Origin of the sequence: Citrobacter meridianamericanus (assembly GCF_041320245.1) — a bacterium.
Lineage (GTDB): Bacteria > Pseudomonadota > Gammaproteobacteria > Enterobacterales > Enterobacteriaceae > Citrobacter > Citrobacter meridianamericanus.
In genome coordinates this window covers 4,014,821-4,072,491 of record NZ_CP101036.1, presented here as the reverse complement: position 1 = coordinate 4,072,491, position 57,671 = coordinate 4,014,821, and the positions used below count along the sequence as shown (strand labels likewise).

Annotated in this window: 57 protein-coding genes (2 of these 57 running past the window's edge); 26 read left to right on the top strand and 31 right to left on the bottom strand. The window is 50.5% G+C overall.

Annotated features, from left to right (window positions below; all coding sequences use genetic code 11):
* From NMD08_RS19955 to NMD08_RS19915, 9 genes are all read right to left on the bottom strand, one after another.
* Positions 1–839, bottom strand: the 5' portion of a protein-coding gene (locus NMD08_RS19955) for a zonular occludens toxin domain-containing protein (protein ID WP_370618866.1). It extends 433 nt beyond the left edge of the window; 839 of the gene's 1,272 nt are visible here — the first part of the coding sequence; its start codon is at positions 837–839; its stop codon lies beyond the left edge, outside the window.
* Between the two features lie 7 nt (positions 840–846).
* Positions 847–1,269 (bottom strand): hypothetical protein, encoded by a 423-nt coding sequence (locus NMD08_RS19950; protein ID WP_370618278.1) that lies wholly within the window; start codon positions 1,267–1,269, stop codon positions 847–849.
* Positions 1,269–2,861 (bottom strand): hypothetical protein, encoded by a 1,593-nt coding sequence (locus NMD08_RS19945; RefSeq protein ID WP_370618864.1) that lies wholly within the window; start codon positions 2,859–2,861, stop codon positions 1,269–1,271. Before NMD08_RS19945 ends, NMD08_RS19950 begins: the two co-directional genes overlap by 1 nt.
* Before the next feature lie 54 nt (positions 2,862–2,915).
* Positions 2,916–3,176, bottom strand: a complete 261-nt coding sequence (locus NMD08_RS19940) for a hypothetical protein (protein ID WP_370618268.1) — start codon at positions 3,174–3,176, stop codon at positions 2,916–2,918.
* Positions 3,177–3,459: 283 nt separating this feature from the next.
* Positions 3,460–3,687 (bottom strand): hypothetical protein, encoded by a 228-nt coding sequence (locus tag NMD08_RS19935; RefSeq protein WP_370618862.1) that lies wholly within the window; start codon positions 3,685–3,687, stop codon positions 3,460–3,462.
* A 15-nt stretch (positions 3,688–3,702) separates the two neighbouring features.
* The gene (locus NMD08_RS19930; RefSeq protein WP_370612140.1) at positions 3,703–4,023 is read right to left on the bottom strand and encodes a DNA-binding protein; all 321 of its coding nucleotides are present in this window, start codon (positions 4,021–4,023) and stop codon (positions 3,703–3,705) included.
* Between the two features lie 2 nt (positions 4,024–4,025).
* Positions 4,026–5,171, bottom strand: a complete 1,146-nt coding sequence (locus NMD08_RS19925) for a replication initiation factor domain-containing protein (protein WP_370612139.1) — start codon at positions 5,169–5,171, stop codon at positions 4,026–4,028.
* Complete coding sequence (locus tag NMD08_RS19920; protein ID WP_370618860.1) at positions 5,158–5,340, bottom strand: hypothetical protein; 183 nt, start codon at positions 5,338–5,340, stop codon at positions 5,158–5,160. The genes NMD08_RS19925 and NMD08_RS19920 overlap by 14 nt, the downstream gene beginning before the upstream one ends.
* A gap of 1 nt (position 5,341) precedes the next feature.
* The gene (locus NMD08_RS19915) at positions 5,342–6,319 is read right to left on the bottom strand and encodes an IS110 family transposase (RefSeq protein ID WP_370618858.1); all 978 of its coding nucleotides are present in this window, start codon (positions 6,317–6,319) and stop codon (positions 5,342–5,344) included.
* A 190-nt stretch (positions 6,320–6,509) separates the two neighbouring features.
* Between NMD08_RS19915 and malZ the strand changes: the two genes are divergently transcribed.
* Positions 6,510–8,327, top strand: a complete 1,818-nt coding sequence (gene malZ, locus NMD08_RS19910) for a maltodextrin glucosidase (protein WP_370618856.1) — start codon at positions 6,510–6,512, stop codon at positions 8,325–8,327.
* Here the strand turns inward: malZ and NMD08_RS19905 are convergent.
* The gene (locus NMD08_RS19905; protein ID WP_151218603.1) at positions 8,321–9,223 is read right to left on the bottom strand and encodes a LysR family transcriptional regulator; all 903 of its coding nucleotides are present in this window, start codon (positions 9,221–9,223) and stop codon (positions 8,321–8,323) included. The genes malZ and NMD08_RS19905 overlap by 7 nt on opposite strands.
* 273 nt (positions 9,224–9,496) lie before the next feature.
* On the opposite strand from NMD08_RS19905, the gene NMD08_RS19900 reads away from it, so the two are divergent.
* From NMD08_RS19900 to NMD08_RS19890, 3 genes are all read left to right on the top strand, one after another.
* Positions 9,497–10,138 (top strand): hydrolase, encoded by a 642-nt coding sequence (locus NMD08_RS19900; RefSeq protein WP_003021513.1) that lies wholly within the window; start codon positions 9,497–9,499, stop codon positions 10,136–10,138.
* Between the two features lie 173 nt (positions 10,139–10,311).
* On the top strand, positions 10,312–10,857 hold the full coding sequence (locus NMD08_RS19895; protein WP_370618854.1) for an antibiotic biosynthesis monooxygenase: 546 nt from the start codon (positions 10,312–10,314) through the stop codon (positions 10,855–10,857).
* A 21-nt stretch (positions 10,858–10,878) separates the two neighbouring features.
* Positions 10,879–12,747, top strand: coding sequence for an amidohydrolase (locus tag NMD08_RS19890; protein WP_278238055.1), 1,869 nt, complete (start codon positions 10,879–10,881; stop codon positions 12,745–12,747).
* A 407-nt stretch (positions 12,748–13,154) separates the two neighbouring features.
* Here NMD08_RS19890 and NMD08_RS19885 read toward each other — a convergent pair whose 3' ends face one another.
* The 4 genes from NMD08_RS19885 to acpH all read right to left on the bottom strand — a co-directional run bounded on the left by NMD08_RS19885 (position 13,155) and on the right by acpH (position 19,829).
* Complete coding sequence (locus NMD08_RS19885; RefSeq protein WP_370618852.1) at positions 13,155–17,000, bottom strand: autotransporter outer membrane beta-barrel domain-containing protein; 3,846 nt, start codon at positions 16,998–17,000, stop codon at positions 13,155–13,157.
* Between the two features lie 130 nt (positions 17,001–17,130).
* On the bottom strand, positions 17,131–17,856 hold the full coding sequence (locus NMD08_RS19880) for a response regulator transcription factor (protein ID WP_187259363.1): 726 nt from the start codon (positions 17,854–17,856) through the stop codon (positions 17,131–17,133).
* A 620-nt stretch (positions 17,857–18,476) separates the two neighbouring features.
* Entirely contained in the window at positions 18,477–19,079 is a 603-nt protein-coding gene (locus NMD08_RS19875) for a peroxiredoxin C (protein ID WP_151224855.1), read from the bottom strand.
* A 168-nt stretch (positions 19,080–19,247) separates the two neighbouring features.
* Positions 19,248–19,829 carry an ACP phosphodiesterase gene (gene acpH / locus NMD08_RS19870; protein WP_151224856.1) on the bottom strand — a complete coding sequence of 194 codons (582 nt, stop codon included), beginning with the start codon at positions 19,827–19,829 and terminating at the stop codon, positions 19,248–19,250.
* A 90-nt stretch (positions 19,830–19,919) separates the two neighbouring features.
* Between acpH and queA the strand changes: the two genes are divergently transcribed.
* The 7 genes from queA to NMD08_RS19835 all read left to right on the top strand — a co-directional run bounded on the left by queA (position 19,920) and on the right by NMD08_RS19835 (position 26,634).
* Complete coding sequence (queA, locus tag NMD08_RS19865; RefSeq protein WP_370618850.1) at positions 19,920–20,990, top strand: tRNA preQ1(34) S-adenosylmethionine ribosyltransferase-isomerase QueA; 1,071 nt, start codon at positions 19,920–19,922, stop codon at positions 20,988–20,990.
* 53 nt (positions 20,991–21,043) lie between these two features.
* A complete protein-coding gene (gene tgt / locus NMD08_RS19860; RefSeq protein ID WP_210904713.1) occupies positions 21,044–22,171 on the top strand; it encodes a tRNA guanosine(34) transglycosylase Tgt in 1,128 nt (375 codons plus the stop codon).
* Between the two features lie 22 nt (positions 22,172–22,193).
* Complete coding sequence (gene yajC, locus NMD08_RS19855; RefSeq protein ID WP_003021544.1) at positions 22,194–22,526, top strand: preprotein translocase subunit YajC; 333 nt, start codon at positions 22,194–22,196, stop codon at positions 22,524–22,526.
* Between the two features lie 27 nt (positions 22,527–22,553).
* Positions 22,554–24,401, top strand: coding sequence for a protein translocase subunit SecD (secD, locus tag NMD08_RS19850; RefSeq protein ID WP_003021547.1), 1,848 nt, complete (start codon positions 22,554–22,556; stop codon positions 24,399–24,401).
* A 10-nt stretch (positions 24,402–24,411) separates the two neighbouring features.
* Positions 24,412–25,383 carry a protein translocase subunit SecF gene (gene secF / locus NMD08_RS19845; protein WP_187259364.1) on the top strand — a complete coding sequence of 324 codons (972 nt, stop codon included), beginning with the start codon at positions 24,412–24,414 and terminating at the stop codon, positions 25,381–25,383.
* Positions 25,384–25,552: 169 nt separating this feature from the next.
* The gene (locus NMD08_RS19840; RefSeq protein ID WP_151218610.1) at positions 25,553–25,918 is read left to right on the top strand and encodes a VOC family protein; all 366 of its coding nucleotides are present in this window, start codon (positions 25,553–25,555) and stop codon (positions 25,916–25,918) included.
* A gap of 23 nt (positions 25,919–25,941) precedes the next feature.
* A complete protein-coding gene (locus NMD08_RS19835) occupies positions 25,942–26,634 on the top strand; it encodes a YafY family protein (RefSeq protein WP_151218611.1) in 693 nt (230 codons plus the stop codon).
* Between the two features lie 46 nt (positions 26,635–26,680).
* Here NMD08_RS19835 and NMD08_RS19830 read toward each other — a convergent pair whose 3' ends face one another.
* Together NMD08_RS19830 and NMD08_RS19825 are read right to left on the bottom strand one after the other, a co-directional pair.
* Positions 26,681–27,544: a nucleoside-specific channel-forming protein Tsx gene (locus tag NMD08_RS19830; RefSeq protein ID WP_278238051.1), complete on the bottom strand. Its 864-nt coding sequence runs from the start codon at positions 27,542–27,544 to the stop codon at positions 26,681–26,683.
* A gap of 298 nt (positions 27,545–27,842) precedes the next feature.
* Positions 27,843–28,382: a DUF3251 domain-containing protein gene (locus NMD08_RS19825; protein WP_210904715.1), complete on the bottom strand. Its 540-nt coding sequence runs from the start codon at positions 28,380–28,382 to the stop codon at positions 27,843–27,845.
* Positions 28,383–28,536: 154 nt separating this feature from the next.
* On the opposite strand from NMD08_RS19825, the gene nrdR reads away from it, so the two are divergent.
* The 6 genes from nrdR (at position 28,537) to pgpA (ending at position 32,643) form a co-directional block, all read left to right on the top strand.
* Entirely contained in the window at positions 28,537–28,986 is a 450-nt protein-coding gene (gene nrdR, locus NMD08_RS19820; protein WP_016152032.1) for a transcriptional regulator NrdR, read from the top strand.
* Between the two features lie 3 nt (positions 28,987–28,989).
* Positions 28,990–30,093: a bifunctional diaminohydroxyphosphoribosylaminopyrimidine deaminase/5-amino-6-(5-phosphoribosylamino)uracil reductase RibD gene (gene ribD, locus NMD08_RS19815; protein WP_151218614.1), complete on the top strand. Its 1,104-nt coding sequence runs from the start codon at positions 28,990–28,992 to the stop codon at positions 30,091–30,093.
* 90 nt (positions 30,094–30,183) lie between these two features.
* A complete protein-coding gene (gene ribE, locus NMD08_RS19810) occupies positions 30,184–30,654 on the top strand; it encodes a 6,7-dimethyl-8-ribityllumazine synthase (RefSeq protein ID WP_003021575.1) in 471 nt (156 codons plus the stop codon).
* A gap of 19 nt (positions 30,655–30,673) precedes the next feature.
* Positions 30,674–31,093, top strand: a complete 420-nt coding sequence (nusB, locus tag NMD08_RS19805) for a transcription antitermination factor NusB (RefSeq protein ID WP_000801129.1) — start codon at positions 30,674–30,676, stop codon at positions 31,091–31,093.
* 76 nt (positions 31,094–31,169) lie between these two features.
* A complete protein-coding gene (gene thiL / locus NMD08_RS19800) occupies positions 31,170–32,147 on the top strand; it encodes a thiamine-phosphate kinase (RefSeq protein ID WP_151224859.1) in 978 nt (325 codons plus the stop codon).
* Positions 32,125–32,643: a phosphatidylglycerophosphatase A gene (gene pgpA / locus NMD08_RS19795; protein WP_061067419.1), complete on the top strand. Its 519-nt coding sequence runs from the start codon at positions 32,125–32,127 to the stop codon at positions 32,641–32,643. Before thiL ends, pgpA begins: the two co-directional genes overlap by 23 nt.
* An 83-nt stretch (positions 32,644–32,726) precedes the next feature.
* On the opposite strand, the gene NMD08_RS19790 is transcribed toward pgpA, so the two are convergent.
* Genes NMD08_RS19790 through xseB form a run of 4 tightly spaced genes read right to left on the bottom strand, consistent with a single transcriptional unit; the run spans position 32,727 to position 36,787 of the window.
* Positions 32,727–33,701, bottom strand: a complete 975-nt coding sequence (locus tag NMD08_RS19790; RefSeq protein ID WP_151218615.1) for an aldo/keto reductase — start codon at positions 33,699–33,701, stop codon at positions 32,727–32,729.
* Positions 33,702–33,757: 56 nt separating this feature from the next.
* Positions 33,758–35,620 carry a 1-deoxy-D-xylulose-5-phosphate synthase gene (gene dxs, locus NMD08_RS19785; RefSeq protein ID WP_370618847.1) on the bottom strand — a complete coding sequence of 621 codons (1,863 nt, stop codon included), beginning with the start codon at positions 35,618–35,620 and terminating at the stop codon, positions 33,758–33,760.
* 24 nt (positions 35,621–35,644) lie between these two features.
* Positions 35,645–36,544 carry a (2E,6E)-farnesyl diphosphate synthase gene (ispA, locus tag NMD08_RS19780; RefSeq protein WP_151218616.1) on the bottom strand — a complete coding sequence of 300 codons (900 nt, stop codon included), beginning with the start codon at positions 36,542–36,544 and terminating at the stop codon, positions 35,645–35,647.
* Entirely contained in the window at positions 36,545–36,787 is a 243-nt protein-coding gene (gene xseB / locus NMD08_RS19775) for an exodeoxyribonuclease VII small subunit (protein WP_038638224.1), read from the bottom strand.
* 208 nt (positions 36,788–36,995) lie between these two features.
* Between xseB and thiI the strand changes: the two genes are divergently transcribed.
* Positions 36,996–38,444 carry a tRNA uracil 4-sulfurtransferase ThiI gene (thiI, locus tag NMD08_RS19770; RefSeq protein WP_005125147.1) on the top strand — a complete coding sequence of 483 codons (1,449 nt, stop codon included), beginning with the start codon at positions 36,996–36,998 and terminating at the stop codon, positions 38,442–38,444.
* Between the two features lie 65 nt (positions 38,445–38,509).
* Here thiI and NMD08_RS19765 read toward each other — a convergent pair whose 3' ends face one another.
* From NMD08_RS19765 to panE, 3 genes are read right to left on the bottom strand one after another with little or no spacing between them, the layout of a single operon-like run.
* A complete protein-coding gene (locus NMD08_RS19765; RefSeq protein ID WP_370618845.1) occupies positions 38,510–39,592 on the bottom strand; it encodes a hypothetical protein in 1,083 nt (360 codons plus the stop codon).
* Positions 39,593–39,624: 32 nt separating this feature from the next.
* On the bottom strand, positions 39,625–40,215 hold the full coding sequence (gene yajL, locus NMD08_RS19760) for a protein deglycase YajL (RefSeq protein WP_151218618.1): 591 nt from the start codon (positions 40,213–40,215) through the stop codon (positions 39,625–39,627).
* Positions 40,178–41,089, bottom strand: coding sequence for a 2-dehydropantoate 2-reductase (panE, locus tag NMD08_RS19755; protein ID WP_040232714.1), 912 nt, complete (start codon positions 41,087–41,089; stop codon positions 40,178–40,180). The genes yajL and panE overlap by 38 nt, the downstream gene beginning before the upstream one ends.
* Before the next feature lie 174 nt (positions 41,090–41,263).
* Here panE and NMD08_RS19750 point away from each other — a divergent pair, with 174 nt between their 5' ends.
* Positions 41,264–41,755: a YajQ family cyclic di-GMP-binding protein gene (locus NMD08_RS19750; RefSeq protein ID WP_003831002.1), complete on the top strand. Its 492-nt coding sequence runs from the start codon at positions 41,264–41,266 to the stop codon at positions 41,753–41,755.
* An 80-nt stretch (positions 41,756–41,835) separates the two neighbouring features.
* Here the strand turns inward: NMD08_RS19750 and NMD08_RS19745 are convergent, their stop codons facing one another.
* Positions 41,836–43,200: an MFS transporter gene (locus NMD08_RS19745; protein WP_151218620.1), complete on the bottom strand. Its 1,365-nt coding sequence runs from the start codon at positions 43,198–43,200 to the stop codon at positions 41,836–41,838.
* Between the two features lie 235 nt (positions 43,201–43,435).
* On the opposite strand from NMD08_RS19745, the gene NMD08_RS19740 reads away from it, so the two are divergent.
* Positions 43,436–43,810, top strand: a complete 375-nt coding sequence (locus NMD08_RS19740; protein ID WP_210904719.1) for a DUF1493 family protein — start codon at positions 43,436–43,438, stop codon at positions 43,808–43,810.
* 167 nt (positions 43,811–43,977) lie between these two features.
* A complete protein-coding gene (locus NMD08_RS19735) occupies positions 43,978–44,301 on the top strand; it encodes a DUF1493 family protein (RefSeq protein WP_370618843.1) in 324 nt (107 codons plus the stop codon).
* A 57-nt stretch (positions 44,302–44,358) separates the two neighbouring features.
* Here the strand turns inward: NMD08_RS19735 and cyoE are convergent, their stop codons facing one another.
* The 7 genes from cyoE to NMD08_RS19700 form a co-directional block, all read right to left on the bottom strand.
* Positions 44,359–45,249 (bottom strand): heme o synthase, encoded by an 891-nt coding sequence (gene cyoE / locus NMD08_RS19730; RefSeq protein WP_286543130.1) that lies wholly within the window; start codon positions 45,247–45,249, stop codon positions 44,359–44,361.
* A gap of 11 nt (positions 45,250–45,260) precedes the next feature.
* Entirely contained in the window at positions 45,261–45,590 is a 330-nt protein-coding gene (locus NMD08_RS19725) for a cytochrome o ubiquinol oxidase subunit IV (protein WP_003021607.1), read from the bottom strand.
* Positions 45,590–46,204, bottom strand: coding sequence for a cytochrome o ubiquinol oxidase subunit III (locus NMD08_RS19720; protein ID WP_003831007.1), 615 nt, complete (start codon positions 46,202–46,204; stop codon positions 45,590–45,592). Before NMD08_RS19720 ends, NMD08_RS19725 begins: the two co-directional genes overlap by 1 nt.
* On the bottom strand, positions 46,194–48,185 hold the full coding sequence (cyoB, locus tag NMD08_RS19715) for a cytochrome o ubiquinol oxidase subunit I (RefSeq protein ID WP_151218623.1): 1,992 nt from the start codon (positions 48,183–48,185) through the stop codon (positions 46,194–46,196). The genes NMD08_RS19720 and cyoB overlap by 11 nt, the downstream gene beginning before the upstream one ends.
* A 19-nt stretch (positions 48,186–48,204) precedes the next feature.
* Positions 48,205–49,152, bottom strand: coding sequence for a cytochrome o ubiquinol oxidase subunit II (gene cyoA, locus NMD08_RS19710; RefSeq protein WP_151218624.1), 948 nt, complete (start codon positions 49,150–49,152; stop codon positions 48,205–48,207).
* A gap of 458 nt (positions 49,153–49,610) precedes the next feature.
* Positions 49,611–51,086 (bottom strand): muropeptide MFS transporter AmpG, encoded by a 1,476-nt coding sequence (gene ampG, locus NMD08_RS19705; protein ID WP_151218625.1) that lies wholly within the window; start codon positions 51,084–51,086, stop codon positions 49,611–49,613.
* 44 nt (positions 51,087–51,130) lie between these two features.
* Positions 51,131–51,709 (bottom strand): lipoprotein, encoded by a 579-nt coding sequence (locus tag NMD08_RS19700; protein WP_151218626.1) that lies wholly within the window; start codon positions 51,707–51,709, stop codon positions 51,131–51,133.
* A 306-nt stretch (positions 51,710–52,015) separates the two neighbouring features.
* Here NMD08_RS19700 and bolA point away from each other — a divergent pair, with 306 nt between their 5' ends.
* The 5 genes from bolA to lon all read left to right on the top strand — a co-directional run.
* Positions 52,016–52,333, top strand: a complete 318-nt coding sequence (gene bolA / locus NMD08_RS19695) for a transcriptional regulator BolA (protein ID WP_003021619.1) — start codon at positions 52,016–52,018, stop codon at positions 52,331–52,333.
* Between the two features lie 344 nt (positions 52,334–52,677).
* Positions 52,678–53,976 carry a trigger factor gene (tig, locus tag NMD08_RS19690; RefSeq protein WP_003021622.1) on the top strand — a complete coding sequence of 433 codons (1,299 nt, stop codon included), beginning with the start codon at positions 52,678–52,680 and terminating at the stop codon, positions 53,974–53,976.
* Between the two features lie 247 nt (positions 53,977–54,223).
* A complete protein-coding gene (clpP, locus tag NMD08_RS19685) occupies positions 54,224–54,847 on the top strand; it encodes an ATP-dependent Clp endopeptidase proteolytic subunit ClpP (RefSeq protein ID WP_003021624.1) in 624 nt (207 codons plus the stop codon).
* 126 nt (positions 54,848–54,973) lie between these two features.
* Positions 54,974–56,248 (top strand): ATP-dependent protease ATP-binding subunit ClpX, encoded by a 1,275-nt coding sequence (gene clpX, locus NMD08_RS19680; RefSeq protein ID WP_003831013.1) that lies wholly within the window; start codon positions 54,974–54,976, stop codon positions 56,246–56,248.
* Between the two features lie 184 nt (positions 56,249–56,432).
* On the top strand, positions 56,433–57,671 hold the 5' portion of the coding sequence (gene lon, locus NMD08_RS19675) for an endopeptidase La (protein ID WP_016152052.1). The gene runs 1,116 nt beyond the window's last position; the window shows 1,239 of its 2,355 coding nt (coding positions 1–1,239); its start codon is at positions 56,433–56,435; its stop codon lies off the right edge, out of view.

Here is a 57,671-nt window from a genome sequence, read left to right as displayed (position 1 = left end):
GAAAACTTTATAATCAGTGAAAAACACCCTTTCTCCTTAACTGGCTTTTCCGATGGTTTCGAATCAGAAATAACCTCAGTTTGTTTAACCGGAGTTATATTGCCTGACATAATCACCCCAGGAATAAGAGAATAAGACGAACGCATATCAATAAAATCATTGCCAACAAGCTCACCTCCGTCAGTAAATTTATAATCCGTGTCATAGCATGGATAAAAATGTTTAGCGCGAAATGTCAGAGAGTTAAAAGGTTTATCATGTTGCCCCTTCTTTTTATAGTAAAAACGGGCCTGTACAAGATGAGGCAGAATTGATTTTTTAGATTTATTAATGCCATAATCTTTCGGTCTGGTCATTTCCATAAAAGAAGAAATAAACGGTATGCGGATATGATCAAGACGATTAAGAATAACAAGATTCTCTATCAGTGCTTCCCTGACCTGAGAATCAAGCATATCAGGGTGTTGTACCAGCAAATAAACATCCCAATGATGTTTACGGGCATGAATCAACCATTCAAGAATTTTCTTTCTGTCAGAGTCCCGATAATCGCGGGAATTAAGAAAACTTGCACATTCATCCAGAATAAGAACACCAAATTTATCTTTATAGGCGTCAGGTGAACCCATACCCAATGCATTAAGGTCTGATGAACGAACATTACAAGGTAAAACGGTGATTGATTTAGACGAACGAGAGCCAAGATGTTCAGTATAAAAAGGATAGTTAGCCGCACATTTAACCTCACTATCACCGTCATTATAATATAATGACATAATATAAGCGCCAAATATGCCCTTTCCTGCTCCTAATTCCCCCTGCGTGACATAAATAGCCATATAACACCTATTTTTTAAAGAACGGTAAAGAGAATGGAGAAGTGGTAATTCTTAACAGTTCCCTTGAATAAATCACAAGAAAATGAACACCTAAAACAGCAGCCTGAGCAGAAACAATTATACTTATATATTGAGTCAGGTTAACAGGTAAAAGACTCATAAAACAAAGCCAGATATCACCAGAGAAAGAACCCGTATTCAGCAAATCATAAAGATATCCGTTAGCCATATCCAGAAGAGATTTAACAGCCACACCAACAACACTGACAAATACGGTTAAGAATAAAATATGACCAGATGTAAGATTGAATAAAGAATAAAAAAACAATCCCGCACCAACTGAAATAAGCCGTGTAAATTGTGAAATCACCCAGGCTAAGGAAGTACGAAATAAAAATGAAAGAACGTTAACAAGCGCAACATACCACATTATTTAACCCTCTGTAATCCACGAACGACAATGAAATATACAGCAACCGCTGTCATGATTTTAAAAATCCATGTAATAAAGCCTCTTAAATTTTTGTCATACCATATACAAAAATCATTAAGTACAATCGTTTTTTTTAGTGTTTTGTTATCAACAAGGCCGAGAGTAATATCAAATGATAATGGGCGACATACCCCCGTTATGCCAACAAGGGTATTATTAATATCATCTATATTTAATGACATATCAGGGATTTGATTTTTTAACGCATCTAATGATGATTTAAAAGAAGGAACGGAAGAATTAAAACTTTCCTCTATATTATCGAGATACCCATTTGTTGTATTAGTGAGGTCTGAAAAATCAAGATTTGAATCATCAAATTCAGGTGTTTTATCATTAAAAACCAGGCTGTCTTTAAAGGAACGATGAAAGGCTTTAACCTCGGCAAGTAAGTCGCCGTCGCCATCAGTATTCCCGCCACCGGAGCCGTTACCGCCAGAACCATTCCCACCACCTGAGCCGTCGCCGCCGCCGCCGCCTCCGGAGCCGTCGCCGCCGCCGTTGCCGCCGCCAGAACCGCCGCCGGAACCACCACCGGAACCACCACCGGAACCACCGCCAGAACCGCCACCGGAACCACCGCCAGAGCCACCGCCAGAGCCACCGCCGTCGCCAGAATCGCCACCGTTGTCGGAATCACCGCCATCAGGTTCTTCAGGTTCCACCTCAGATTTAAGAACAATTTGTGTGCTGTATCCGTAAACAGCAGGGTCTACAGATTTAAGTGCAAATAAAGGATTTAAACGACATGAATTTAAGTACTTATCATAATTTTTGAGGACATCACCAGGAGCTGCACCGGGAACAGAGCAGATATAAAACTTTCCGATCTCTGGATCTGAAAGCTCAAAGGGTGACATTGTTTTTTTAATTTCCACGTAGTGAAACAGGCTAAGTAAATCGTTTCTGCTATAAGAGGAATAATTAGAAAGATAATCAGGCAAAGAACGCTGGAAATTATCTCCATTAACATCAGGGTATGGCGCTAAAGGAATAGTTGAATTAAAAGCATCAAAAGATACAGGTGTAACAGCATCACGCACAACCCCTTTAATATAAGGCTGGAAGTTTTTAGAAAGCTTTACTTTTTGAATAAATGGGAAGTAATTATTTTTCTCAGTTGAGCCAATTGATTTAGCGTTTATAGAATAAAAACAATGGTTACTTGCTGAATATGTATAATCAGAAGTTTGCCCATTGCGTTTAACGTTATCTAAAACAAATTGCTCATCTTTGAGGATGTTATAAGAAGAACAAAAATTTGTTTGTGGGTTGAAACTTTCAGCATCATCAGATGGCAAATTACGATGCCATATGCCCGTTGCACGCTTTGTTTCTTCATCAATAACACAATTAAAACAAATATACTCTTTGCCGAAAAAAGTAGTCTTATAAAACCCATCCGGCCTTTTGACAGCTAAATCCATCCCTCCTTCATATATAACAGGGTGTGTATCAGGATTAACTTCAGTATCGGCAGCATGCCCAGAAAGGGAAAATAAAGAGAGGATAAGAAAAAGGATTTTCATAATGTGAATCTCAATAAAAACGCCCCCTGTAAAGAGGGCGTGAGTATATTAATTTTATGAAGCAGCCTTAGCAAAGAAAGACTTAATAACACCCATGCCAACGCTGACAACGAGTTTAAACGTCAGGATACCGAACGCCGCAGTAACAACCGCCCCCATTGTGACAAGGATAGGATTAGAAATAGCTTCCAGCATAGCCGTTGTAATGAAAGTTGACGGATCCGGAGCCGTACTCGCTGCAAGTGCAGAGCCAGAGGTGCCAGCCATTACAGCAGCAGCCAAAGCTTTTAATTTAAAACCAGTAGTAATATTCATGAAATACCTCTTTAACGGGAAGAAGAAATAAACGTTCGCTTAATAAAAGCGAGAAGAAAACCAGAGCCAAAACCAGATAATAAAGAAAAGAACCATAAAATAAAAAGATACTCTACAGGCTCTTTATCCTTAAGAAACGGACCTATTAAATCATATAAATACCCCATTTAATTAATCCCCCAACAAAAGCCCCGCGATAAACGACAGAATAAACAATATCAACGGGGCCAGCCCATACAACAATATTAAATAAAAATCACCAGAAGCCATTATGATTTATCATCTACGAAAAAATAGACTTGAAATCTTCTACGGTAATCTTTACCGGATTTATAGCCCTGCCATATGTGCCTTTGATAATGCAAAGACCATCGTTCACCTCAAAGAAAATGATATAGTCAGGGCTACCAGACAATTCAATTAAACAATAAGAACGACGAATCACAACATCGTGATCATTACGGGAAGCGTATTCAATCAATTCGCGAAACGGTTTGAATTCAAGGTTCATGATGTCACCTGCAATTTATTTATCCGGTTTACACTCAATAACACCAGTGACAAAAATATTAGTACCCTGACGACCATCATCAAGTGTGTATTTACGGTTCTCAAAAGAGACTTCAACTATTTTCCCTTTCAGGGAATTGTAGTAATTAAGCAGATTAGTAAAGTCATTGCTGTTACCAATCCTGAATTCCTGTGTTTTCTGGTCTTCAAGACCATATTCATTCTGAACAGATGACATGACACCCAGGAACCATTTAGTACTGGCTTTTCCGTCAAAGTTTGATTCCTTTGCACGAGTACCCAGTGCAGTACCACGAAAAATAAATCCTGTTTTCATTATTAATTTACCCCATATAAACGCTGATGCTTCATTGAATGACTGAATATGACACCACCCCTTTTAAGGGTGGATTCATAATCATCGAGAGAATATTTTTTAACTGCATCCGGACAGGCCAGCAGTCCGAATGCCGCGCCTGTATCGCCGTCGAATATATCCAGCACATCCCCGGCTATTCTGGCGAACTGGCGACGTACACGCTGTACCCTGCCAAGTAATTCAAGACAGGGGAGAATATTTTCCTGTACCCGGCGCTCATCGGACGGGAGCTGCCTGACGCGCTCAATATGTTTGCTCAGTACAGAAGCCGAGTAGTCACATAATCCGGCAAAAAATGCATCCACATCAGAAAGCACATCGACGGTCACTTTTTTGAGTTCGACTTCTGACCGGTACCAGGACACGCCTTCAATTTTCTGCTCAAGGGCCTTGTCATACACGCGCCAGTAAATCCGGGATTTACGCTTACCGACATAAACCGTATCACCCCGGAGAGTGTCACCCGTCAGAGGCCGACGAACGTCGAGTTCCTGGACGCGCCCACCTTTCCCCGACAGGAACGCCCGGTCTTTATAGGCTGTCAGGGCATAGGACGTATCAAAATTTCCGGTAAAGTCATCAAAGCACAGGTCGATACGCGACAGTCGGGTAACGCCCAGGCCGCGCAGGGTATTCCAGAGCAGGTAAGGCGTGGTGTGCATAAACAGATGACGACAACCCACACCAGATAACTGAACATGCGCTGTGTCTTTCTGATTAGCCCCGCCAAACATTAACCAGCCGCATTCTGTTTTACCGTCAGCAGAGAACAGGCGGCACGAATGGCTGTAACCCTGCATACCACGGGAACGAACCGGCCCCACGGACAGCCCAAGAATACGGTCAAAAAACAGGAAAACACGCTGATATACGGCGTTGCAGTGGTCATGCAGATAATCATCAAGCCGTCGCTGATAATCAGCAGCATCCAGCGTTAACCCGGTACGGAAATCAATCTGCGAAGGTGCTTTCGGGAACTCAGGCAGCACACCGTTATAGCCGGATACTTTCCTGAACTCATGCCACTGCGACAGGTCACGCATGTAAGACACGTTAAACGAAAATGACAGCGCATCCACACGCACCACGTTTTCAGAGGTATTCATTTTCACCCTCCGCAAACAGTGGCACCAGTTCGGAGCCCGGAAATTCATCATCCACAAACATCAGGAACGCCTCGAACGAGTCAAAGAACACGCCTTCACCGTCCGGCAGGTCAACCAGTACCCCGCAGCCGGGAAAATCAGGACTGTAATCGTAGAGGATTGTCTGCATATCACACCCCGTGACGTGTCATATCAAAGGGTTTGCCCGTTCTCATCATCGCGTTGATGATATTCACCAGCTTATGCATACAGGCAATAAGGGCGACTTTCTTGGGTTTTCCCCTGTGAACCAGACGTTCATAGAACGCCTTAATCACCGGATTAAAGCGGGTGGCGGCAATGATTCCCATGTAAAGAATGTTTCGAACGGACTGACGCCCACCCCAGATACGGCGGCGTCCCCTGAAGTTACCCGAGTCCTGATTAAACGGGGCCACGCCAAGTAAGGCGCTGATGCGGCGGCGGTCAACATGCCCGAGTTCAGCAAAATCACCAATCAGCACGGTCATGGCCTGTTCACCCACGCCCGGAATGGCTAAAAGCCGGTCTGCCAGCTCTGCAAAGTTTTTTTTAACGTAACGGGAGATGTCGGACTCAATCTGTTTAAGTTCAGCCCGAAGAGAGGCCAGCGTATTCTGAATACTTGCCCTGGCGTAATCATCGGCATGAGTCAGCCGCTGTTTTTCCGTGGTAATCAAATCCACCACCTGACGGCGACGCCCGGTCATACCGGAAAGTTGTTTTCGTTGTTCGTCAGTGACAGGTCTGATGTAGCGCTCACGGTCCGGGCCGGAATCAATCATAAAGGCCATATGCGCCAGAACAGCCGCATCAATACGGTCAGTTTTCGCCAGTTTTCCCATCGCCCGGGCAAAGTTTCTGGCATGACGTGGGTTCACAACAACGATATCGTGGCCCTGTAACTGGAGATAACAGGCGGCGTTATCCTCATAGCCTCCGGTTGATTCCATCAGGATCATCGTCACATCATAGCCAGACAGTTCATCACAAAGCTGTCTGAAACCCGGCTCATTGTTTGATACGGTAAATGCTTTGCTGTCAGCGTAAATATGTACATCAAGTGTCTTACCGGACACATCCAGTGCAACCTGAGTTTTAAGCTTTCCTGCTGATTGTGGCTGCCTCATCGTTTCCCTGCCTTATGTGCGAACTTGTGAATTCATTCAACAATACGGGCTTATGGATAAGGCGGCTTCAGGTGCGCAATTTGCTTTGATACGGGCTTTAAACCCAAGGGGAAATCAGGCTACACCGGAAGCTACCAAATCAACTACGATGGGGAGTAAACCACAGATTGAACACATAAGGGGATACGTGATGTTGAACGCCTGGCACCTTCCGGTTGCCCCATTTGTTAAGCAAAACAAAGATCAACTGACGATTACGTTATGGCTGGCGGGGGAAAATCCACCCCAGCGGGTGACGCTACGCGCAGAAAATGATAACGAAGAGATTTCGCTGAGCATGCACAAGCAGCGTAGCCAGCCGCAGTCGGGCGTGACCGCGTGGCGAGCGGCGATCGATCTCTCCAGCGGTCAGCCTCGAAGACGCTATAGTTTTAAATTACTTTGGCGCGACCGTCAGCTGTGGTTTACCCCACAAGGATTCAGCCGTTTTCCGCCTGCGCGTCTGGAACAATTTGCGGTTGATGTGCCGGATAATGGTCCTCAGTGGGTCGCTGACCAGATTTTTTACCAAATTTTCCCGGACCGTTTTGCCCGCAGCCAGTCGCGTGAAGCTGATCAGGATAACGTCTATTATCACCACGCTGCCGGACACGATATTGTGCGGCGCGAATGGGATGAACCGCTTACGGCTCAGGCTGGTGGCTCAACGTTTTATGGCGGTGATTTGGACGGTATCAGCGAAAAGCTGCCGTACCTGAAAACGTTAGGGATCACGGCGCTGTACCTGAATCCGGTGTTTACCGCGCCGAGCGTGCATAAATACGATACCGAAGATTACCGTCATGTTGATCCGCAATTTGGCGGCGACACGGCGCTGCTGCGCCTGCGTCACAAAACGCAACAGCAGGGCATGCGCCTGATTCTGGACGGTGTTTTTAACCATAGCGGCGATTCGCACGCCTGGTTTGACCGACATAATCGGGGAACGGACGGGGCGTGCCATAACCCAGAATCTCCCTGGCGCGACTGGTATCATTTCTCAGCCGACGGCGTTGCGCTCGACTGGCTGGGATATGCCAGCTTGCCTAAGCTGGACTTTTCTTCGGAAAGCCTGGTAAATGAAATTTATCGCGGCGAAGACAGTATCGTCCGTCACTGGCTGAAAGCGCCGTGGAGTATGGACGGCTGGCGTCTTGATGTGGTGCACATGCTGGGAGAGGCAGGAGGCGCACGTAACAACCTACAACACGTGGCTGGCATTACGCAGGCGGCGAAAGAAACCCAGCCAGAGGCGTATATAGTGGGCGAGCATTTTGGCGACGCGCGCCAGTGGTTGCAGGCCGACGCGGAAGATGCCGCCATGAACTATCGCGGTTTTACCTTTCCGATCTGGGGATTTCTCGCCAATACCGATATCTCATACGATCCGCAATCTATTGACGCCCAGACCTGTATGGCGTGGATGGATAACTACCGCGCGGGGTTGTCGCATCAACAGCAATTGCGCATGTTCAACCAGCTCGACAGCCACGATACTGCTCGCTTTAAGTCTCTGCTCGGTAAAGACGTCGCACGTTTACCGCTGGCGGTGGTGTGGCTGTTTACCTGGCCGGGCGTACCCTGTGTTTACTACGGCGACGAAGTGGGACTGGACGGAAATAACGATCCGTTTTGTCGCAAACCGTTCCCGTGGCAGCCTGCAAAACAGGACGCTGACCTGCTGGCGTTGTATCAGCGTCTGGCCAAATTACGTCACCAGAGCCAGGCGCTCCGCCACGGTGGATGTCAGGTGATTTACGCCGAGGAGAACGTGGTGGTGTTTGTACGGGTGCTAAACCGCCAGCGCGTATTGGTGGCGATTAACCGTGGTCACGCCTGCGAAGTGGTCCTGCCTGCCTCGCCATTATTGAGCGTCAGTCAATGGCAGCTCAAAGAAGGAACAGGCGTGCTTGTCGACGATATCCTGACGCTGCCGGCAATTTCCGCCTCGGTGTGGTCAGGTCATTGATACAAGCGCGCCACCTCCGGGCTTGCCAGCAGCGCTTCCCGCCACCAGCGCTGCGCCAGCCCATCGCGGTTATTACGCCATGCCATATAGGCCACGTCTTTTTGGCGAAATGAGATGACCGCTTTTTCCACCAGCTCGCCCGTGGCAAGCCACGGGTTGGCAATATGGCGGGGGAGAAATCCGCATCCCATGCCTGCTCGCAATAGCATCACCTTACTGTGGAAATCATCGACGCGGATCTGCGCCTGCTCCTCCATCAGGTTGGTTTGTAACGGATGACAAAAGCGGGCGCTGTCGCTGATAACAATCGCCCGATGCAGACACAGCTGTTCGTTCGTCAGACCGTCAGGTGCTGCAGCCAGCGGATGATCAGGCGCAACGACAAACACATTGTCCAGCGTGCCGAGCATTTTGTAAGACCAGGCCGCTGACGTTGGCGGTTCATTAATCGCCCCCAGAATGATATCTGCTCCATTATGGGTCAGCTCCTCCCATGATCCTGCCAGCGTGTGGTGGGTAAAGCTCAGGCGGGTTTGCATATTAAGCGCGTGAAATTCATCGATAATGGGCAATAGCGCGGTGAAAGGAAAAGAGTCGTCCAACGCAATCGCCAGCTCTTTTTCCCAGCCTGAACTTAGCTGTATCGCTTGCTTTTCGAGATCTTTGGCCGCGCTCAGCAGCAAACGTCCTTTTTCCAGCATCATCTGCCCGGTGTCGGTAAATTTTGCCCGATGCCCAGAGCGGTCAAGCAATTCGATATTCAAATCGCTTTCCAGCTTCTGAATCATATAGCTGAGTGCAGCAGGGGTTTTAAACAGCGATTCGGCCGCCGCAGCAAAGGACCCCTGTTTGTCGAGTGCGTCGAGGATTAGCAATACATCCAGATTGATGCGCATAAGCAAAAAATATCCTGAAAATTAAACCCCTCTGTTTTACCGAATGGAGAAAAACAATGCCAGTGAATAAATTAGATGAGACATGCGCATTTTTTTGACATTGTTTAAGATATATCGCAACACAGAACGAATAGTTTCACTAGACGGTAAGTTTTCTTTAATAACTCGTTAGAAATTTCCCGCTATACTCAACAAGCTTTCTGATTCAGGATCCTGCTGCTGACGGCAGAAACAGACCGTTGCCTTTTAACTTATTGATTAAGAAGGTGTGCTATGTCTATTCGGGAACTGATTGACCCACAAAACTCTACGCTAATTTTTATTGATCATCAGCCGCAAATGTCATTTGGTGTGGCGAATATCGATCGCCAGACATTGAAAAATAATACCGTCGCATTAGCGAAAGCCGGGAAAATATTCAATGTTCCAGTGATTTATACTTCTGTGGAAACAAAAAGTTTTAGCGGATATATCTGGCCAGAATTATTAGCGGTACATCCTGATGTGAAACCGATTGAACGCACCTCGATGAACTCCTGGGAAGATGCGGCGTTTGTGAAGGCCGTAGAAGCGACCGGGCGTAAAAAACTGATTATCTCCGCGCTGTGGACCGAAGTGTGTCTGACTTTCCCGGCGCTGATGGCGCTGGAAGCGGGCTATGAAGTGTATGTGGTAACAGATACTTCAGGCGGCACGTCGGTGGATGCCCATGAGCGTTCCATTGACCGCATGGTACAGGCGGGTGCCGTACCCGTGACCTGGCAACAGGTACTTCTTGAGTATCAGCGCGACTGGTCCCGTAAAGAAACCTACGACGCTGTCATGGATCTGGTGCGCGAGCACAGCGGTGCCTACGGGATGGGCGTGGATTACGCCTATACCATGGTGCATGGCGCGCCGGAACGTAAAGCCTGAATACACTTCATCCTTCATGCTGCATCTTTGTTGGCTTCGCTTGCGTACCCCGGTCGCTTACTGATGTAAGCTCCCGGGGATCCACAACCTTGCCGCCTCGATGCACCATGAATGATTTTGTGTATTGCTTTCCTGGCCTAAGCGGTCTGTTTCCTCTCAACAAGGAACCCTTCATGGCGCAGAACAAACATGTGACGTTGGTGATTACCCACACCCTGCTGCCTGAGCAGGCACAGCGATATGAGCAATGGCTGGGGAAAATTATGCCAGTGGCGGCCGAGTTTCCCGGTCATCTCGGGGCGAATGTGATTCGCCCTGTGGATGGCGACAACCTGTGGAATATCATTATTCGTTTCGACACGCTTGAGCATCTTTATAACTGGACCCAGTCCGATACGCGCCGTGGGCTGGTAGAAGAGATTGCTCCGATGCTGGCGGAAGGTGATAAAACCGAAATTCGTACCGAAGCCGCGTTCTGGTTTACTCCGCCCGCGCTCCATGTACGTCAGCCGAGACGCTGGAAACAGTTTCTGATAACCCTGCTGGTGATTTTTCCCAGCACCAATCTGGTGCCGTGGTTGACCGGCATTGTGTTGCCTGCATTGAAGGGTTCGTTACTCCTGCATCTGATCAATGATGCCTGTGTGGTTGCGTTGGTGGTCTGGTTCTGGATGCCCATCGTAACCCGTCTGTTTGCCGGATGGCTGAAAAAAGTCTGACCGGTTTCTCAGGAGATTGTTATGTCGCAAACTGCCACACTGATTCTGACTCACGGAAAAATTCATACGCTCGAAAGACAAAACCCGCAGGTCGAGGCGGTGGCGATCGCCAACGGTAAGATTCTGGCGACCGGTAGCCATGATCGGATCATGAGCTTTGCCACCGAAGGGACGCAGATTGTCGATCTGCAGGGGCATACGGTGATCCCCGGTCTGAACGATTCACACCTGCACCTGATTCGCGGCGGTCTGAATTACAATCTGGAATTACGTTGGGAAGGCGTGCCGTCACTGGCGGACGCGCTACGTATGCTCAAAGAGCAGGCGGACAGAACGCCGTCGCCGCAATGGGTACGCGTGGTGGGCGGCTGGAGTGAATTTCAGTTTGCCGAACGGCGCATGCCAACCCTCGAAGAACTCAATGAAGCGGCCCCGGATACCCCGGTTTTTGTTCTGCATCTCTATGACAGAGCGCTGCTGAACCGCGCCGCGCTGAAAGCCGTCGGCTACACCAAAGCAACGCCGGATCCGATGGGCGGCGAGATTGTACGTGACAGCAACGGCAACCCGACCGGCATGCTGATTGCCAAACCCAACGCCATGATCCTCTATTCGACGCTGGCAAAAGGACCAAAACTGCCGCTGGAAATGCAGGTTAACTCGACCCGCCAGTTTATGCGAGAGCTGAACCGTTTGGGACTGACCAGCGCCATTGACGCGGGCGGTGGCTTCCAGAACTATCCGGAAGATTACGAGATAATTGAACAGTTACATGCCAACAAGCAGATGACGGTGCGTATTGCCTACAACCTGTTTACCCAGCGTCCTAAGCAGGAGCTGGAAGACTTTGAACGCTGGACCGACATGCTCAAGCCTGGGCAGGGGACTGACTTTTACCGTGCCAATGGGGCAGGGGAAATGCTGGTCTTCTCGGCTGCGGATTTTGAAGACTTCCTCCAGCCGCGCCCGGATCTGCCGGAGGGTATGGAAGATGAACTGGAGCGCGTGGTTCGCCACCTGGTGGAGCACCGCTGGCCGTTCCGCCTGCATGCCACCTACGATGAATCCATCAGCCGTATGCTGGACGTGTTTGAGAAGGTAAATCGCGATATCCCGTTCAATGGCCTGCACTGGTTTTTCGATCACGCCGAAACGATTACTGAACGGAATATCGAGCGCGTTAAAGCGCTGGGTGGCGGGATTGCGGTTCAGCACCGAATGGCATTCCAGGGGGAATACTTTGTCGATCGTTATGGCAAAGATGCGGTCAAACATACGCCGCCAGTGGCAAAAATGCTGGCGGCTGAAGTTCCGGTCGGGCTGGGGACTGACGCCACCCGCGTGGCCAGCTACAACCCGTGGACCGCGCTCTATTGGCTGGTTTCGGGTCGTACTGTTGGCGGAATGGCGATGTACGATGATAACAACCGCCTGCCGCGCGACGTGGCGCTGGAACTGTGGACGGCTGGCAGCGCCTGGTTCTCCAGCGAGCAGGGTAAGAAAGGGCGCATCGAGAAAGATCAATTGGCCGACCTGGTGGTGCTGTCCAAAGACTACTTCAGCGTGCCGGAAGAAGAGATCAAAGGTATTGAGTCAGTGATGACCATTGTCGATGGCAAAGTGGTGTATGCGGCCGGGCACTTCACCCCACTTGCACCGCCGGCTATCCCGGTAATACCTGACTGGTCGCCGGTAGTGAAGGTGCCGGGGCACTATCGCGCAGCGCCGCCTGATGCGGCAAAAATTGGCGCCATAGTGCAGATGCACCAGTGCTGCGGTAGCTGCGGCGTACACGGTCATCAGCATGATATTGCGCGTCAATCAGGCATTCCGGTGTCGGATGACCGGGCTTTCTGGGGCGCGCTTGGCTGTTCCTGTTTCGCGTTTTAATCTCTCATTGCAGTCCCTGCCCAGGGGCTGTGCAGTGTGGCGCAACCGTCTGTGACTCAGGCTAATGCTGTTGTGCCAACGGCTGTAGAAGTGCTAACCGGTTAAACGTGTTATACAGAAGTAAGAAGCGGGGGATAAATTAAATAATCCGTAATAATTAATAATCAGCGGTGAATCATATAAATTATCATCGAGCCTACCGAAACAATACCATAATAAAAAGCCCAGTTCCCATAGCCTAAACAAAGCGAAGTGATGGTGCAACTTATTGTGGCAAGTGTCAGTATGAAGAAAATGGCTTGCATCACTTTGTGATATCTAAACATAAATATTTTCTCCTTTACGTCATTCTTGAAAAGAAATACTCGCCTCCCGATTTGAGGAGGGCGAGTATTTTGTAAATCACATCAGAAGTTATAATTAAATACGGCCATTGCCCCCTGACCTGTCTGGTGTTCAGATGCGTCGAGGTTGTAGTTGATACCGAAACTTACATTTCCTTTCTGCGCCTTCACACCGAGTTGTCCTGAGAACGAAGTATCATCAACAATCGTTGAAGACAGTGTATCGGATGCGTTAATACCGTAGGTACGAATATGCGTTTTCGCGTTGGTGTCGCCAGTAACCGGAATGACCGACAGATCGGCTTGCGGGCTAACTGCCCAGCCAGAATCAAGCGAGTATGTGGTTCTTAAACGCACGCCAACCGGGAATTGCCAGAGGTTCTGCTTCTGCTCAGCGGTATCAAACAGCTTCTCTCCGGACTGGGTAGTAGTATCAAAACGTTCAGTTTTGAGTTGTACATAGCGTACACCGGCGTGTGGAACGATATCGATAGAGGACAGGTTGTACAGGTATTCACCCGTAATTCCCGCGGTCAGCATTTCGGAATCAATATCCGCTTTTAACTTACTGCCCATATCCACCCAAGCCGGAAGATTCTGCTCAACGTCATTACTGTTCCTGGACAATCCTAAATCAACGGTCACGCTGAAATTATTATTTGTCCAGTTTTCATAAAACGTTGCACCCCAAAAATCAACATCATTTTTGGTATATTGCAGATCTCCTTTGGACGATGATTTACCGGTTCCGGAATGGAATGCTAAACCGCTGCGCAAATTACCCAGAGAGGTTTGATGAGTGATATCTGCGCCAATCATTAAACCAAAGTAATTAACATTATTGCCGGTTTCCAGTGCGCCAGTTTTAAAACCACTGTTACTGTCGTGGCCATACAGTGTGCTGGCCCAGAAATTCAGACCTTCAGCTCCTGCGTCAGGTTGGAGTTTGCTGTTAAGCACTGAGTTACGATCGTTGATCGCTTTGGTGGCAGACAACCCTGTGGACAGGGTAGTGTTCTGCACACCTCCGGCCACAGCCAACTGCGCTGCACTGTTAATGGTTTTCACGATATCCTGCGTAGAGACGTAAGGATTATCTATCGCACGTGACAGGAAACGAACGCCGGCAGACTGACTTTGCGTGTCATTGATTCCCTGGCCCATCATAGTATCCAGCGTTTGCGTCAGTGCGACGCCAGGTAACGCGTCAGCAGAGGATTTAGCCTCCGTGGTGACCTGCAATTGTCCGCTGTCTACATCCCAGTGACGTGTTGCAGAAAGCAGTCGGTTGGTCAGTAAATTTTCACCATTCCATCCCTTTTCCGATACACCTGTTTGAGTGGAATCATCGATAGGACCTGGTGAACCACCGTTAAAACCGTCGACAATATAATAGGTCTGACTGGCTTTGGCGTCGGCAATGTAAAGGCTGGCGCTGTCGCTGACGTTGAGCGTTCCATTTTCAGCTGTGAGCGCATACTGCCCGCCGGCAATGGTTTTGCCATTCACCATTAACAGTGAATTATCGGCAAAAGTAGCCGTATTGGCATTTGCGCTGGGGGCTGAGGTCTGTGAACCATCCACAACCAGACTACCATGGTCTTTATCCAGCAATTGCGGGGCATTAATGGCTAATGCGGCGGTAATCCCGTCAGCAGACCATTGCAGACCCGTTTTGGCAAACTGTGTTTCAGCCCACTCGGTCGTTGCCTCACCCAGGATCAGTAAGGCGTTTTGCCCGGCAGTGAGCTTGCCGTCAATTTTGTCATCGATAAATTGCAGCGCAGCTTTGGAAGCCTGACTGATGGTGCTATTGGTTTGCCATTGCGGATCAAGGAACAGAGATGCCCCGTTCAGGCTTACGTTCTGTGCGAGCAGATGTCCCGCAGCGCCCTGATCTGCGGTAGTGCCCACATTGATAGTCGTACCTGAGTCGGCGTTGAGTGCAGCGGTTTGCAATACACCATTGACCTGCATATTGGCGTCTTTCATATCAATTTTAGACGCTTGTAACGCCGCGCTGTCTGCAATGGTAATGGCGCTGTTTTTGTTTGCTGAAATTTCTCCGGAAACGCTGTATTTGCCACCAGCGACCTGTAAATTCCCATTGTCCAGGTTTACGGTGGCATTCAACGAACCTGTGGCTCCGGACAGAGAAGCATGACCCAACTGCAATGTACCCTCTTTGACATTAACACTGACACTGGCGTCTTCCCCTGCGGAAACAAGGCTGGTGTTGTCTTTACCAGCTACATCACCGGTTAAGGTCAGCGTTTTGTTGCCTTTCACAGTGACACTGGCGGTGTTGCTTTCACTGGCAGCCAACACAAGGTTTTTTACGCCAACACTGTTTGAGCTGCCGTCTTGATCTTCACTGTTTTTTTCACCACCAATAACGATGTCGCTTTTTGTTGATTCGACAGTAACACCGGCAAGCACGGTGTTTTCACCCACAGCACCAACCGTGTCAAAATCTACACTACCAGCAGGACCAGTACCATCAGCAGACACCACGTTGCCCAGCATAATAAGTTTGGCATTGTCCACCAGACCATTAACAGATTTTACATAATCGAGGTTAAATAGCGCATCAGAGAGTGCTAATGTGCCATCGTTGAAAAATACCCGGTCGCCTGTGGTGTTCAGGCCGGTGGCAGAAGTATTAAGACCGTTACTACCCAGACCATCAGTAAATATTTGCGCTGAGCTGGTTTGCAAAGTTCCATTATCGACGGTTAACGAAGCGTCGCTGCTCAAAGAGATATTATCTGCCTGTAGCGTGGAATTACCTGCTACGGTGAGTGCGCCATTGCCCGTTATATTAACATCAGCAATGATGTGATTCCCCGTCAGATTGAGTGCTGACCCTACGTTTGTGTCATTCAGACCATTGAGGATGGTACTTTTACCCAGCACGTTTAACACCGTAAAATCGACAAATTTACTGCCGTCTAATTCAGTGACTTCTTTACCTAACTCAAGAGTTGAATTGGTTTTGTTGCCGGTGATTTTATTAACATTGCTGGTTGCGACATTATCGCCCAGAGACACCTGGGCTTTATTGCTATTGCTGACGTTGATGTCGCCGAGTACTTTCGAGTTGTCATTAATACTGACAATACTTTCCCCATCACCGGTGACAATATTACCGGTGAGTGTTGTTTGCTTTGTCAGTTCAATATTGACATCTTCAGAATATCCGGCTTGTACAGAACCGAAAATGTTACTTTCAGAAGCAGTAATGTTAACGGAGTCAGAGCCGCCGGTAAAAATACCTGCTTTCCAGGTTTCTGAGCCTAACTGACTGTTATCAATATCGACAATTACATCGCCTGTGTCACCGAGATCGACATAGATACCATATCCGCCATCACCATTTTGATTTGCCACCCAGTTTTTGTTCTTTGCCACCCCATTTTTAAGGGCATTATCATAGTTGGTATCCATCTGAGCGCCGTTAAGCTGAGCGTCCTTTAAGTTGATGGCTATATTAGTGTCGGTGCCAGACCCTCCTGATTCGATAAAATCAACGGTGGCCTTGGTCAGATTGAGGGTAGACTGATTACCAGCAAGATCGGTTTTGCTAAAATTAATGTAGTATCCGCTCAGGTCAAGATCAGTAACATTTACTGTTCGACTTAGAAGGTCGTGATGTGGAGGGTTAAAATAGATATTACCTTTATTACTGGCGGAATCGAGAGAGGCTTCCTCCTGGGTGTTACTAAAGTTCCAGGCATAAATTCCTTTAACGGCAGTATCACCGGCGCCAGAGTTAGGCTCCAACAAACTCCAGTTAAGCCCACTCACCATACCAGAGCCTTCATCAGAAGCTGTAGCAGTACCTGATATTGCGAGTAGTATAGAGACGACTAATATCTTTTTTGAGAAAGAAACGCTTTTTTGCGACATAAATAAATCCTTATATTTGCTAACACATGGCACTTCTATAAAATAGGGGTGAAACAATAGAAACCGCATCGTGATTGATAGCGATTTTTTATTTTGGAATTTAAATGAGTTCTATATACGCGACATACTATTATTTATGCGCGGCTTTCTTGTCGGGTTTTTTCCAGTTTGTTGGTCCTGCATTTACCGTCAGTGAGTGAATGAAATCTCTGCTGCAATGGCGTATACCTAAAGCTTGCATCATCATCCAGCGATAGTGGTACATCACTTTTTCACTTCTTTTCAATTGTTTTGCAGTTTCCCGAAGTGAAATGCCTCTGGCTAACCAATCCAGCGTAATTGTTCGTGTGCGTGATGAAGGTATCACTTCTGATAACCTTCTTCTGATCCACTTTTCAAGTGAACCTAATACCACCTGCGGAGGAACGCTTGCACAAAAAACTCTGAGCCGAGGATATGCAGCTGAGAATATTGGTGACGTAAGATGCTCAGCAATGCCTATATTGGGATATCCAGATATTAAAGCATCATATTCCTTTAGCAATATCCCACCAAAATACTCAGCAACCATACGATCTGAGTAGAGAAAATAATGCTGAGTACAAATCATTTGTGCTTGAGGAAAACTTTTACGGAGAGCCAGGATTAATGCCACATATCTTCCTGGTGGGACATCCAGGATGATTATATGTGGTGGCGGTCCGGTATATTCGCACAACTCACTGATGGTGAGTTGTGGCAATGAAATATAGTTATCAGGAGTTTTTTTACCGCTGATTAAATTTTGTAATGCAGCCGCATGCGTCCAGTCTGCGGAATAAATAAAAAACCGCGTGCATTTATCTTTACTGCTCATGCATATCTCTCCCTAATCTGCAAGAAAAACACTGTTAATAATGTGGTTTCCTGGAGAAATCCTAATCTGCTGATAAATTGATGTGTAATGATTAAAATCGATCGATAAGATCTGTTTTTTTAATTGAATTTGTAGAATGATAAGTAAAAAGTGTTAATATTTGTTGGAATAATTAGCACAGTTAATAAATTTATAACTTATTTATAAGCGCTATGATTAACATGGGTTTTTTATAGCGTTCTATTTTGAAAAGAAACAGGAATGCCTTATATAACAATGGGATAAGAATTAAAATACAAGGTGTGTGGCGGCATTATTCAGATGTGAAGACATTAAATATATTTATTGCATGTTGGTTAAATTTAGCGAGTTCACTCTTCCTTTATTGCTCTTTGTCTTAAAAATTCAGATATCATCTTAAAATTGTTAGGAAAATTCTTAGAGAAAAATATGTTGATGCGTTAAGGATGTTTATCCAGAGATAGGACAAAAAAACGGTTATGACGTCATTTACTTACTTCAAAATGAGCGGAGAGGTATAAGGAGAAAGGGATGACTGGAGACTAATAACCAGATGTAAAAAAGGCCCGCATTTGCGGGCCTCTTACGATTCATGCCATTTACAGGCTGGAAACGTTCTCGGTCAGGTATTTTGCTACGCCGTCCGGAGACGCGTTCATACCTTCTTTACCTTTTTCCCACTGTGCCGGACATACGTCGCCGTGCTCTTCGTGGAACTGCAGCGCGTCAACCATGCGCAGCATTTCGTCGATGTTACGACCCAGCGGCAGATCGTTAACCACCTGGTGGCGAACAACGCCGTTAGCGTCGATCAGGAAAGAACCGCGCAGAGCAACACCTGCTTCAGGATGCTCAATGCCGTAGGCTTTCTGGATTTCGCGTTTGATGTCAGCAACCATTGCGTATTTCACTTCACCAATGCCGCCTTTTTCGACAGGGGTGTTACGCCATGCGTTGTGGACAAATTCAGAGTCGAAGGAAACGCCAACAACTTCAACGCCGCGCTTCTGGAATTCTTCGTAACGTTTGTCGAATGCGATCAGTTCAGACGGGCAAACGAAGGTGAAGTCCATCGGCCAGAAGAACAGAACGGTAGTTTTACCGTTGGTATGCTGCTTGAAGTTGAAGTTTTCAACGATCTCACCGCTACCCAGTACCGCAGCTGCTGTGAAATCCGGAGCCTGACGAGTTACCAGTACCATATAATTCTCCTGCAATGTTAAGGGGTTTTTGGAACGCAACGCGGGCCAGTATAGAGAGTGTTCGGGAATAAGACAAAGAGGCGCTGGCAATCAATGAGACAGGTTTTGTCTATCAATCTTTTGCCGGATAGCGGCTGCTGCTTATCCGGTGCATGATGCGGGCTATAATCAAAGGGATTTACGTCGCGCCTGTCCCATCATTTGGGGATAAAACTGCCAGAAACGTTCTTCTAACGCATCGTAGTGCGTATCGAGGTCATACCATGAGTCGCGCAGGGCATCGAGCCGCGGGCGGCGGCTGGCCATGCCGTTCAGGACGTTCTGGATAAAATCCATATTCCGATAGCGCTCGAGCCATTTCTCCGACCAGATGTAGTTGTTCAGATTGATAAAGCGCGGCGGCGATTCCGGTAAAATAGGGGTCACCTGGGCGCGGGCATAGCGTACAAAGTCCGTCAGCGGGAAGTCGGGGGAGATTTCCGACCAATGGCGCGACAGAAAATGATCCCACATGACGTCCAGCGTAATCGGTGCGACGCGGCGCGTTTCGCTGCGAAACCACTCTTTGGCTTCACGCACCTGTGGCAGGTTATCGGTCATCACGTCGATACGACGGTGCATAAAGATGCCCTCCACCACGTCGGGCGAATAGTGCGTTTGGGGATTACCCCGGACAAAATCCGCCAGTAGATTACCGGAAAGCGAGCTGTCGGCGAGGTGAGCCAGATGCAAATGTGCAAGAAAATTCATAGTTAAATGTTTATCCAGAGGGGTAAAGGTTGCAGGGAGAACGCCCCGGCACTAGACTACCCGCCTCTTATTTTAGTCTGAGTCAGTGTCATGCGCGTTACCGATTTCACCTTTGAACTACCCGAATCCCTGATTGCCCACTATCCGCAGGCTGAACGCAGTAGCTGCCGCTTGCTGTCTTTGGACGGGCCGACGGGCGCGCTGACGCACGGTACTTTCACCGATTTGCTCGATAAGCTCAACCCTGGCGATTTGCTGGTTTTTAATAACACCCGCGTTATTCCGGCGCGTCTGTTTGGGCGTAAAGCCAGCGGCGGCAAGATTGAAGTACTGGTCGAGCGTATGCTGGATGACAAACGGATTCTGGCGCATATTCGCGCCTCTAAAGCGCCGAAGCCGGGTGCCGAGCTGCTGCTGGGCGATGACGAAAGCATTAAAGCAACGATGGTGGCGCGCCATGACGCGTTGTTTGAAGTCGAGTTTGATGACGAGCGTAGCGTGCTCGATATCCTCAACGCGATTGGCCATATGCCGCTGCCGCCATATATCGACCGTCCGGATGAAGACGCTGACCGCGAGCTGTACCAGACCGTGTATAGCGAAAAACCAGGGGCTGTCGCCGCGCCGACCGCCGGTCTGCATTTTGACGAACCACTGTTGGCAAAACTGCGTGATAAAGGTATCGAGATGGCGTTCGTTACGCTGCACGTGGGGGCGGGTACCTTCCAGCCGGTGCGCGTAGATACCATCGAAGATCACATTATGCACTCCGAGTATGCGGAAGTGCCACAGGATGTGGTTGATGCTGTGCTGGCGGCGAAAGCACGCGGCAACCGCGTGATTGCGGTAGGTACCACCTCCGTACGTTCACTGGAAAGCGCGGCGCAGGCGGCCAAAAATGACCTTATCGAGCCGTTCTTCGGTGATACGCAAATATTCATTTATCCAGGCTATATATATCAGGTGATTGATGCCCTGGTAACCAACTTTCACCTGCCGGAATCGACACTGATTATGCTGGTTTCCGCATTTGCTGGTTATAAAAACACCATGCACGCCTATCATGAAGCGGTAAAAGCGGAATATCGCTTTTTTAGTTACGGTGATGCCATGTTTATCACGTACAATCCGCAGGCTATTTCTGAGCGCGTTGGGGAATAAATCCGCGATGCGAGTGTTTAACGTCGGACTGTTTTTCTGACGCAGGAGTTAAAATGAGATTTGAACTGGACACCACAGACGGTCGCGCCCGCCGCGGCCGCCTGGTTTTTGATCGTGGCGTAGTGGAAACGCCTGCTTTTATGCCGGTCGGTACTTATGGCACCGTGAAAGGCATGACGCCGGAAGAAGTTGAAGCGACCGGCGCGCAGATCATCCTCGGTAACACCTTCCACCTCTGGCTGCGCCCGGGTCAGGAAATCATGAAGCTGCACGGCGATCTGCACGATTTCATGCAGTGGAAAGGACCGATCCTCACCGATTCCGGCGGCTTCCAGGTATTCAGCCTGGGCGACATCCGTAAGATAACCGAGCAGGGCGTGCATTTCCGTAACCCGATCAACGGCGATCCGATCTTCCTCGATCCTGAGAAGTCTATGGAGATTCAATACGATCTCGGTTCCGATATCGTGATGATCTTCGACGAATGTACACCGTATCCGGCCGACTGGGACTATGCTAAACGCTCGATGGAGATGTCTTTGCGTTGGGCGAAGCGCAGTCGCGACCGTTTTGATAGCCTCGGCAACAAAAATGCGCTTTTTGGCATCATTCAGGGCAGCGTTTACGAAGATTTACGTGATATCTCCGTCAAAGGTCTGGTAGATATCGGCTTTGATGGCTACGCTGTCGGCGGTTTGGCTGTTGGTGAACCGAAGGAAGATATGCACCGCATTCTGGAGCATGTTTGCCCGCAGATTCCGGCTGATAAACCGCGTTACCTGATGGGCGTTGGTAAACCAGAAGATCTGGTTGAAGGCGTGCGTCGTGGTATCGATATGTTTGACTGCGTGATGCCAACGCGAAATGCCCGTAATGGTCATTTGTTTGTGACTGACGGCGTGGTAAAAATTCGTAACGCGAAACATAAAAGCGACACCAGTCCGCTCGATGCTGAGTGTGATTGCTACACCTGTCGCAATTATTCGCGCGCATACTTGCATCATCTTGACCGTTGCAACGAAATATTGGGCGCGCGACTCAACACGATTCATAACCTTCGCTACTACCAGCGTTTGATGGCGGGTTTACGCAAGGCTATTGAAGAGGGTAAATTAGAGAGCTTCGTGACCGATTTTTACCAACGTCAGGGTAGACCAGTTCCACCTGTGAACGTTGATTAATTTTAATAATGAGGGAATTTGAATGAGCTTTTTTATTTCTGATGCGGTAGCGGCAACAGGTGCTCCGGCGCAGGGCAGCCCGATGTCTCTGATTCTGATGCTGGTGGTGTTTGGTCTGATTTTCTATTTCATGATCCTGCGCCCGCAGCAAAAGCGTACCAAAGAACACAAAAATCTGATGAACTCCATTGCGAAAGGCGATGAAGTGCTGACTAACGGTGGTCTGGTGGGTCGCGTGACCAAAGTAGCAGAATCCGGCTACATCGCTATCGCGCTGAACGACACCACTGAAGTGGTTATTAAACGTGATTTCGTAGCTGCCGTTCTGCCGAAAGGCACCATGAAGGCGCTGTAATTTATTGTTTTCCCAAAGGGAACTGCCGTGTTAAACCGTTATCCTTTGTGGAAGTATGTCATGCTGATCGTCGTGATTGTCGTCGGTCTGCTCTATGCGCTTCCCAACCTGTATGGTGAGGATCCGGCTGTTCAAATCACTGGCGTGCGCGGTGCCGCCGCCAGTGAGCAAACGCTGATCCAGGTCCAGAAAACGTTACAAGAAGATAAAATCACACCTAAGTCTGTGGCTCTGGAAGAGGGTGCTATTCTCGCGCGCTTCGACTCCACTGATACCCAACTGCGCGCTCGTGAAGTGTTAATGGGCGTATTGGGTGATCAATACGTCGTGGCGCTTAACCTTGCTCCGGCAACCCCGCGTTGGCTGGCAGCCATTCACGCAGAACCGATGAAACTCGGTCTTGATCTGCGTGGCGGCGTTCACTTCCTGATGGAAGTGGATATGGACACCGCGCTGAGTAAGTTGCAGGAACAAAATATTGATAGCCTGCGCAGCGATCTGCGTGAAAAAGGCATTCCTTATACTACCGTTCGCAAAGAAGATAACTACGGTCTGAGCATCACTTTTCGTGATAGCAGCGCCCGTGATGAAGCTATCTCTTACCTGAGCAAGCGTCACCAGGATTTGGTTATTTCTAGCCAGGGCAGCAATGCACTGCGTGCGGTGATGACCGATGCGCGCCTGAGCGAAGCCCGTGAATACGCGGTACAGCAGAACATCAACATTCTGCGTAATCGTGTTAACCAACTGGGTGTTGCTGAGCCGGTTGTACAACGTCAGGGTGCTGACCGCATTGTGGTCGAACTGCCGGGTATTCAGGATACCGCGCGGGCGAAAGAAATTCTGGGCGCTACCGCGACGCTGGAATTCCGTCTGGTAAACACCAACGTTGACCAGTCTGCTGCGGCATCCGGGCGTGTACCGGGTGATTCGGAAGTGAAACAGTCTCGTGAAGGTCAGCCGGTTGTGCTTTACAAACGCGTGATCCTGACCGGTGACCATATCACCGATTCCACTTCCAGCCAGGACGAATACAATCAGCCGCAGGTTAACATCTCGCTGGATAGCGCGGGTGGTAACATCATGTCCAACTTCACCAAGGACAACATCGGTAAGCCGATGGCGACCCTGTTCGTGGAGTACAAAGACAGCGGTAAGAAAGATGCCAACGGTCGCGCCGTGCTGGTGAAACAGGAAGAGGTGATTAACATCGCCAACATCCAGTCTCGTCTGGGCAACAGCTTCCGTATTACCGGTATCAACAACCCGAATGAAGCGCGTCAGCTTTCTCTGCTGTTACGTGCCGGTGCGTTGATTGCGCCGATTCAGATTGTGGAAGAACGTACCATCGGCCCAACCCTGGGTATGCAGAACATTAAACAGGGTCTGGAAGCGTGTCTGGCTGGTCTGGTGGTGTCTATCCTGTTCATGATCTTCTTCTATAAGAAGTTCGGTCTGATCGCCACGAGTGCGCTTATTGCGAACCTGGTACTGATTGTCGGTATTATGTCGCTGCTGCCGGGCGCTACGCTGAGTATGCCGGGGATTGCGGGGATCGTCTTAACCCTTGCTGTCGCGGTCGATGCGAACGTACTGATCAACGAACGTATCAAAGAAGAGTTGAGTAACGGGCGTTCGGTGCAGCAGGCCATCAATGAAGGTTATGCGGGCGCATTTAGCTCCATCTTCGATGCGAACATTACGACGCTGATCAAGGTCATTATCCTGTACGCAGTCGGCACCGGGGCAATTAAAGGGTTCGCGATTACTACCGGTATTGGGGTAGCGACGTCGATGTTTACCGCAATTGTCGGTACACGTGCCATCGTAAACCTGTTGTATGGCGGCAAGCGCGTCAAAAAGCTGTCAATCTGAGGAGTGCGAAGTGGCACAGGAATATACTGTTGAACAATTGAACCACGGCCGTAAAGTCTGGGACTTTATGCGCTGGGACTACTGGGCTTTCGGCATTTCAGGTTTCCTGCTGATCGCGGCCATCGTGGTGATGGGCGTGCGCGGCTTTAACTGGGGTCTCGATTTCACCGGTGGTACGGTCATTGAAATCACGCTGGAAAAACCAGCGGAAATGGACGTGATGCGCGATGCGCTGGAGAAAGCGGGCTTTGTTGACCCGCTGCTGCAGAACTTCGGCAGCAGCCACGACATTATGGTGCGTATGCCGCCAACCGAAGGCGCAGACGGCGGTCAGGTGCTGGGTAGCAAAGTGTTGAGTGTGATTAACGAATCCACCAACCAAAACGCGGCGGTGAAGCGAATTGAATTCGTGGGGCCGAGCGTAGGTGCAGACCTGGCGCAAACGGGGGCGATGGCGTTGATGGCGGCGCTGATCTCCATCCTGGTGTACGTCGGTTTCCGCTTTGAGTGGCGACTGGCGGCAGGGGTGGTTATTGCTCTGGCGCACGACGTGATTATCACGCTGGGGATCCTGTCGTTGTTCCATATCGAGATTGACCTGACTATCGTCGCCTCGCTGATGTCGGTAATCGGTTACTCGCTGAACGACAGTATCGTTGTATCTGACCGTATTCGTGAAAACTTCCGCAAAATTCGTCGCGGTACGCCTTACGAAATCTTTAACGTGTCATTGACTCAGACGCTGCATCGTACGTTGATTACTTCCGGTACGACGTTGATGGTTATTCTGATGCTGTTCCTGTTCGGTGGTCCGGTACTGGAAGGCTTCTCGCTGACGATGCTGATCGGTGTTTCCATCGGTACCGCATCTTCTATCTACGTGGCATCGGCGCTGGCGCTGAAGCTGGGTATGAAGCGTGAGCACATGCTGCAGCAGAAGGTCGAGAAAGAAGGGGCGGATCAGCCGTCAATTCTGCCTTAACCCATTAAGAGTGAAGATAGTGGAATCCCGATCGCAAGGTCGGGATTTTTTTTGCCTGTGATTTAGCGGCAGACCATTATTGGTTTCGGTCGCCACACTACTGACAGTATGCTGTCAGTAGCACTGTCTTATAGTCCTTCTGACACTACTCACACAGGCAGGAGGAAGTATGAACAACGTCATTAACTGGTTTGAAATCCCCGTGGCAGAAATGGATCGTGCCATTGCATTTTATGAGCCCGTGATGCAGGTTTCTTTGCGTCGGGAAAATATGGACTGCGCCGAGCTGGCCGTATTCCCGCATCAGGATCCTGCTCCCGGCGGAGCGCTGGCTAAATTTGACGGCATTACGCCTTCAGCGCAGGGCGCTATTATTTACCTGCATACGGACGATTTGGCTGCAACGCTTGAGCGTGTCGCCACCGCTGGCGGCCACTGCGTGTTTGGCCCGCTCGAACTGGGGCAAGACATTGGCACGATTGCGCTGTTTACTGACAGCGAAGGCAATCGTGTTGGTTTACATCAACCCGCGTAATTTTTTCAGCACTGAGGATTAATATGTCCAGACGCGCCGACCGCTTGTTTCAGATTGTACAAATCCTGCGTGGCAGGCGAGTGACAACGGCGGCGCTGCTGGCAGAACGTCTGGAGGTATCTGAACGGACGATTTATCGCGATATCCGCGATCTCTCTTTATCCGGCGTGCCCATTGAAGGTGAAGTGGGCAGTGGATACCGCCTAATGGCAGGGTTTGATTTGCCGCCGTTAATGTTAACGCAACACGAATCAGAAGCGTTGATGGTGGCTATTCGGCTGCTGAAAACATGGGGTGGGGATTCACTCTCACAGGCGCTGGAGTCTGCGCAGGAAAAAGTGCTGGCGATATTGCCGTCAGAGAGTCGGCGCAGGGCCGAGCAAACACGGATTTTCGCACCTGATTTTGGTAATCAGCCGCATTCACGCAGTGCGTTCGATCTCATTCATCGCGCGGTTTCGGCGCAGCAGACACTAGCGCTGCATTATCGCGATGAGGTCGGGAATCTTTCCTGGCGCGATGTTCAGCCGCTGGGACTATTTTTCTGGGGTGAGCACTGGCTGCTCGTTGCATGGTGTGAAAAACGTGACGATTATCGCTGCTTTCGCGTTGATCGATGTCTGAAGATCACGCCACTCGACAAGTACTTTCGCGAATCAGCGGATCGCTCGCTAAGTGACTTTTTACGTAAAGTACGCTGTGAAGACCAGCCATAAAAAAGCCAGCGGTTAAGCTGGCTTGTCTGCGGACAGATTTCCTGAATTAGAAGTTGTAACCTACAACCAGGTAACCACCCCAACCGGTAGATTTCGCGCTGAAATCGCCTTCGCCCCAGTTCAGAGTGTCGCCACCTTTCCACTGACCGCCGTTATGGAAGTAACGCGCCACTACGGAGTAGTGCCAGTGATCGTAGTTCAGCGCCAGAACGTGGCTGGAAGCGATAGAGTTGCTGGTGCGGTTCGGATCGTCACCCAAATCTGAGCCCCAGTCGAAGTTGGTGAAGCCGATGTAAGTTAACTGACCGCCCCATACCTGAGTGATCGGCACAAAGTATTTCACTTTGAAACGATAGCCATCCCACTCGTTTTCGTTGGATGCGCCATAGTTCTGCCACTGGTATTTAGCATACACGTTCAGAGACAGGCCCATCGGCAGACCGGTATCGATATCGGTACCCAGACCCATATACCAGGTGCTCTGGCGACTGGCTTTGTTATCACCCATATCGTAGATGTAGTTGTTGGCGAAATACCATTCTTTGAACGGACCAAAGCTCAGGTCAGTGCCGGTCAGTTTGTCGATGGAGAAACGCGGTTCGATTTCCATAAACAGCGGAGAACCGTCAGACCAGATGCCTTTATCGTTGCCGTTACCCCAGTCGAAGGTTTTAGGAATATCGATGTAGCCATAGAAGTCAAACCAGTCTTTTTTGGCAAACGCTTCATATTCCAGATACACGTCGTTGTTCAGTTTCGGGGAGAAACGGGTGTGGTAGCTGCCCACCACGTTGACGCTTTGGTGCCACCAGTCGGACAGATATTGCGGTTTGTCATTTTCTGCTGCGTTGGCAGTAAAAGACGAGGAGAGCGCCAGCACTGCACCGGCTGCAAGTAATGTTTTTTTCATATGTATGCCACTGTTTGAAATCCCTTTCGGGAGTGAAAAATGCGCAATTTGCGTTTCTAAATATTTCGTAATTCTTCGGTGCCTATTATAAAAATCATTGTTCACAAAAATATGTCTTGTTTCACAGTTCTATCATTTACGTAATCGATTGCGTTCACGTTTGCGTACTTTAGGCGGCGAATTGTACTGGCTCTCATCAATGTTGCCAAGTTTTACCAGAAATATCGGTTATGTCAGAGGAGTAACAAAATAGACGGGAGTGATGTTGCGGAACGCACAAAACGTTCCGCAAAAAAGTTTATTGACTAACAGGTTGAACGTCGTGGATGCGAACAAAACCTAACTGTTCGCGAGTGAGACCATTTATCTGCAGCGGAATGTCGACGTCGCTGGGGGCAAGAATACTTGCCGGGGCGTTGACCAATTGGTTGTGAACGTTCACTTCCTGATAGTTGTCCGTGGTACCCTGAATTTGCCCGTATTCGACGGTGGCGCTAAAGGCGGGTAAAGGCGTGTTGGATTCACCCTGAATCCGCAGCGTCAGGCGCGTTCCGTCGGCGTTCGGCGCAATATTTATCAGCGACATGCGTAATGTGCCTATCTGGCTGTCCAGTCGGGCAGGGGTTTTGGAACCTGGCAGCAGATAGACGCCGCTGGTCGATTTTGCGTTCAACATATTTTGCTGGGTAATTTTTACCGTTTCCTGATTGAGCTGCGTCATCTCTTTATTCAACGTGCTAACGCTTTGATGCATCTGGCGTACTTCACTTTGCTGCGCGCAGGCGCTAAGGCTAAAGAGACTTCCCACCAGGAGAATTCTTAGGTAACGTCTTGTCATTGTGATCACTTCCTTTATTGTCGCGATAGCATAATGGTAGTGCGCACTGAGCGCGAAGGCATCGATCCTTTGTCTCAAAAGCGCTGCGCCTTTGTTGTCACGCCAGTTCAGGGTAAAATAGATTTCTGTTAACCACTGAGGTACAGGACGCCGTATGCATTGCCCATTCTGTTTCGCCGTAGACACTAAGGTAATTGACTCTCGTCTTGTCGGCGAGGGCTCCTCAGTACGCCGCCGTCGGCAGTGTCTGGTCTGTAACGAACGTTTCACCACTTTTGAAGTGGCTGAACTTGTCATGCCGCGCGTTGTGAAAAGCAACGATGTGCGTGAACCTTTTAATGAAGATAAGCTGCGCAGCGGCATGCTCAGAGCGCTTGAGAAACGCCCGGTCAGTTCTGATGACGTCGAAATGGCGTTGAACCATATCAAATCACAACTGCGTGCCACTGGCGAGCGTGAGGTGCCGAGCAAGATGATTGGCAACCTGGTGATGGAGCAGTTGAAAAAACTCGATAAAGTCGCCTACATCCGCTTTGCCTCGGTGTACCGTAGTTTCGAAGATATCAAAGAATTTGGCGAAGAGATTGCTCGCCTACAGGACTAAGCCATGCAGGATGAATTGTACATGGCGCGCGCGCTGAAGCTTGCTGCGCGCGGACGTTTTACCACTCACCCCAATCCCAACGTGGGCTGCGTGATTGTTAAAGATGGGCAGATCGTCGGTGAAGGGTATCATCACCGCGCGGGCGAACCGCATGCCGAAGTCCATGCCTTGCGGATGGCGGGAGCAAAAGCGCAAGGGGCAACCGCCTATGTCACGCTTGAACCCTGTAGTCATCATGGGCGTACGCCGCCGTGCTGCGAGGCGCTGATTGCCGCAGGCGTGTCACGTGTGGTTGCCGCGATGCAGGATCCCAATCCGCAGGTAGCAGGTCGTGGGCTCTATCGTTTGCAGCAGGCTGGCATTGACGTCAGCCACGGGCTAATGATGAGCGAGGTTGAGCAGCTTAATAAGGGCTTCCTGAAGCGTATGCGTACGGGATTCCCCTATGTGCAGCTTAAGCTTGGTGCCTCGCTTGATGGACGTACGGCGATGGCCAGCGGTGAAAGCCAGTGGATAACCTCGCCGCAGGCGCGTCGCGATGTGCAACGTTTACGAGCGCAAAGCCATGCTATTTTAACCAGCAGCGCTACGGTATTAGCCGACGACCCTCAGCTTACTGTGCGTTGGTCGGAGCTTGGAGAGTCTACCCAGGCCAGTTACCCGCAGGAAAATCTGCGCCAGCCGATCCGCATTGTTCTTGATAGCCAGAATCAGGTCACGCCGGAGCATCGAATTGTGCAACAGCCAGGAGAAACCTGGATTGCCCGGACTAAAGACGACCCTCGCAGTTGGCCGGAGACGGTGCGTAGCCTGAAAGTGCCGGAACATAACGGGCATCTGGATCTGGTGGTGCTGATGATGCAACTGGGTAAGCAGCAAATTAACAGCATTTGGGTTGAAGCTGGCCCAACGCTGGCGGGCGCGTTACTACAGGCCGGTTTGGTTGATGAGCTAATCGTGTATGTTGCGCCTAAACTGTTAGGCAGCGATGCGCGAGGATTATGTGTGCTTCCAGGCCTTGAGAAACTGGCCGACGCCCCCCATTTCAAATTCAATGAGATACGCCAGGTGGGCCCGGACGTTTGCCTGCATTTAACGACTGCGTGAGGCTTTCTGATTTAGAGGAAGCAGCGCACAGAATATTATGATAAAATCCGCCCCCCTTACGGGGCTATAAATCGAACCCGAAGGAAGAATATGAACATTATTGAAGCTAACGTTGCTACCCCGGACGCTCGCGTCGCCATCACCATTGCGCGTTTCAACAACTTTATCAATGACAGCCTGCTGGAAGGTGCGATCGACGCCCTGAAACGTATTGGTCAGGTTAAAGATGAAAACATTACCGTTGTTTGGGTTCCTGGTGCCTATGAGCTGCCGCTGGCGGCTGACGCTCTGGCGAAAACCGGTAAATACGACGCGGTGATTGCGCTCGGTACGGTGATCCGTGGCGGTACCGCGCACTTCGAATATGTGGCTGGCGGTGCAAGCAATGGCTTGGCGCATGTCGCTCAGGACAGCGGCATTCCGGTAGCCTTCGGTGTTCTGACCACCGAAAGTATTGAACAAGCCATCGAACGTGCTGGCACTAAAGCCGGTAACAAAGGCGCAGAAGCTGCACTGACTGCGCTTGAAATGATTAATGTATTGAAAGCCATCAAGGCCTGATTTTTGTAAGGGGAAATCCGTGAAACCTGCTGCTCGTCGCCGCGCCCGTGAGTGTGCCGTCCAGGCGCTCTACTCCTGGCAGTTGTCCCAGAACGACATCGCTGATGTTGAATACCAGTTCCTGGCGGAACAGGACGTAAAAGATGTCGACGTTCTGTATTTCCGTGAACTGCTGTCCGGGGTGGCGACTAACAGCGCGTACCTGGATGGCTTAATGAAGCCTTACCTGTCTCGCCTGTTGGAAGAGCTGGGTCAGGTAGAAAAAGCCGTGCTGCGTATTGCGCTGTTTGAACTGTCTAAGCGTAGCGATGTGCCATACAAAGTGGCCATCAATGAAGCGATTGAACTGGCGAAAACCTTCGGCGCTGAAGACAGCCACAAATTCGTGAACGGTGTACTGGATAAAGCAGCACCTGTGATTCGCCCCAACAAAAAGTAATTCCGAGGCCGGTCGGATGGTGGAACGTGTTTCCACTATCCCCGGCTTTTTCTTTTTTTCTGCTGAGGCATAACGTATGGCATGTGGCGAATTTTCCCTGATTGCCCGTTATTTTGACCGCGTAAGAACCTCTCGTCTTGATGTCGAAACCGGTATTGGCGACGATTGCGCACTCTTGAATATCCCTGAAAAACAGACGCTGGCGATCAGTACCGATACGCTGGTGGCTGGCAACCACTTCCTCCCTGACATTGATCCCACCGATCTCGCCTGGAAAGCGCTGGCGGTGAATTTGAGCGATCTGGCGGCGATGGGGGCGGACCCTGCATGGCTGACGTTAGCACTCACGTTACCTGAAGTCGATGAAGCCTGGCTTGAAGCCTTCAGCGATGGCCTGTTTGAACTGCTTAATTACTATGATATGCAGCTGATTGGCGGTGACACCACGCGTGGGCCACTGGCGATGACGCTGGGTATCCATGGCTACGTTCCTGTCGGACGGGCCTTAAAACGCTCCGGAGCGAAACCGGGAGACTGGATTTATGTGACTGGCACACCGGGCGACAGCGCGGCGGGGCTGGCGATTTTACAGAATCGGTTGCAGGTTGGAGATGCAAAAGACGCAGACTATCTGCTTAAACGTCATCTGCGGCCAACGCCGCGCATCTTGCAGGGTCAAGCCCTGCGCGATCTTGCCAGTGCGGCTATCGATATTTCTGACGGCCTGATCTCCGATCTCGGGCACATTATTAATGCCAGCGGCTGCGGCGCGCGGGTTAACGTTGATGCGCTGCCTTACTCTCCGGCATTTGCCCAACACGTGGAATCGGAACAAGCGCTGCGCTGGGCGCTCTCGGGTGGTGAAGATTATGAGTTATGCTTTACTGTACCGGAAATTAACCGTGGCGCGCTGGACGTCGCGCTGGGGAATCTCGGCGCATCGTTTACCTGTATCGGGCAGATGAGCGCGGATGTGGAAGGTATTCACTTTACGCGCGACGGAAAACCCGTCACGTTCGACTGGAAAGGATATGACCATTTTGCCGCGCCTTAAAAAAGATGTCGCCAAAAGTCGCCTGAGCATGCGCAACCCGTGGCATCTGTTGGCCACCGGTTTTGGCAGTGGGCTGAGTCCAATTGTTCCTGGCACGATGGGATCGCTGGCGGCGATCCCATTTTGGTATTTAATGACGTTTTTGCCGTGGCAACTGTATTCACTGGTGGTCATGTTGTCTATCTGTATTGGCGTTTATCTGTGCCATCAAACGGCGAAAGATATGGGCGTGCACGATCACGGCAGCATTGTCTGGGACGAGTTTGTCGGGATGTGGATAACCCTGATGGCGCTTCCGACCAATGACTGGCGGTGGGTTGCTGCGGGTTTTGTGATTTTCCGTATTCTGGATATGTGGAAACCGTGGCCGATCCGCTGGTTCGATCGCAACGTGCATGGCGGAACGGGGATCATGATCGATGATATTGTGGCCGGGATACTTTCTGCCGGGATCCTCTATTTTATCGGCCATCACTGGCCGGTAGGTATCATTTAAATGCCTTTGCCGGATGGCCGCGTAAATGCCTCATTCGGCCTACAAACGGCCCGATAAGCGCAGCGCTATCGGGCATTGCCAGATTATTTAAATCCCACCACCGGATGCTGTTTGTACGGCGTTTCCAGCTCGGCGATCTGCTCCGGCTTCAGTGTTAAATCCACCGCATTAAGCAATTCATCCAGCTGTTCCTCACGAGACGTACCGATAATCGGTGCGGCCACACCGGGTTTGCTCAGCAGCCAGGCCAGTGCGACCTGTGCCCGCGTGACGCCTAATTCCTCACTGATACCGGCGAGCCGTGCGGCAATTTGTGCATCGTTTTCATCGCTCTCGTTGTACAAATTTTTACCGACTTCATCAGAAACCAGACGTGCAGTGGTTTCTCCCCAGGGGCGTGTCAGGCGACCACGCGCCAGTGGACTCCATGGGATCACCGCCACGCCTTCCTGATAGCAAAGCGGCAGCATTTCGCGTTCTTCTTCGCGATAAATCAGGTTGTAGTGATCCTGCATGCTTACGAACTGCGCCCAGCCGTGTTGTTTCTGTAAGGCCAGCGCCTGAGCAAACTGCGAAGCGTGCATGGATGAGGCGCCGATATAGCGCGCTTTACCGGCTTTAACAACGTCGTTCAGAGCTTCCAGCGTTTCTTCGATTGGCGTGTTGTAATCCCAACGGTGAATTTGCAGGATGTCGACATACTCCATACCCAGACGTCTGAGGCTGTCATCGATCGAGCGCAGGATTTGTGCGCGGGATAATCCTTCTGCTAAATCATCAACCTGGTGAAAAACCTTGGTGGCGACCACGACATCTTCGCGGCGGGTGAAATCACGCAGCGCGCGACCGAGAATCTCTTCGCTACTGCCAGCGGAGTAACTGTTGGCGGTATCGAAAAAGTTAATGCCACCCTCAAGGGCATGTTTGATTATCGGGCGGCTGCTTTCTTCAGGTAGCGTCCAGGCGTGATTGCCGCGATGGGGTTCGCCAAACGTCATGCAGCCCAGGCAAAGGCGGGAGACACGAAGGTCGGTTTTTCCTAAGGTGTTGTATTTCATCAATCCACTCCTGCTTAGCTCGTGATGAGTTAAGCATAGCAGGAGCGGAGAGGGGATTATGCCAGCCAGGCCTTGATTTTGGTCTCAATGCCAGCGGCATCAAGACCCAGATCGGCGCGAGCCTCCTCCTGAGTCCCCTGCGGGATGAAGAAATCAGGCAGGCCAATGTTCAGTACCGGAACGGGCTTGCGATGAGCCATCAGCACTTCGTTTACGCCGCTGCCAGCACCGCCCATAATGGCGTTCTCTTCAATGGTGACCAGCACTTCGTGTTGAACTGCCATTTCCAGGATCAGCGTTTCATCCAGCGGTTTCACAAAGCGCATATCCACCAGCGTGGCGTTCAGCGACTCGGCGACCTGAGCGGCTTCCGGCATCAGGGTACCGAAGTTGAGAATCGCGACTTTCTCTCCGTGACGTTTCACTATACCTTTCCCGATAGGCAGTTGTTCCAGCGGCGCCAGCTCAACGCCCACCGCGTTACCGCGCGGATAGCGCACTACCGTTGGACCATCGTTATAGTGATAGCCAGTGAACAGCATCTGGCGACATTCGTTCTCATCGCTTGGGGTCATAATGACCATTTCCGGGATGCAGCGCAGGAAGGAGAGATCGAACGCCCCCTGGTGGGTTTGTCCATCTGCACCAACGATACCCGCCCGGTCAACGGCGAACAGGACTGGCAGTTTCTGAATGGCGACATCATGCAGCACCTGATCGTAAGCGCGTTGCAGGAAGGTAGAGTAAATAGCCACGACCGGCTTATAGCCGCCAATCGCCAGACCGGCAGCAAACGTCACCGCGTGCTGCTCAGCAATTGCCACATCGAAGTAGCGGTCCGGGAACTTACGTGAGAATTCCACCATGCCGGAACCTTCGCGCATCGCCGGGGTGATCGCCATCAGCTTATTGTCTTTCGCCGCGGTCTCGCACAGCCAGTCACCGAAGATTTTTGAATAGCTTGGCAGGCCGCCGCTACTTTTCGGCAGGCATCCGCTGGACGGATCGAATTTGGGTACCGCGTGGAAGGTAATTGGATCTTTTTCCGCTGGCTCGTAGCCACGACCTTTTTTGGTCATGATGTGCAGGAACTGTGGACCTTTCAGATCGCGCATGTTCTTCAGCGTAGTGATAAGCCCCAGCACGTCGTGACCATCCACCGGGCCGATATAGTTAAAGCCCAGCTCTTCAAACAGCGTACCCGGAACAACCATGCCTTTGATGTGTTCTTCGGTACGTTTGAGCAGCTCTTTAATCGGCGGTACGCCGGAGAACACTTTCTTTCCGCCTTCGCGCAGCGAAGAGTAAAGTTTGCCGGAGAGCAATTGCGCCAGGTGGTTATTCAGCGCGCCGACGTTTTCTGAGATCGACATTTCGTTGTCGTTCAGAATAACCAACATGTCGGGCTTAATATCGCCCGCGTGGTTCATCGCTTCAAACGCCATGCCAGCGGTGATGGCGCCGTCGCCAATCACGCAGACGGTACGACGTTCTTTGCCTTCTTTCTCGGCGGCAACCGCAATACCGATGCCAGCGCTGATAGAGGTCGAGGAGTGTCCGACGCTCAGTACGTCATACTCGCTCTCACCGCGCCACGGGAACGGATGCAAACCGCCTTTTTGGCGAATCGTACCGATTTTATCGCGACGGCCGGTCAGAATTTTGTGTGGGTAAGCCTGATGTCCCACATCCCAGATTAACTGGTCAAACGGGGTGTTGTAGACGTAGTGCAGCGCGACGGTGAGTTCCACCGTGCCCAGACCAGAGGCGAAGTGCCCGCTGGAACGGCTTACGCTGTCGAGCAAATAGCGGCGCAGTTCGTCGCAAAGCTTTGGCAGGCTCTCTTTTGGCAGCAGGCGTAACTCCTGGGGGGAGTCGACCAGCGCCAGGGTCGGGTATTTGGCTATATCAAAACTCATCGCAAGCTCATGGGATATGTTGGTTTATTTATCACGCTGGATTATATAGTCCGCTAGCGCTTCCAGTGCCGAGGTATCGAGTGACTGTGCGGCCAGCAGATTCAGCGACTGGCGGGCATCTTCGATTAAATCCCGGGCTTTATTCCGGGCTTGCTCAAGACCCAGAAGTGCAGGATAGGTACTTTTGCCAAGCTGCTGGTCAGCACCCTGACGTTTACCCAATATTGCAGTATCGCCCACCACATCCAGGATGTCATCCTGAACCTGGAAAGCCAGGCCGATGCTTTCTGCATATTTGTCGAGTGTTGCCAGGCATTCTCGCCCTTTGTCACCTGCGCTTAATGCCCCCAAACGTACGGCGGCGCGAATCAATGCCCCGGTTTTGTGGCGGTGAATACGCTCCAGCGCATCCAGCTCAACCTGATGGCCTTCGGCTGCCAGATCCAGTGCCTGGCCGCCGCACATTCCGGCGATACCGCTGGCCTGGGCCAGTTCAGAGATCATCGCGATGCGGTCACGGTCAGACACTTCCGGCATCGGGGCGTCGCTGATAATGGAGAACGCCAGCGTTTGCAGCGCATCTCCGGCGAGGATCGCGTTTGCCTCGCCAAATTTTACGTGGCAGGTCGGCAGACCGCGGCGCAGGTCATCGTCGTCCATCGCGGGTAAATCATCGTGCATCAACGAATAAGCATGGATGCACTCGACGGCTGCCGCGGGAGCATCAAGCGTACTCAGGCTGACGCCAAACATCTGACCGGTCGCGTACACCAGAAACGGGCGCAGACGTTTACCGCCTAATAATGCGCCATATTGCATGGTTTCGACCACGGGAGTGTTCTGAAAGGGCAGTGGCGCGATAAAACGGCTCAGTGCCTGATTGGCCTGCTCAACGCAAGCCTGTAGCTGCTGCGTAAAATCCATTTACTCATTATCCGGTGTAAAAGGCGTAAGGGCGGCGTCTTCAGTATCTGACAGCAGGATTTGCACGCGCTGTTCAGCCTGTTGCAATTTAACCTGTCCCTGACGCGCCAACTGTACGCCTCGTTCGAATTCGTTCAGCGCTTCTTCCAGCGGCAGGTCGCCGCTTTCCAGGCGGGTAACAATCTGTTCCAGCTCGCTCAGCGCTGTTTCAAAACTGGCTGGCGCTTCATTTTTCTTCGGCATAATGAATGTCTGACTCTCTGTATTGGCAGCACAAGACTATGGTAACGGACTCGCACTGATAAGCAAATAACGCGCAATGGTAAGGCGATGTGCACAGGATGACCATGATGGTGGTATACTTGCGCGCCTGGATGCAGCCGCAGGGTATGGGCTGCTGTATTTTTTTCCATTACAAGTCATTCAGACTTGCCAAAGAACCATTGCCGCCATGAAGTTTATCATTAAATTGTTCCCAGAAATCACCATCAAAAGCCAATCTGTGCGTTTGCGCTTTATAAAAATTCTGACAGGGAACATTCGTAACGTTTTAAAGCACTATGATGAAGACCTTGCCGTTGTCCGTCACTGGGATCACGTTGAGGTTCGCGCGAAAGATGAAAGCCAACGCCTGGACATTCGCGACGCGCTAACCCGTATTCCGGGGATCCACCATATTCTCGAAGTAGAAGACGTGCCGTTTACCGATATGCACGATATTTTCGAGAAAGCGCTGGTACAGTATCGCGATCAACTGGAAGGTAAGACCTTCTGCGTTCGCGTCAAACGTCGCGGTAAGCATGAGTTTAGCTCTATTGAGGTGGAACGCTATGTTGGCGGTGGACTGAACCAGCATATTGAATCCGCGCGCGTGAAGCTGACGAAGCCGGACGTGACGGTGAATCTTGAAATCGAAAACGACCGCCTGTTGCTGGTTAAAGGCCGCTATGAAGGTATCGGCGGTTTCCCGATAGGGACACAGGAAGACGTACTGTCGCTGATCTCGGGTGGTTTCGACTCCGGCGTGTCCAGCTACATGCTGATGCGTCGCGGCTGCCGCGTACACTATTGCTTCTTCAACCTGGGCGGGGCAGCGCATGAAATCGGCGTTCGCCAGGTGGCGCATTATCTGTGGAACCGCTTTGGTAGCTCGCATCGCGTGCGTTTTGTTGCCATCAACTTTGAGCCGGTAGTGGGCGAGATCCTGGAGAAAGTCGACGACGGTCAGATGGGCGTGGTCCTCAAACGTATGATGGTACGCGCGGCGTCGAAAGTCGCTGAGCGCTACGGCGTACAGGCGCTGGTAACCGGTGAAGCGCTGGGCCAGGTGTCCAGCCAGACGCTGACCAACCTGCGCCTGATCGATAACGTTTCTGACACCCTGATCCTGCGACCGCTTATCTCCCATGATAAAGAGCACATTATCAATCTGGCACGTGAAATTGGTACCGAGGACTTTGCCCGTACTATGCCGGAATACTGCGGCGTGATTTCAAAAAGCCCGACGGTGAAAGCAATTAAGGCGAAGATTGAGGCCGAAGAAGAAAACTTCGATTTCTCGATCCTCGATAAAGTGGTTGAAGAAGCGAACAATATCGATATTCGTGATATCGCCCAGCAGACGCAGCAGACCGTGGTGGAAGTGGAAACCGTGAGCGGCTTCGGCCCGAACGATGTGATTCTGGATATCCGCTCTGTGGATGAACAGGATGACAAACCGCTGAAGGTTGACGGCGTGGACGTCGTTTCTCTGCCGTTCTACAAGCTGAGCACCAAATTCGGCGATCTGGATCAGAGCAAAACCTGGCTGCTATGGTGTGAACGCGGGGTGATGAGCCGTCTGCAGGCGCTTTACCTGCGCGAGCAGGGCTTTGAAAACGTGAAGGTGTATCGCCCATAATTGAGCAAACACCATGTTGAAGGCCGGATATGGCGGTTACGCCGCCATCCGGCAATACAACGTTATTATTCAAAACGCATGGGAAGCGTTTTCCCGTTCGACTCCCAGACGCCCTGATAAACCCCGTCTTTTAAATCCAGTGTTATTTTCTCTTGCGATTGTTCAGCTGCAGACGTCTTCAGTTCATAATGTTGATTATCGGCCGTATCGCACTTACCGGTTAATTCAATCGGTGCGCCAAATTTCTGGTAAAAGTAAGCCCCGTCAAAAAAATCACCGTATTTGCACTCCACCTTCAACACAATACGCATGCTTTTTCCCAGCGTGCCGTACATCACCTTGCCGTCAATGCCGGGGGCGGGCTCAACCGGTGTTGTACTCTTTGCGCCAGTCAGATACTGGCCGTATGACGTGAGCTGATTATGCAGTTCTGCGGTAGGTATTTTCGTGGTGAAATCGCCCAGATCGTCGAGCGCACGGCTGGCATGGTTGCTACAGCGTCCATTCAGGAAGGCCAGATGGTCTTTTTGCAGAGAGAATTTATCGATGTAGTACAAACCGTCGGTGTAGGTTGCGCATGATGCGTAGAATTCGGCGTAGTCAAAATCATCGCCTTTCTCTTCTTTTATTTGCGCCGACGTCTGCGATTTATGCGCATCAACAAAGGTGTCGATTTGGCCACGGATATCTTTTCTGATGCGGGTATTTAATTCGGCCATCGTAGAGCGGGAAAAGAGATCGTTGAGGGTAATTGCTGCGCCGTTGGCTAAATCGAAGCTGAGCGGTACATTGTACGATTCACAATACGCGCCGCACCCTTCGACAAACATGTTCAGAGTTAGAACTTTGGCGTCGCGATACTCAACCGTGTAGTCAAGGTTTGCGGTGGGGTTTCTCTCTGATTTCGCAAACTGGTTCACTGTTGTTTGTGGATTGTTACCCGGTAGCTGATTGATAAAGCTTGCGAAAATATAATCGTTAATGCGTTTAGCGACCTGAGGGTTATCCGTTGAAGTAAACCACGGCACGCGATACTGTATCTCAGCGCTTGCGGGGTAGCGATATTCAAGGTTTTTTATTTCAAGTTGCGTTGCTGCGGCGTAGCCGGAAAGGAGCAGTAAAGCCACTGCGCTCAGATATCCTTTCATTCTTATTCCTTGTAGGTAAGTGGCCTGAAGATTTATTCGTAGTAGTTATAAATTCCCGCAGCCATCACCAGCTGTGACGCTACCTCATGGGCTTTTTCACGACTAACCAACAGATCAATGATTTTTAAACCGAAATCGATGGAGGTTCCCGGTCCCTGGCTGGTTAACAGGTTAACGCGCGGATCCCACACGACGCGCTTGTCCTGCCATTGCTCCGCGGGGATCTTGTCTTTCAGCGCCGGGTAGCCGGTCATGTTGCCGATGGGAAAAATGTCGTGTGGGACGAGGACGGTCGCGGCAGCGGCGCAGATTGCCGCGACTATGCGTCCGGAGCGATGAAACTGTTTCACGGTTTCGACCAGCAGGGGACTGTCGCGAAAGCACTCGGTGCCTTTGACACCACCGGGCAGCACGATGATGTCGAAATCGCCGTCGGCAACTTCGACTAATGGCGCATCCGCCAGCAGTTTCACACCGCGCGAGCACACGATCGTCAGGTTGCCATCGCTGGCGACGCTGGCGGTTGTGACCTTAATTCCGCCGCGAACCAGCAGATCGATAGTAGTAACTGCTTCGGTTTCTTCACTACCAGGGGCGAGACATACCAGTGCTTGAGCGCTCATACTCACTTTCCTTTCTTTTAACCATTTCAAACAGGCGGGCATTTTCCGGAACGGCGATGCCGTGCGCGCGTGCGCGTTTTAACAAATAACCGGTAATGTAGTCGATCTCGGTATGACGCATGGCGCGAATGTCCTGCAGCATAGATGAGATATTTTCCGCCGTACTGTCAATCACTTGCTCGACATAATAGCGTAAATCATCCGCTGATGTGTGGTGGCCTTCGCGTTCGATCACCGCTGCCACTTCCTCGCAGATGAGCGCTATTTTTTCCGGATGGTGGCGTAACTCACCGTTTGGGCAATCCCATAATGCGGTCAGCGGGTTAATGACGCAGTTGACGGCCAGCTTGCGCCACAGCTCGGCGCGAATAGTGTTGTGCCAGGCGACGTCCGGCAGCACCTCTTGCAGGGTTTCAGCCAGATAGCTGAAATCTCCGTCTTGCTCACGCGCCGGTCCAATACGCGTTGTTCCCTGAGCGACATGAATGATGACGTTCCCGTCACGGCGCGCTGCGTGGGTGGTGGTACCCATCAGCAAGGGTTGCTTAATGTTATGTAACTCTTCAATCGTGCCCATGCCGTTGTGAATAAGCAGAATGGGCGTGGTTTCAGGCAGAATTGCGGCCAGGCCTTTTACCGCATCAGAAACCTGCCAGGCTTTCAGGGTGACCAGCAGCAGGTCGCTTTTTGCCAAAAAGTCGGGGTCGTTTGCCGTCAGGGATTCATTAAAAACTGAGCCATCCGTGTCGATCAGGTTTACGCTGCAGTAGGGTTGCGGTACGCGCAGCCACCCTTGCACCTCATGTCCATGTTTGCACAGTGCTGTAAGCCATAGCTGTCCTAACGCTCCACATCCCAGTACGGTAATTTTCATTCTTCCTCCTCACCTGCAACAACACCAGGTGTTAATCCATTTCGACCGCACCCCATTATTGTTCGCAGATGTCACTACCACGTACAATGAAGGGATACAGCCTAGTATAGCGCTGTCTGTTGAGTAACTTTGCAGGTATTATGCTTTGCATCAAAAATGAAGGGAGAGGAAAAGATGCCATCTTTCGATATTGTCTCTGAAGTTGATCTTCAGGAAGCCCGTAACGCGGTGGATAACGCCAGCCGTGAAGTCGAGTCACGCTTTGATTTTCGTGGCGTTGAAGCCACTTTTGAGCTGAATGAGTCAAATAAGACGATTAAGGTGCTGAGCGAGTCTGATTTCCAGGTCAATCAGCTGCTGGATATTTTACGTGCAAAGCTGCTGAAACGCGGTATTGAAGGCACGTCGCTGGACGTACCAGAGACCTTCGTGCACAGCGGTAAAACCTGGTTTGTTGAAGCTAAGCTGAAGCAGGGCATTGAAAGCGCGGTGCAAAAGAAAATCGTTAAGCTGATCAAAGACAGCAAGCTGAAAGTGCAGGCGCAGATTCAAGGCGAAGAAATTCGTGTGACCGGTAAGGCGCGTGACGATCTGCAATCCGTCATGGCGCTGGTTCGCGGCGGCGATCTCGGCCAGCCGTTCCAGTTTAAGAACTTCCGCGATTAAGTCGTAATGCCTGATCCGGCCTACAGGTCGCACATGCTATTTGTAGGCCGGACAAGACGATAGTCACCATTCGGCACTCTTCACGCCTGGCTTATCGCTTGCTCAACTTCGAATCGATTGGTCACTTTGCTGTCGATTTTCACGTAGGCTGAATGCTCTTTCGCCACGATTAACACTTCGCTTATCCCTTCTTTCGCCAACAGACGCTGCTTCAACGTGTCATCCGCGGCAATTTCTGGTGGGATTTCCACGCGCAGGCTGCTGACGTAAGGCGGTTCTTTCATTGTGCTTGCCACCAGTAACCAAATGGCTGCCAGCAGCGCGCCAGCCAGGAATACGGCCTGACCATCAAACATTTCGACCACCCAACCACCGAGTGAACCGCCAATCGCCACGCCAAGAAACTGGCTGGTGGAGTAAACGCCCATCGCCGTGCCTTTATAACCTGCAGGTGATTCTTTGCTGATAAGCGAGGGGAGAAGGGCTTCCATCAGGTTAAAGGCGAGGAAGAAGATCTGCACGCCCGCAATCAGACCCCAGAAACGCACGTTAGCGCTCCATAATACGATCTCTGCGATAAGGATCAGTAACACGCAGGCGAGGAACACGCGTTTCATCTTGCGCTTCACTTCGGCGTAAATGATGAACGGCACCACGGAAACAAAAGACAGCAGCATCGTCACCAGATAAATTTTCCAGTGTTCTGCGGCGGGGAAACCGGCTTTCGCCAGTTGTCCTGGTAACGCGACGAAAGTGGACATCAACAAAATGTGCAGGCACATGATGCCGAAGTTGAGCTTCAGCAGTTTAGGCTCCGCCAGCACTTTGCTGAAGCTGCCTTTTACCATGCCCGACTCGCGGTTCAGCACGTGGTTGGTACTATTGGGAACGACCCAAATAGTCAGCACGATACCCGTGGTGGCAAGAGCGGCAATCATCCAAAACAGCGCGTGGAGCCCCAGCGCATGGGTAACGATGGGCCCCAGCACCATCGCAATGGCAAAGGTGATACCAAAGCTGACGCCGATAAACGCCATCGCTTTGGTGCGGTTTTGCTCGCGGGTTAAGTCGGACAACAGCGCCATTACGGCGGCGGCAATTGCGCCAGAGCCTTGTAGGGCGCGGCCAAGAATAATTCCCCAGATAGAATCGGAGAGCGCGGCAATCACGCTGCCGAGAACGAATACCGCCAGTCCGCCGACGATAAGCGGCTTACGGCCGATGCGGTCAGAGAGTAAACCAAAGGGGATCTGGAAGACGGCTTGCGCCAGGCCATAAATGCCGATGGCAAGGCCTATCAGCGCTTCGCTGGCACCCTGTAGCGCCATGCCGTACGTGGTCAGAACTGGCAGAACCATAAACATGCCAAGCATGCGCAACGAGAATACGGTCCCTAAACCCCAGGTGGCGCGCAACTCACCGGGCGTCATTTTGTAATCGTTCATTCCCACCTCTGTATTAATTTCGCGCCTAGTGTAAAGCGGGGAAGGAATGGGGTAAACCTCTACGATATGTGGAATTGTGTAGCACGGAAACTTAAATAGTTACGGTTGCAACTAATTTACTTGCGATAATTACAGGTGTAGTCTTTTTGTGGTTATTACTAATGGAAACAGGGAAAAGGAAAATGGTATTTCGTAATAAATATCACCAATTGATTCAGGCTGATGACGGTATTCAATGGACATCATTCTAATGAGTATTCAAGACGATGTGTTAAAGCTTTTCAGGGAAGAAATACCCGGGTATTTGGATGAAAACTGGAAAGAGGTTCCTTTAGAACTCGACTCAGAACTATTTGATGTCCCCGGTGATGACCTCCACAGTGCTCTGACTCGATATGAGAAAGAGTTTAAAGTCGATTTATCATGTGTGAACTGGAAACCGTATTATCCGTGGCACAATTTGCCACTATTCACTAGATGGTTCAAAGCTAAATGGGAAGAAGTAGAAGGCACACGTTTACCTTTAACCGTAAGGATGTTTGCGGAGTCAGCAAAGGCGGGGAAATGGTTGTTTGAGATCTGGCCTGATGAACAAAAAGACGAGACCTGATGCTGTCAAAATCGGGTAGTAAATAAAAAGGATGCCGAAGTACCCTTTTAGCATTCGCTGAATTTACCCAACCAAGGTCAACAGGGTGTATGAATAATACATCATAAAGTCTAATGATATCATGATATTAGTACGACTAAAGATCGCATACAGTGGACATCCTTCTGATGAGAAATTATGAAGCTGAAGTTATTGAGTACATCATGAAGAATTACCCAATCAGGGAACGTTGGTTCAGACCTGGTCTTAAGCAGGTCACTAAACAATGGACCCTTGAGGATGATTTTCAGTTTGTTCCGGAAGATGCGTATGATTTTTTAGCTGATTTATTTGAGCATTTTGATATTGAATATTCGAAGTTTGATGGAAGGAATTATATTGAACAAGAATCCCCTTTCTGGCGAAAAGATCCTCCTGAAATTGAGTTGAAGCCTTTGACAGTAGGTATGATTATTGAATCAGCAAAGGCTGGGAAATGGCTTTACGACTGAATAACATTCCTGCCAATAAAAAGGGTGCCAGAGCACCCTTTTCGTATCTGCAGATTCTTACCAGACGTAAGTCAGCAGGTTCTGCGAGTTTGGCACCATAAAGTCGACGGACATCATCACGGAAAGCGCGGTAATGGCGATGATGGAGAAGCCGAACAGCTTGCGCGCCCAGACTTTGTCATCTTCCACTTTATAACCGCGCAGCGCCATGCCCAACCACCAGACGCTCACCGCCGCAGCAACAATCAGGTATTTATAACCTGCATAGCCGCCCAGGGTTAGCATCAGCGTGGCGATAGCAAATGCGATGATATACAGCGTGATATGGTTTTTCGCGACTGAAATGCCTTTCACCACCGGCAGTACTGGGATGTTGGCAGCCTGATAATCCTTAAAGCGGAAAATCGCAATCGCGTAAGAGTGCGGCATCTGCCACAGGCTGAAAATAGCCAGCAGAATCAGCGCACCGCTATCGAACGCACCGGTTACGGCGCAGTAGCCAATCACCGGCGGCGCAGCGCCGGAGAGTGAGCCAATCAGCGTGCCATAAACGGAATGGCGCTTCATGTACAGGCTATAGACGCCCACATAGACCACGAAGCCCATTACCCCCAGCCAGCAGGCCAGAGGGTTCGCGCCAAACCACAGCAGCATAAAGCCAGCAATACCCAGCAGGGTGGCGTATACCAGTGAGACCGCAGGGGAAATCAGACCTTTAACCAGCACGCGGTTTTTGGTCCTCTCCATCTTCCTGTCGATATCCCTGTCGATGTAGTTGTTAAATACACAACCCGACGCCACAACCAGTGACACCCCAACCAACGTGTAGATAAACAGGGGATAATCAATGCTGCCTTTCGAGGCCAGCAGGAACCCCCCAATCACCGAGATCAGGTTGCCAAAGATGATGCCTGGTTTCGTTACTTGCAGGTATTGCTTAAACATCATAATCGCCGCTCTTAGTGCATCATCATGTTGTAGTTAAGGTTCCACATAATCCAGATGGAGCCCACAACCAGGATGGCGATGATTAGCACAGTAAAGACAAAGGCCGTCATGTTCCAACCTTCATCAGATTTGCTATTCATGTGCAGGAAGCACACCAGGTGCACCAGAATCTGTACCACTGCCATTGCCAGAATAGTTCCCAGAATGACGGCCGGAGAGGCAGAACCTGTCATCACCATCCAGAACGGAATGACCGTCAGGATGATCGACAGGATAAAACCTGTCATGTAGGTTTTTACGCTGCCATGGGATGCGCCGCCGCTCTCGTTAGCATGACTCATTACATCGCCCCCATCAGATAAACAACAGTGAACACACAGATCCATACCACATCCAGGAAGTGCCAGAACAGGCTCAGGCACATGATGCGGGTACGGTTAGTACTGGTCAGGCCGCGACGAGCGACTTGCACCATCAGCACCGCCATCCAGATAAGACCGGAGGTGACGTGCAGACCGTGCGTGCCGACCAGCGCGAAGAACGCAGACAGGAAGCCGCTGCGATCCGGGCCCATACCGTTAACAATCAGGTGATGGAATTCATAGAGTTCCATCCCGATGAATCCGGCACCGAACAAGAAGGTCAACGCCAGCCAGGAGATAACCTGGCTCTTGTTGTTCTTGTACATGGCGATCGCTGCCATGCCGTAAGTAATGGAGCTGAATAACAGCAGGAATGTTTCAACCAGAACGAACGGCAGTTCAAAAATGTCCTTACCTGTTGGGCCACCTGCGGTGCCGTTCACCAGAACGGCATAGGTTGCAAACAGAATAGAGAACAGAATGCAGTCGCTCATCAGGTAGACCCAGAATCCGAAGATCTTGGTCTGGCCTGCATCGTGGTGCCCATGTTCGTGCGCGTGGGCAGTCGCGTGCGTTAAAGTATCAGTTGCCATTTTTCAGCCCTGCCTTAGTAATCTCATCGAAATGCTGGTTTTCCAGTTTTTCGATTTCCGGGACCGGCACGTAGTAATCCACGTCTTCATCAAAGCTTTTCACAATCCAGCTGATGATCATGCCTGCGAAGCTTGCAATCGCCAGCCACCAGATATGCCAGATCATGGCGAAACCAAACAGTGTTGCGAAGGCGGTAATGACGATACCGGCACCGCTGTTCTTCGGCATATGAATCTCTTCATAGTGCGCAGGCTGCTTGTACGCTTCACCTTTTTCTTTCATTTCCCAGAAGGCATCACGCTCGTGAACGTGCGGCACAACGGCAAAGTTATAGAACGGAGGCGGGGAAGAGGTTGCCCACTCCAGCGTACGACCACCCCATGGGTCACCGGTCAGGTCACGGTTCTGCTCACGGTCGCGAATGGACACGTACATCTGAATGAACTGGCACAGGATACCGAGTGCAATCAGCGCGGCACCACAAGCGGCAACAACCAGCATCGGATGGAACTGCGGGTCAATCTGCTGGCTGAGGCGACGGGTCATACCCATAAAGCCCAGCACGTACAGCGGCATAAATGCCACGAAGAAGCCGATGATCCAGAACCAGAATGCGCGTTTACCCCAGGTCTCGTTCAGCGTGAAGCCAAACGCTTTCGGCCACCAGTAGGTCATCCCCGCGAAGCAACCAAATACCACGCCGCCGATGATAACGTTATGGAAGTGCGCAATCAGGAACAGACTGTTGTGCAGTACGAAGTCGGCACCCGGAACCGCCAGCAGTACGCCGGTCATGCCGCCGACTGAGAAGGTCACGATAAAGCCAATCGTCCACAGCATTGCTGAGTGGAATACGATACGGCCCTGATACATGGTGAACAGCCAGTTGAAGATCTTCACCCCGGTCGGGATGGCGATAATCATGGTGGTAATACCGAAGAAGGCGTTTACGTTTGCGCCGGCACCCATGGTGAAGAAGTGGTGCAGCCAAACAATGAACGACAGAACGGTGATACACACGGTTGCCCACACCAGCGAGGTGTAACCAAACAGACGCTTACGCGAGAAGGTTGCAGCGACTTCGGAGAATACCCCGAATACTGGCAGGATCAGAATGTACACTTCCGGATGGCCCCAGGCCCAAATCAGGTTGATGTACATCATCATGTTGCCGCCCATATCATTGGTAAAGAAATGGGTGCCCAGATAGCGATCCAGGGTCAGCAACGCGACGGTAACCGTCAGGATTGGGAAAGAAGCGATAATCAGGATGTTCGCGCACAGAGACGCCCAGCTAAATACCGGCATCTTGAACATGGTCATTCCTGGCGCACGCATCTTAATGATGGTCACAAAGAAGTTGATACCAGTCAGCGTTGTACCAATACCGGACAACTGGACTGCCCATATCCAATAATCGACCCCGACGCTTGGACTGTACTCTATTCCCGAGAGCGGCGGATATGCCAGCCAACCGGTCTGAGCGAATTCACCTACGCCCAGAGACAGGTTAACCAGGATTACGCCGACAACGGTGAACCAGAAGCTCAGGTTGTTCAGGAATGGGAACGCAACGTCACGTGCGCCGATCTGCAGCGGAACCACCAGGTTCATCAGACCGATAACAAATGGCATTGCCACGAAGAAGATCATAATCACGCCGTGAGCCGTGAAGATCTGGTCGTAGTGGTGAGGTGGCAGGAAACCCGCTTCACCTGCTGAAGCCAGCGCTTGCTGACTACGCATCATGACGGCATCTGCAAAGCCACGAATCAACATGACGATTGCGACGATGACATACATGATGCCAAGGCGTTTGTGGTCAACCGAAGTCAGCCACTCTTTCCACAGGTAGGTCCACTTACCGAAGTAAGTGATTAGGCCCAGTAAGGCCGCACCACCGATGATAATGGCAGCGATCGTAACCATGACAATGGGTTCATGGAACGGCACTGCATCCAGCGTCAATTTTCCGAACATCGTATTCTTCCTCGGCCCCTTAGTGAGCGGATTCCGCGTGGCTCATGTCCATGCCTTCCATGCCTTCGTGTGCGTTGTGCTCACCTTCGGGTTGGGTCATGTCCATGCTCTTACCGTGAGCCATAAATTTGTTAATAACGTCTTTAAACAAATCAGGTTTCACGTTGGAGAAGTATTCCACCTGGTTGTATTCGCTTGGCACAGCCACTTTTTCGAACGCAGCCATGTCGCTCATGGTGTTCGGAGACTGTTTAGCTTTAGCAACCCATTGGTCGAATTCGGCGCGGTCCTTTGTTGCGATAGCCTTGAACTTCATACCGGAGAAGCCTGGTCCGCTATAGCTTGCGGAGATACCATCATAAGTACCGACTTCGTTGGCGATCAGATGCAGTCGAGTCTGCATACCGGCCATGGCATAAATCTGGCTACCCAGACGCGGGATAAAGAAGGAGTTCATCACGGAGTTAGATGTCACTTTGAACTCAACCGGAGTATTCGCCGGGAAGGCGATTTCATTCACGGTAGCGATACCCTGTTCCGGATAGATAAAGAACCATTTCCAGTCCATGGAAACCACTTCGATGGTAATGGGCTTCTCGTCATGCGCCAGCGGTTTGCTTGGCTCAAGAGCGTGAGTGGTTTTCCAGGTCAGTACGGCAAGGAAAATGATGATTAAGATCGGCACCGTCCAGACCACAGCTTCCACTTTATTGGAGTGTGACCAGTTCGGGCTGTACTTCGCATCTTTATTGCTTGCACGATACTTCCAGGCAAAACCAACAGCCATCAAGATGGCTGGAATAACGACAATCAACATCAGGCCAAATGCCGTCAGTATCAGTGAACGTTGTTCCAGTCCAATCTGTCCTTTAGGGTCAAGCAGCGCAGAATTACAGCCACTGAGTAACGCAGTGCCTGCAATTAATGACAACCATCCCAAACTTTTATTGTATTTCCTGAGTCTCATTTAACGACCTCAATTCCACGGGACCGGGTGGCGTTTAAAGTGTGAGGGCATTTTACGGGAAGGTTACATTACTGTAAACATCCTTGGATCTGTGTTACTGGGTTCTGCCATGCGTGTCACATATGTTACAATATATGTCGCTTTGACTTTAAGAACCTGTTGCAACATCACGTTATAACGAAAGCGGACAGGCGGAGGAGATGCTGAGGGTAATTGGTATAACCAATACGAAAATAAAACAATTAATTAACAATTAATTATCAATAAAAAGACAACTCAGGAACAAAAAATAAATCTGTAGTGGCTGAATCGAGTAAGGAAAATAGAATATATAAAAGGCGTCAATAATTTCCAAATTCTTTGGCGCACAAAATAACAAATATTATTTTTATCAATTGTTGTTTATTTAGCCGTTATAATTACGCAGGGTGATTACAACGGCTTATTAATACGGATTTTTACGCCAGACGGGTTTTGCGCAGAGCCAGATAATCCAGCAATCCGCCAAAAATGACCCCGCAGACGGCGACCGTCACTGAGACTTCAAGCAGTTCCGGCAGGAAGGAGAAGTGAGTGTAATCGAGGGCGTTCATCGTCAGCAGTAGCAGCCAGACTGCCAGCAAACAGCAACCCACTACCAGCGTCATTAATGCCAGACCGTACGCTCCACGAAATTCCGTGCGTGGAAGAAAGCTTTCATTTTGCCAACTATGCTCCAGGGTCTGACGACAAACCAGCAACAGTATGAGACCAGGGATCGCGGCAAACACCGAGAACAGATAAAACGTCGGCCATCCGTGCGCTTCGACAAACCAACCCGCTACCGGGCCAACATAAACGCGACCAACGGCTGAAAGCGCGGAGAGCAGGGCGAACTGGGTCGCTGAGAAGGACTTATTGCACAGCGTCATTAATAAAGCGACAAACGCTGCCGTGCCCATTCCGCCACACAGGTTTTCAAAGAAGACGGCGGCCGCCATACTGAACATGTGTTTGTCAGTGATGGACAATAGCCAGTAGCCTGCATTTGACGCCCCTTGCAGAATGCCAAATATCAGCAATGCGCGGAACAGCGAAAGACGCTGCATCAGGATCCCACCGTACAATGCACCAACGATGGTTGCCAGAAGCCCGAGCGTTTTATTCACCACGCCGACTTCACCCGCATCAAATCCGACGCCGCGGATTAAAAAGGTGGTGGTCAGACTCATGGCGAAGGCATCCCCAAGCTTATACAACACAATAAGCAGCAGGATAAGCCAGGCGTTGTTACGACCAAAGAAGTCGCGCAACGGAGCCGCCACTGCCTGCTCCAGCGTTTTGGGCACCGGAATGGCATCAGTCGGTTCGGGTGCTAACAATGTGGCAATGATGCAAGGTATCAGCAGCGCCGCCATCAGCCAGTACATGCCTTGCCAGCCCAGCCAGCGATCGGCCATCCACAGAGCCAGCCCACCGGAAACCAGCATCCCTAAACGATAGCCCAACACGCTGATTGCTGCGCCAGTGCCACGTTCTTCGGCAGGTAACACGTCGGTTTTCCAGGCGTCGAAGACGATATCCTGCGATGCTGAACAAAACGCGATCACCACGGCCAGTGCGGCCATCCAGCGCAGTTGTGTGCCGGGCTCAAGAAAGCCCATCGCGGCGATAGAAATGAGTAACAGCACCTGGGTTGCCAGCAGCCAACCGCGGCGTCGACCTAAAAATGGCGGCGTGTAGCGGTCCATAAGCGGGGACCAGAGGAACTTAAACACGTAGGCCTGGCCGACCAGAGAAAAGAAACCAATGGTTTTAAGATCGATATTCTCAACCGTCATCCATGCCTGAAGCGTACCTGAGGTCAGTGCGAGCGGTAAACCGGAAGCAAACCCCAGAATGAGCAGGATAGCTGAACGTGGTTGCTGAAAAATACGTAAGTAATGACTGGACATGGGCTTCTATAGGCCCGACGAACGCCGGGCCATATGGGCAGAAATTAACGCGCGTTCTGCTTGATGAAATCGTGAACGCTGGTGTCCTGAGACATATCAGCGATGGTGTCGGTCAGCACGCTGTTAACGGCGTCAGCGATATTTTTGTTAGAGGCCTGCAGAGCACCTTCAACAGAATAGCTTGCGCGGTAATTTTTGGTCATCTTGTTGCCGTTAGCCGCGGTCGCAATGATGGCGATATCTGCTTTGGTGGCGATGTTATAACGCACGCTACCCTGAGATACGTCAGCGTATAGCTGGCTAACAATGATTTGCAGGTTTACAGCACCGTTCGGCCCAATCATATAGCCGCGTGCGGTCATCTGTTTTTCCAGCACTTCTTGCAGCAGGAAACGCAGATCGCGGGACGCGGTCAGGGTAACCAGCTGGTTGTCGCGGGTGACTTTTGCCAGCGCTTGATCCTGACGCTGGTCGGCACCGTTGATGCTAACGGTCACGCCCATCAGGCTTGGGTCCTGCTGCGGCAGCGTAATCTTCGGGGAGACTTCAATAGTGGTTGGCGGCGTTGCGCATCCAGCTAACATGAACAGCGCGACTAACGGGAAGAGGATTTTTTTAAACATGCCAGGGCTCTCAGCGAATCTAAATTGTATGGTTGGAGAAAATTCCCGCCATCATAACATCGCCAACGATGAGGGGAAGTGGGTAACGCATGTAAATTCATTGTGTTGTCCGTTTTATGACTTTCTAAAGACCATAAACGGGATTTTTGCAATAAATCGAAGTGAGGATTCAGTGAACTTCATCCGTTTGGCTGAGAAAATCAGACAAGCGCTAATTTTTTGTTGCTAAGGTGTAATGAAAACGGTAAAAGCGGCTAGTATTTAAAGGGATGGGTGACATCTCAGCGTTGTCGGAGGAAAAATTTCATGATGATTCGTGAGCAAATAGAAGAAAAATTAAGGGCAGCGTTCGAACCCGTATTCCTCGAAGTTGTGGATGAAAGCTATCGTCACAATGTCCCGGCCGGTTCTGAAAGCCACTTTAAGGTTGTGCTGGTTAGCGATCGCTTTACAGGTGAACGTTTTCTTAATCGTCATCGGATGATTTACAGCACGTTAACGGCGGAGCTTTCCACAACCGTTCATGCCCTTGCCCTGCATACCTACACCATTAAGGAGTGGGAAGCGTTGCAGGATACGATCTTTGCATCGCCTCCGTGTCGTGGGGCGGGAAGCATCGCGTAAAAACGGATTTGCAACAACCGACGCTTTTCCAGTATGTTGCTACAGATTATGTGAAAACGGCCTGCGGGCCGTTTTGTTTTGTCTGAATTCTGGGGGTGTCGTACAGTATTCAGACAAAAATTAGCCGGGAATTGTGAAAAAAGCCGCAGCAACGCGTGATAACCGTTCTCGACTCATAAAAGTGATGCCGCTATAATGCGCGTCTTATTTTTCGGAATGTCTTCGGGATGATTCTGACGACAGGGAATGTGATTGATTATGAGAACATCCCAGTTCCGCGAAGCCAACAACCTGTGCTTGCGGAGAAGAGTTGACCGAGCACTGTGATTTTTTGAGGTAACAAGATGCAAGTTTCAGTTGAAACCACTCAAGGCCTTGGCCGCCGTGTAACGATTACTATCGCTGCTGACAGCATCGAGACCGCTGTGAAAAGCGAGCTGGTCAACGTAGCGAAGAAAGTGCGTATTGACGGTTTCCGCAAAGGAAAAGTACCGATGAATGTTGTTGCTCAGCGTTATGGCGCGTCTGTTCGCCAGGACGTTCTGGGCGACCTGATGAGCCGCAACTTCGTTGACGCGATCATCAAAGAAAAAATCAATCCGGCTGGCGCACCGAACTACGTTCCGGGTGAATACAAGCTGGGTGAAGATTTTACTTACGCGGTAGAGTTCGAAGTTTACCCGGAAGTTGAGCTGACTGGCCTGGAAGCAATCGAAGTTGAAAAACCGGTTGTTGAAGTTACTGACGCTGACGTTGACGTGATGCTGGACACCCTGCGTAAGCAGCAGGCAACCTGGAAAGACAAAGACGGCGCTGCTGATGCAGAAGATCGTGTAACCATCGACTTCACTGGCTCTGTAGACGGCGAAGAGTTCGAAGGCGGCAAAGCGTCTGACTTCGTTCTGGCGATGGGCCAGGGTCGTATGATCCCAGGTTTCGAAGAAGGCGTTAAAGGCCACAAAGCTGGCGAAGAGTTCACTATCGACGTGACCTTCCCGGAAGAGTACCACGCTGAAAACCTGAAAGGTAAAGCCGCTAAGTTCGTTATCAACCTGAAGAAAGTTGAAGAACGTGAACTGCCGGAACTGACTGAAGAATTCATCAAACGTTTCGGCGTTGAAGATGGTTCCGTCGCGGGTCTGCGCGCTGAAGTACGTAAAAACATGGAGCGCGAGCTGAAAGGCGCAGTGCGTAACCGCGTTAAGTCTCAGGCGATTGAAGGTCTGGTAAAAGCTAACGACATCGACGTTCCGGCTGCGCTGATCGACAGCGAAATCGACGTTCTGCGTCGTCAGGCTGCACAGCGTTTTGGCGGTAACGAGAAACAAGCGCTGGAACTGCCGCGTGAACTGTTCGAAGAACAGGCTAAGCGTCGTGTAGTTGTTGGTCTGCTGCTGGGCGAAGTGATTCGCACCAACGAGCTGAAAGCTGACGAAGATCGCGTTAAAGGCCTGATCGAAGAGATGGCTTCTGCTTACGAAGATCCGAAAGAAGTTGTTGAGTTCTACAGCAAAAATAAAGAGCTGATGGACAACATGCGTAACGTCGCTCTGGAAGAGCAGGCTGTTGAAGCCGTTCTGGCGAAAGCGAAAGTGACTGAAAAAGCCACTTCCTTCAACGAACTGATGAACCAGCAGGCGTAATTCGTTGCTTTTTTAGCACGAATTTCCTACGCAAGCCCGTCACCTTTTGGTGGCGGGTTTTTTTTTGTCACGCATTTTGCATGGGAAGAGTGCGAAAACAGCGTTTCAGTGTTAGCGTTACAACAAAAGATTGTTATGCTTGAATTATGGCGATGTCGTACCCATTACTGAGGGACTAGCTGATAATCCGTCCATAAGGTTACAATCAGCACAGCAGGTTTTTTCAAATTTTATCCAGGAGACGGAAATGTCATACAGCGGCGAACGAGATAACTTTGCACCCCATATGGCGCTGGTGCCGATGGTCATTGAACAGACCTCACGTGGTGAGCGCTCTTTTGATATCTATTCTCGTCTACTTAAGGAACGCGTCATTTTTCTGACCGGCCAGGTCGAAGACCATATGGCTAACCTGATCGTGGCGCAGATGCTGTTCCTGGAAGCAGAAAACCCAGAAAAAGATATCTACCTGTACATCAACTCCCCTGGTGGGGTGATCACTGCCGGGATGTCTATCTATGACACCATGCAGTTTATTAAGCCGGACGTCAGCACCATTTGTATGGGCCAGGCGGCCTCAATGGGCGCGTTCCTGCTGACCGCCGGGGCGAAGGGTAAACGTTTTTGCCTGCCTAACTCTCGCGTCATGATCCACCAACCTCTGGGCGGTTACCAGGGCCAGGCAACGGATATTGAAATTCATGCCCGTGAAATCCTGAAGGTAAAAGGGCGCATGAACGAACTTATGGCGCATCATACGGGTCAATCTCTTGAGCAGATTGAACGTGATACCGAGCGCGATCGCTTCCTCTCTGCTTCTGAAGCGGTAGAGTACGGTCTGGTCGACTCGATTTTGACCCATCGTAATTAATGCCCAGCGCGCATGTGTGCCGCTATAATTACCTGGAGCGGCACAACGCTGACTAGCGTCTTGCGCCTGAGAATGGCATTTGCGTCGTCGTGTGCGGCACAAAGAACAAAGAAGAGGTTTTGACCCATGACAGATAAACGCAAAGATGGCTCGGGCAAATTGTTGTACTGCTCTTTTTGCGGCAAAAGCCAGCATGAAGTGCGTAAGCTGATTGCCGGACCATCCGTGTATATCTGCGACGAATGTGTTGATTTATGTAACGACATCATTCGCGAAGAGATTAAGGAAGTAGCACCGCACCGTGAACGCAGTGCGCTGCCGACGCCACATGAAATTCGCAACCATCTGGACGATTATGTTATCGGCCAGGAGCAGGCGAAGAAAGTGCTGGCGGTCGCGGTATACAACCATTACAAACGTCTGCGCAACGGCGACACCAGCAATGGCGTCGAGTTGGGCAAAAGTAACATCCTGCTGATTGGCCCAACGGGTTCCGGTAAAACGCTACTGGCTGAAACGCTGGCGCGCCTGCTGGACGTTCCGTTCACCATGGCTGATGCCACCACGCTGACCGAAGCCGGTTATGTGGGTGAAGATGTTGAAAACATTATTCAGAAGCTGCTGCAGAAGTGCGATTACGACGTGCAGAAAGCACAGCGCGGGATTGTCTATATCGATGAAATCGACAAGATCTCTCGTAAGTCTGACAACCCATCTATTACCCGTGACGTTTCTGGCGAAGGCGTTCAGCAGGCGCTGTTGAAACTGATTGAAGGTACGGTTGCCGCCGTTCCGCCGCAGGGGGGGCGTAAACATCCTCAGCAGGAATTCCTGCAGGTTGATACCTCCAAGATCCTGTTTATTTGCGGTGGGGCATTTGCCGGTCTGGATAAAGTCATTGCTAATCGTGTTGAAACCGGCTCCGGCATTGGTTTTGGCGCAACGGTAAAAGCGCAGTCTGACAAAGCCAGCGAAGGTGAACTGCTGTCGCAGGTGGAACCGGAAGATCTGATCAAATTTGGTCTGATCCCTGAGTTCATCGGTCGTCTGCCGGTTGTGGCAACGCTGAGCGAACTGAGCGAAGAAGCGCTGATCCAGATCCTCAAAGAGCCGAAAAATGCCCTGACCAAGCAGTATCAGGCGCTGTTCAATCTTGAAGGTGTTGATCTGGAATTCCGTGAGGAAGCGCTGGATGCGATCGCCAAGAAAGCGATGGCGCGTAAAACCGGTGCGCGTGGTTTGCGTTCTATCGTCGAAGCTGCGTTGCTCGACACCATGTACGATCTGCCTTCTATGGAAGACGTCGAAAAAGTGGTGATCGATGAGTCGGTGATTGGCGGCCAGAGCAAGCCATTGCTGATTTACGGTAAGCCGGAAGCACAGCAGGCATCTGGCGAATAATTCATCAATTCATACAGACATTTAATTTAAAAGGGGGGATTTTATCTCCCCTTTTATTTTTCCGTAAACATGGCGTTGAATGTGTGGGAAACATCCCCATATACTGACATACATGTTAAAGGTGGTGTGGAGCACAGTCGTACCACCTGATTACCTGGCGGAAACTAAACTAAGAGAGAGCTCTATGAATCCTGAGCGTTCTGAACGCATTGAAATCCCCGTATTGCCGTTGCGCGATGTGGTGGTTTATCCGCACATGGTCATACCCTTATTTGTAGGGCGGGAAAAATCTATCCGTTGTCTGGAAGCGGCTATGGACCATGATAAAAAAATCATGCTGGTCGCGCAGAAAGAAGCGTCAACGGATGAGCCGGGTGTAAACGATCTTTTCACCGTCGGGACCGTGGCCTCTATTTTGCAGATGCTGAAACTGCCTGATGGCACCGTAAAAGTGCTGGTCGAGGGGTTACAGCGCGCGCGTATTTCAGCGCTGTCTGACAACGGCGAGCACTTCTCTGCGAAAGCGGAGTACCTTGACTCGCCTGCTATTGATGAGCGCGAACAGGAAGTGCTGGTACGTACTGCTATCAGCCAGTTCGAAGGTTATATCAAGCTGAATAAGAAAATCCCACCAGAAGTGCTGACGTCGCTGAACAGCATTGACGATCCTGCGCGTCTGGCGGACACCATCGCAGCGCACATGCCGCTGAAGTTGGCTGACAAACAGTCCGTGCTGGAGATGTCCGACGTTAACGAACGTCTGGAATATCTGATGGCGATGATGGAGTCTGAAATCGATCTGCTGCAAGTTGAGAAGCGCATTCGCAACCGCGTGAAAAAGCAGATGGAAAAATCCCAGCGTGAGTACTATCTGAATGAGCAAATGAAAGCGATTCAGAAAGAGCTCGGCGAGATGGACGACGCGCCGGACGAAAACGAAGCGCTGAAGCGTAAGATCGACGCGGCGAAAATGCCGAAAGAGGCAAAAGAGAAAGCGGAAGCAGAACTGCAGAAGCTGAAAATGATGTCTCCGATGTCGGCGGAAGCGACCGTGGTGCGTGGTTACATCGACTGGATGGTACAGGTGCCGTGGAATGCGCGTAGTAAGGTCAAAAAAGACCTGCGTCAGGCGCAGGAAATCCTCGATACCGACCATTACGGTCTGGAACGCGTCAAAGACCGTATCCTTGAGTATCTCGCGGTACAAAGCCGTGTAAACAAAATCAAAGGCCCAATTCTGTGTCTGGTAGGACCGCCGGGGGTGGGTAAAACCTCTCTGGGACAGTCCATCGCCAAAGCGACCGGACGTAAGTACATCCGTATGGCTCTGGGTGGCGTACGCGATGAAGCGGAAATCCGCGGTCACCGTCGTACCTACATCGGTTCAATGCCGGGTAAACTGATCCAGAAAATGGCCAAAGTA

Bases quoted from the DNA above. Each gene is read 5' to 3' on its own strand.
- NMD08_RS19950 (WP_370618278.1), bottom strand. From the start codon at position 1,269: ATGTGGTATGTTGCGCTTGTTAACGTTCTTTCATTTTTATTTCGTACT.
- NMD08_RS19945 (WP_370618864.1), bottom strand. From the start codon at position 2,861: ATGAAAATCCTTTTTCTTATCCTCTCTTTATTTTCCCTTTCTGGGCAT.
- NMD08_RS19940 (WP_370618268.1), bottom strand. From the start codon at position 3,176: ATGAATATTACTACTGGTTTTAAATTAAAAGCTTTGGCTGCTGCTGTA.
- NMD08_RS19935 (WP_370618862.1), bottom strand. From the start codon at position 3,687: ATGAACCTTGAATTCAAACCGTTTCGCGAATTGATTGAATACGCTTCC.
- NMD08_RS19930 (WP_370612140.1), bottom strand. From the start codon at position 4,023: ATGAAAACAGGATTTATTTTTCGTGGTACTGCACTGGGTACTCGTGCA.
- NMD08_RS19925 (WP_370612139.1), bottom strand. From the start codon at position 5,171: ATGAATACCTCTGAAAACGTGGTGCGTGTGGATGCGCTGTCATTTTCG.
- NMD08_RS19920 (WP_370618860.1), bottom strand. From the start codon at position 5,340: ATGCAGACAATCCTCTACGATTACAGTCCTGATTTTCCCGGCTGCGGG.
- NMD08_RS19915 (WP_370618858.1), bottom strand. From the start codon at position 6,319: ATGAGGCAGCCACAATCAGCAGGAAAGCTTAAAACTCAGGTTGCACTG.
- malZ (WP_370618856.1), top strand. From the start codon at position 6,510: ATGTTGAACGCCTGGCACCTTCCGGTTGCCCCATTTGTTAAGCAAAAC.
- NMD08_RS19905 (WP_151218603.1), bottom strand. From the start codon at position 9,223: ATGCGCATCAATCTGGATGTATTGCTAATCCTCGACGCACTCGACAAA.
- NMD08_RS19900 (WP_003021513.1), top strand. From the start codon at position 9,497: ATGTCTATTCGGGAACTGATTGACCCACAAAACTCTACGCTAATTTTT.
- NMD08_RS19895 (WP_370618854.1), top strand. From the start codon at position 10,312: ATGGCGCAGAACAAACATGTGACGTTGGTGATTACCCACACCCTGCTG.
- NMD08_RS19890 (WP_278238055.1), top strand. From the start codon at position 10,879: ATGTCGCAAACTGCCACACTGATTCTGACTCACGGAAAAATTCATACG.
- NMD08_RS19885 (WP_370618852.1), bottom strand. From the start codon at position 17,000: ATGTCGCAAAAAAGCGTTTCTTTCTCAAAAAAGATATTAGTCGTCTCT.
- NMD08_RS19880 (WP_187259363.1), bottom strand. From the start codon at position 17,856: ATGAGCAGTAAAGATAAATGCACGCGGTTTTTTATTTATTCCGCAGAC.
- NMD08_RS19875 (WP_151224855.1), bottom strand. From the start codon at position 19,079: ATGGTACTGGTAACTCGTCAGGCTCCGGATTTCACAGCAGCTGCGGTA.
- acpH (WP_151224856.1), bottom strand. From the start codon at position 19,829: ATGAATTTTCTTGCACATTTGCATCTGGCTCACCTCGCCGACAGCTCG.
- queA (WP_370618850.1), top strand. From the start codon at position 19,920: ATGCGCGTTACCGATTTCACCTTTGAACTACCCGAATCCCTGATTGCC.
- tgt (WP_210904713.1), top strand. From the start codon at position 21,044: ATGAGATTTGAACTGGACACCACAGACGGTCGCGCCCGCCGCGGCCGC.
- yajC (WP_003021544.1), top strand. From the start codon at position 22,194: ATGAGCTTTTTTATTTCTGATGCGGTAGCGGCAACAGGTGCTCCGGCG.
- NMD08_RS19840 (WP_151218610.1), top strand. From the start codon at position 25,553: ATGAACAACGTCATTAACTGGTTTGAAATCCCCGTGGCAGAAATGGAT.
- NMD08_RS19835 (WP_151218611.1), top strand. From the start codon at position 25,942: ATGTCCAGACGCGCCGACCGCTTGTTTCAGATTGTACAAATCCTGCGT.
- NMD08_RS19830 (WP_278238051.1), bottom strand. From the start codon at position 27,544: ATGAAAAAAACATTACTTGCAGCCGGTGCAGTGCTGGCGCTCTCCTCG.
- NMD08_RS19825 (WP_210904715.1), bottom strand. From the start codon at position 28,382: ATGACAAGACGTTACCTAAGAATTCTCCTGGTGGGAAGTCTCTTTAGC.
- nrdR (WP_016152032.1), top strand. From the start codon at position 28,537: ATGCATTGCCCATTCTGTTTCGCCGTAGACACTAAGGTAATTGACTCT.
- ribD (WP_151218614.1), top strand. From the start codon at position 28,990: ATGCAGGATGAATTGTACATGGCGCGCGCGCTGAAGCTTGCTGCGCGC.
- ribE (WP_003021575.1), top strand. From the start codon at position 30,184: ATGAACATTATTGAAGCTAACGTTGCTACCCCGGACGCTCGCGTCGCC.
- thiL (WP_151224859.1), top strand. From the start codon at position 31,170: ATGGCATGTGGCGAATTTTCCCTGATTGCCCGTTATTTTGACCGCGTA.
- pgpA (WP_061067419.1), top strand. From the start codon at position 32,125: ATGACCATTTTGCCGCGCCTTAAAAAAGATGTCGCCAAAAGTCGCCTG.
- NMD08_RS19790 (WP_151218615.1), bottom strand. From the start codon at position 33,701: ATGAAATACAACACCTTAGGAAAAACCGACCTTCGTGTCTCCCGCCTT.
- dxs (WP_370618847.1), bottom strand. From the start codon at position 35,620: ATGAGTTTTGATATAGCCAAATACCCGACCCTGGCGCTGGTCGACTCC.
- ispA (WP_151218616.1), bottom strand. From the start codon at position 36,544: ATGGATTTTACGCAGCAGCTACAGGCTTGCGTTGAGCAGGCCAATCAG.
- xseB (WP_038638224.1), bottom strand. From the start codon at position 36,787: ATGCCGAAGAAAAATGAAGCGCCAGCCAGTTTTGAAACAGCGCTGAGC.
- thiI (WP_005125147.1), top strand. From the start codon at position 36,996: ATGAAGTTTATCATTAAATTGTTCCCAGAAATCACCATCAAAAGCCAA.
- NMD08_RS19765 (WP_370618845.1), bottom strand. From the start codon at position 39,592: ATGAAAGGATATCTGAGCGCAGTGGCTTTACTGCTCCTTTCCGGCTAC.
- yajL (WP_151218618.1), bottom strand. From the start codon at position 40,215: ATGAGCGCTCAAGCACTGGTATGTCTCGCCCCTGGTAGTGAAGAAACC.
- panE (WP_040232714.1), bottom strand. From the start codon at position 41,089: ATGAAAATTACCGTACTGGGATGTGGAGCGTTAGGACAGCTATGGCTT.
- NMD08_RS19750 (WP_003831002.1), top strand. From the start codon at position 41,264: ATGCCATCTTTCGATATTGTCTCTGAAGTTGATCTTCAGGAAGCCCGT.
- NMD08_RS19745 (WP_151218620.1), bottom strand. From the start codon at position 43,200: ATGAACGATTACAAAATGACGCCCGGTGAGTTGCGCGCCACCTGGGGT.
- NMD08_RS19740 (WP_210904719.1), top strand. From the start codon at position 43,436: ATGGACATCATTCTAATGAGTATTCAAGACGATGTGTTAAAGCTTTTC.
- NMD08_RS19735 (WP_370618843.1), top strand. From the start codon at position 43,978: ATGAGAAATTATGAAGCTGAAGTTATTGAGTACATCATGAAGAATTAC.
- cyoE (WP_286543130.1), bottom strand. From the start codon at position 45,249: ATGATGTTTAAGCAATACCTGCAAGTAACGAAACCAGGCATCATCTTT.
- NMD08_RS19725 (WP_003021607.1), bottom strand. From the start codon at position 45,590: ATGAGTCATGCTAACGAGAGCGGCGGCGCATCCCATGGCAGCGTAAAA.
- NMD08_RS19720 (WP_003831007.1), bottom strand. From the start codon at position 46,204: ATGGCAACTGATACTTTAACGCACGCGACTGCCCACGCGCACGAACAT.
- cyoB (WP_151218623.1), bottom strand. From the start codon at position 48,185: ATGTTCGGAAAATTGACGCTGGATGCAGTGCCGTTCCATGAACCCATT.
- cyoA (WP_151218624.1), bottom strand. From the start codon at position 49,152: ATGAGACTCAGGAAATACAATAAAAGTTTGGGATGGTTGTCATTAATT.
- ampG (WP_151218625.1), bottom strand. From the start codon at position 51,086: ATGTCCAGTCATTACTTACGTATTTTTCAGCAACCACGTTCAGCTATC.
- NMD08_RS19700 (WP_151218626.1), bottom strand. From the start codon at position 51,709: ATGTTTAAAAAAATCCTCTTCCCGTTAGTCGCGCTGTTCATGTTAGCT.
- bolA (WP_003021619.1), top strand. From the start codon at position 52,016: ATGATGATTCGTGAGCAAATAGAAGAAAAATTAAGGGCAGCGTTCGAA.
- tig (WP_003021622.1), top strand. From the start codon at position 52,678: ATGCAAGTTTCAGTTGAAACCACTCAAGGCCTTGGCCGCCGTGTAACG.
- clpP (WP_003021624.1), top strand. From the start codon at position 54,224: ATGTCATACAGCGGCGAACGAGATAACTTTGCACCCCATATGGCGCTG.
- clpX (WP_003831013.1), top strand. From the start codon at position 54,974: ATGACAGATAAACGCAAAGATGGCTCGGGCAAATTGTTGTACTGCTCT.